General features: G+C 63.6%; 45 protein-coding genes (2 of these 45 only partly in view). 25 read left to right on the top strand and 20 right to left on the bottom strand.

All coding sequences use genetic code 11. The features are described 5' to 3' along the window. From MON38_RS10270 to rsfS, 6 genes are all read right to left on the bottom strand, one after another. On the bottom strand, window positions 1-366 hold the start of the coding sequence (locus MON38_RS10270; protein WP_241936080.1) for a zinc-dependent alcohol dehydrogenase. Its footprint begins 801 nt before the window's first position; the window shows 366 of its 1,167 coding nt (coding positions 1-366); it begins with the start codon at window positions 364-366; the stop codon falls past the left edge of the window. Between the two features lie 114 nt (window positions 367-480). After that, a complete protein-coding gene (locus tag MON38_RS10275) occupies window positions 481-1,332 on the bottom strand; it encodes a hypothetical protein (protein ID WP_241936081.1) in 852 nt (283 codons plus the stop codon). Between the two features lie 184 nt (window positions 1,333-1,516). Continuing rightward, a complete protein-coding gene (locus MON38_RS10280; RefSeq protein ID WP_241936082.1) occupies window positions 1,517-2,299 on the bottom strand; it encodes a UDP-2,3-diacylglucosamine diphosphatase in 783 nt (260 codons plus the stop codon). Between the two features lie 97 nt (window positions 2,300-2,396). Continuing rightward, a complete protein-coding gene (locus tag MON38_RS10285; RefSeq protein ID WP_241936083.1) occupies window positions 2,397-3,077 on the bottom strand; it encodes a LutC/YkgG family protein in 681 nt (226 codons plus the stop codon). Between the two features lie 76 nt (window positions 3,078-3,153). Next, the gene (gene ftsH, locus MON38_RS10290; RefSeq protein ID WP_241936084.1) at window positions 3,154-5,271 is read right to left on the bottom strand and encodes an ATP-dependent zinc metalloprotease FtsH; all 2,118 of its coding nucleotides are present in this window, start codon (window positions 5,269-5,271) and stop codon (window positions 3,154-3,156) included. Window positions 5,272-5,501: 230 nt separating this feature from the next. Further along, on the bottom strand, window positions 5,502-5,882 hold the full coding sequence (rsfS, locus tag MON38_RS10295) for a ribosome silencing factor (protein WP_241936085.1): 381 nt from the start codon (window positions 5,880-5,882) through the stop codon (window positions 5,502-5,504). A 67-nt stretch (window positions 5,883-5,949) separates the two neighbouring features. Between rsfS and MON38_RS10300 the strand changes: the two genes are divergently transcribed. The 3 genes from MON38_RS10300 to MON38_RS10310 all read left to right on the top strand — a co-directional run bounded on the left by MON38_RS10300 (window position 5,950) and on the right by MON38_RS10310 (window position 10,833). Further along, a complete protein-coding gene (locus MON38_RS10300; protein WP_338423764.1) occupies window positions 5,950-6,708 on the top strand; it encodes a biotin--[acetyl-CoA-carboxylase] ligase in 759 nt (252 codons plus the stop codon). A 274-nt stretch (window positions 6,709-6,982) separates the two neighbouring features. Continuing rightward, window positions 6,983-7,630, top strand: a complete 648-nt coding sequence (locus MON38_RS10305; RefSeq protein WP_241936087.1) for a T9SS type A sorting domain-containing protein — start codon at window positions 6,983-6,985, stop codon at window positions 7,628-7,630. Window positions 7,631-7,821: 191 nt separating this feature from the next. After that, window positions 7,822-10,833: a protein O-mannosyl-transferase family gene (locus tag MON38_RS10310; RefSeq protein ID WP_241936088.1), complete on the top strand. Its 3,012-nt coding sequence runs from the start codon at window positions 7,822-7,824 to the stop codon at window positions 10,831-10,833. Window positions 10,834-11,029: 196 nt separating this feature from the next. Here the strand turns inward: MON38_RS10310 and MON38_RS10315 are convergent, their stop codons facing one another. Then, complete coding sequence (locus tag MON38_RS10315) at window positions 11,030-11,629, bottom strand: Riean_0653 family protein (protein ID WP_241936089.1); 600 nt, start codon at window positions 11,627-11,629, stop codon at window positions 11,030-11,032. A 237-nt stretch (window positions 11,630-11,866) separates the two neighbouring features. Here MON38_RS10315 and MON38_RS10320 point away from each other — a divergent pair, with 237 nt between their 5' ends. Continuing rightward, entirely contained in the window at window positions 11,867-13,159 is a 1,293-nt protein-coding gene (locus tag MON38_RS10320; protein ID WP_241936090.1) for a GWxTD domain-containing protein, read from the top strand. Further along, a complete protein-coding gene (rlmB, locus tag MON38_RS10325) occupies window positions 13,096-14,184 on the top strand; it encodes a 23S rRNA (guanosine(2251)-2'-O)-methyltransferase RlmB (protein ID WP_241936091.1) in 1,089 nt (362 codons plus the stop codon). Before MON38_RS10320 ends, rlmB begins: the two co-directional genes overlap by 64 nt. A 209-nt stretch (window positions 14,185-14,393) precedes the next feature. On the opposite strand, the gene MON38_RS10330 is transcribed toward rlmB, so the two are convergent. Beyond that, window positions 14,394-15,476, bottom strand: a complete 1,083-nt coding sequence (locus tag MON38_RS10330) for a mannose-1-phosphate guanylyltransferase (protein ID WP_241936092.1) — start codon at window positions 15,474-15,476, stop codon at window positions 14,394-14,396. Between the two features lie 196 nt (window positions 15,477-15,672). Further along, window positions 15,673-16,689, bottom strand: a complete 1,017-nt coding sequence (locus tag MON38_RS10335; protein WP_241936093.1) for a KpsF/GutQ family sugar-phosphate isomerase — start codon at window positions 16,687-16,689, stop codon at window positions 15,673-15,675. 351 nt (window positions 16,690-17,040) lie between these two features. Between MON38_RS10335 and recQ the strand changes: the two genes are divergently transcribed. The 4 genes from recQ (at window position 17,041) to MON38_RS10355 (ending at window position 23,482) form a co-directional block, all read left to right on the top strand. Next, window positions 17,041-19,245, top strand: coding sequence for a DNA helicase RecQ (gene recQ, locus MON38_RS10340; protein WP_241936094.1), 2,205 nt, complete (start codon window positions 17,041-17,043; stop codon window positions 19,243-19,245). A 268-nt stretch (window positions 19,246-19,513) separates the two neighbouring features. After that, window positions 19,514-20,779: a tetratricopeptide repeat protein gene (locus MON38_RS10345; RefSeq protein ID WP_241936095.1), complete on the top strand. Its 1,266-nt coding sequence runs from the start codon at window positions 19,514-19,516 to the stop codon at window positions 20,777-20,779. 47 nt (window positions 20,780-20,826) lie between these two features. Beyond that, complete coding sequence (locus tag MON38_RS10350) at window positions 20,827-22,887, top strand: OmpA family protein (RefSeq protein WP_241936096.1); 2,061 nt, start codon at window positions 20,827-20,829, stop codon at window positions 22,885-22,887. A gap of 91 nt (window positions 22,888-22,978) precedes the next feature. Further along, the gene (locus tag MON38_RS10355; RefSeq protein WP_241936097.1) at window positions 22,979-23,482 is read left to right on the top strand and encodes an EamA family transporter; all 504 of its coding nucleotides are present in this window, start codon (window positions 22,979-22,981) and stop codon (window positions 23,480-23,482) included. 41 nt (window positions 23,483-23,523) lie between these two features. Here MON38_RS10355 and MON38_RS10360 read toward each other — a convergent pair whose 3' ends face one another. Continuing rightward, a complete protein-coding gene (locus MON38_RS10360) occupies window positions 23,524-23,847 on the bottom strand; it encodes a hypothetical protein (RefSeq protein WP_241936098.1) in 324 nt (107 codons plus the stop codon). Window positions 23,848-24,144: 297 nt separating this feature from the next. On the opposite strand from MON38_RS10360, the gene MON38_RS10365 reads away from it, so the two are divergent. Together MON38_RS10365 and MON38_RS10370 are read left to right on the top strand one after the other, a co-directional pair. Further along, window positions 24,145-26,544, top strand: coding sequence for a TonB-dependent receptor (locus MON38_RS10365; protein ID WP_241936099.1), 2,400 nt, complete (start codon window positions 24,145-24,147; stop codon window positions 26,542-26,544). A 157-nt stretch (window positions 26,545-26,701) separates the two neighbouring features. Beyond that, window positions 26,702-27,850, top strand: coding sequence for a PepSY-associated TM helix domain-containing protein (locus MON38_RS10370; RefSeq protein WP_241936100.1), 1,149 nt, complete (start codon window positions 26,702-26,704; stop codon window positions 27,848-27,850). Between the two features lie 71 nt (window positions 27,851-27,921). On the opposite strand, the gene MON38_RS10375 is transcribed toward MON38_RS10370, so the two are convergent. The 3 genes from MON38_RS10375 to MON38_RS10385 all read right to left on the bottom strand — a co-directional run bounded on the left by MON38_RS10375 (window position 27,922) and on the right by MON38_RS10385 (window position 31,474). After that, a complete protein-coding gene (locus tag MON38_RS10375; protein ID WP_046245532.1) occupies window positions 27,922-28,344 on the bottom strand; it encodes a BrxA/BrxB family bacilliredoxin in 423 nt (140 codons plus the stop codon). A 249-nt stretch (window positions 28,345-28,593) separates the two neighbouring features. Beyond that, entirely contained in the window at window positions 28,594-29,703 is a 1,110-nt protein-coding gene (locus tag MON38_RS10380; RefSeq protein ID WP_241936101.1) for a glycoside hydrolase family 43 protein, read from the bottom strand. 124 nt (window positions 29,704-29,827) lie between these two features. Further along, window positions 29,828-31,474, bottom strand: a complete 1,647-nt coding sequence (locus MON38_RS10385) for a M28 family peptidase (RefSeq protein ID WP_241936102.1) — start codon at window positions 31,472-31,474, stop codon at window positions 29,828-29,830. Window positions 31,475-31,749: 275 nt separating this feature from the next. On the opposite strand from MON38_RS10385, the gene MON38_RS10390 reads away from it, so the two are divergent. The 4 genes from MON38_RS10390 to MON38_RS10405 all read left to right on the top strand — a co-directional run bounded on the left by MON38_RS10390 (window position 31,750) and on the right by MON38_RS10405 (window position 35,401). Continuing rightward, window positions 31,750-32,106, top strand: a complete 357-nt coding sequence (locus MON38_RS10390; RefSeq protein ID WP_241936103.1) for an ASCH/PUA domain-containing protein — start codon at window positions 31,750-31,752, stop codon at window positions 32,104-32,106. A gap of 142 nt (window positions 32,107-32,248) precedes the next feature. Continuing rightward, window positions 32,249-33,193: an ABC transporter ATP-binding protein gene (locus MON38_RS10395; protein WP_338423765.1), complete on the top strand. Its 945-nt coding sequence runs from the start codon at window positions 32,249-32,251 to the stop codon at window positions 33,191-33,193. After that, complete coding sequence (locus MON38_RS10400; protein ID WP_241936104.1) at window positions 33,181-34,752, top strand: ABC transporter permease/substrate-binding protein; 1,572 nt, start codon at window positions 33,181-33,183, stop codon at window positions 34,750-34,752. The genes MON38_RS10395 and MON38_RS10400 overlap by 13 nt, the downstream gene beginning before the upstream one ends. Window positions 34,753-34,891: 139 nt before the next feature. Next, a complete protein-coding gene (locus tag MON38_RS10405) occupies window positions 34,892-35,401 on the top strand; it encodes a GNAT family N-acetyltransferase (RefSeq protein WP_241936105.1) in 510 nt (169 codons plus the stop codon). An 85-nt stretch (window positions 35,402-35,486) separates the two neighbouring features. On the opposite strand, the gene MON38_RS10410 is transcribed toward MON38_RS10405, so the two are convergent. Next, window positions 35,487-36,926, bottom strand: coding sequence for an amidohydrolase (locus MON38_RS10410; protein WP_241936106.1), 1,440 nt, complete (start codon window positions 36,924-36,926; stop codon window positions 35,487-35,489). A 161-nt stretch (window positions 36,927-37,087) separates the two neighbouring features. Here MON38_RS10410 and MON38_RS10415 point away from each other — a divergent pair, with 161 nt between their 5' ends. Next, window positions 37,088-38,311 (top strand): hypothetical protein, encoded by a 1,224-nt coding sequence (locus MON38_RS10415; RefSeq protein WP_241936107.1) that lies wholly within the window; start codon window positions 37,088-37,090, stop codon window positions 38,309-38,311. Window positions 38,312-38,537: 226 nt separating this feature from the next. Here MON38_RS10415 and MON38_RS10420 read toward each other — a convergent pair whose 3' ends face one another. The 3 genes from MON38_RS10420 to MON38_RS10430 are packed head-to-tail and all read right to left on the bottom strand — an operon-like array spanning window position 38,538 to window position 44,485. Further along, complete coding sequence (locus tag MON38_RS10420; protein ID WP_241936108.1) at window positions 38,538-40,598, bottom strand: T9SS type B sorting domain-containing protein; 2,061 nt, start codon at window positions 40,596-40,598, stop codon at window positions 38,538-38,540. A gap of 55 nt (window positions 40,599-40,653) precedes the next feature. Continuing rightward, a complete protein-coding gene (locus MON38_RS10425; protein WP_241936109.1) occupies window positions 40,654-41,811 on the bottom strand; it encodes a hypothetical protein in 1,158 nt (385 codons plus the stop codon). 34 nt (window positions 41,812-41,845) lie between these two features. Then, window positions 41,846-44,485, bottom strand: a complete 2,640-nt coding sequence (locus tag MON38_RS10430) for a M1 family aminopeptidase (protein ID WP_241936110.1) — start codon at window positions 44,483-44,485, stop codon at window positions 41,846-41,848. 44 nt (window positions 44,486-44,529) lie between these two features. Here MON38_RS10430 and pxpB point away from each other — a divergent pair, with 44 nt between their 5' ends. From pxpB to MON38_RS10465, 7 genes are all read left to right on the top strand, one after another. After that, the gene (gene pxpB / locus MON38_RS10435; RefSeq protein ID WP_241936111.1) at window positions 44,530-45,267 is read left to right on the top strand and encodes a 5-oxoprolinase subunit PxpB; all 738 of its coding nucleotides are present in this window, start codon (window positions 44,530-44,532) and stop codon (window positions 45,265-45,267) included. Continuing rightward, window positions 45,264-46,265: a 5-oxoprolinase subunit C family protein gene (locus tag MON38_RS10440; RefSeq protein ID WP_241936112.1), complete on the top strand. Its 1,002-nt coding sequence runs from the start codon at window positions 45,264-45,266 to the stop codon at window positions 46,263-46,265. The genes pxpB and MON38_RS10440 overlap by 4 nt, the downstream gene beginning before the upstream one ends. A gap of 129 nt (window positions 46,266-46,394) precedes the next feature. Then, a complete protein-coding gene (locus MON38_RS10445) occupies window positions 46,395-47,171 on the top strand; it encodes a LamB/YcsF family protein (protein WP_241936113.1) in 777 nt (258 codons plus the stop codon). Further along, a complete protein-coding gene (locus tag MON38_RS10450; RefSeq protein WP_241936114.1) occupies window positions 47,168-48,355 on the top strand; it encodes an NRAMP family divalent metal transporter in 1,188 nt (395 codons plus the stop codon). The genes MON38_RS10445 and MON38_RS10450 overlap by 4 nt, the downstream gene beginning before the upstream one ends. A 147-nt stretch (window positions 48,356-48,502) precedes the next feature. Then, complete coding sequence (locus MON38_RS10455) at window positions 48,503-49,063, top strand: hypothetical protein (RefSeq protein WP_241936115.1); 561 nt, start codon at window positions 48,503-48,505, stop codon at window positions 49,061-49,063. A 21-nt stretch (window positions 49,064-49,084) separates the two neighbouring features. Continuing rightward, window positions 49,085-50,599, top strand: a complete 1,515-nt coding sequence (locus tag MON38_RS10460; protein ID WP_241936116.1) for an NCS1 family nucleobase:cation symporter-1 — start codon at window positions 49,085-49,087, stop codon at window positions 50,597-50,599. Between the two features lie 71 nt (window positions 50,600-50,670). Next, on the top strand, window positions 50,671-51,030 hold the full coding sequence (locus MON38_RS10465) for a hypothetical protein (protein WP_241936117.1): 360 nt from the start codon (window positions 50,671-50,673) through the stop codon (window positions 51,028-51,030). A 42-nt stretch (window positions 51,031-51,072) separates the two neighbouring features. Here MON38_RS10465 and MON38_RS10470 read toward each other — a convergent pair whose 3' ends face one another. Together MON38_RS10470 and MON38_RS10475 are read right to left on the bottom strand one after the other, a co-directional pair. After that, window positions 51,073-52,530 carry a hypothetical protein gene (locus MON38_RS10470; RefSeq protein ID WP_241936118.1) on the bottom strand — a complete coding sequence of 486 codons (1,458 nt, stop codon included), beginning with the start codon at window positions 52,528-52,530 and terminating at the stop codon, window positions 51,073-51,075. 68 nt (window positions 52,531-52,598) lie between these two features. Continuing rightward, window positions 52,599-53,573 (bottom strand): hypothetical protein, encoded by a 975-nt coding sequence (locus MON38_RS10475; RefSeq protein WP_241936119.1) that lies wholly within the window; start codon window positions 53,571-53,573, stop codon window positions 52,599-52,601. 108 nt (window positions 53,574-53,681) lie between these two features. Between MON38_RS10475 and uvrA the strand changes: the two genes are divergently transcribed. Further along, on the top strand, window positions 53,682-56,207 hold the full coding sequence (gene uvrA, locus MON38_RS10480; RefSeq protein WP_241936120.1) for an excinuclease ABC subunit UvrA: 2,526 nt from the start codon (window positions 53,682-53,684) through the stop codon (window positions 56,205-56,207). Between the two features lie 107 nt (window positions 56,208-56,314). On the opposite strand, the gene MON38_RS10485 is transcribed toward uvrA, so the two are convergent. Further along, a complete protein-coding gene (locus tag MON38_RS10485; RefSeq protein WP_241936121.1) occupies window positions 56,315-57,184 on the bottom strand; it encodes an alpha/beta fold hydrolase in 870 nt (289 codons plus the stop codon). A gap of 309 nt (window positions 57,185-57,493) precedes the next feature. Here MON38_RS10485 and MON38_RS10490 point away from each other — a divergent pair, with 309 nt between their 5' ends. After that, window positions 57,494-57,671, top strand: partial view of a carboxypeptidase-like regulatory domain-containing protein gene (locus tag MON38_RS10490; protein ID WP_241936122.1) — the start only. It continues 5,885 nt past the right edge of the window; 178 of the gene's 6,063 nt are visible here — the first part of the coding sequence; its start codon is at window positions 57,494-57,496; its stop codon lies beyond the right edge, outside the window.

Consider the following 57,671-nt stretch of genomic DNA (forward strand, 5'->3'; position numbering starts at 1 on the left):
GCCCTTTTCGGTCATCAGGCCGCCCTCGGGGCCGTAGTGGTCGGGGTTGGAGTTTTCGCAGTGGCCCGGCAGGTCGTGGTTGCAAAACAGGCAGTGGCCGCAGGCCACCGGGAAGGGCACCACCACGCGGTCGCCGCGCTTGAGGTTCGTTACGCCCTTGCCCACTTCCTCCACAATGCCCATGAACTCGTGGCCGAGCGTTTGGGGTGTGGGCTGCGGAATGCTGCCGTTGTAGATGTGCAAATCGGACCCGCAAATGGCTGTGCTGGTGACGCGGATGATGGCATCGCGCGACTCGTGGATTTCGGGGTCGTCGACGGTATCGACCCGCACATCACGGGGGCCGTGAATTCGGAGAGCTTTCATAAGGGGAAGGTTAGAAGTGTAAGAGCGTAAGCTTCTCCCCTAACGGTCTCGTTTTCCGGCGGGTTGCTATTGTTCAGCCCCAATGTCCGATAGCCTCAACCGTAGTACATAGCCTTACATCTGATACACGGCTATTCCCGTCGTCGTGAAAATATAGGCGTACGTTTCGCCCACCAGCACTTGCCGTACCGCGCCGGGGTCGAGGCCGGCGGGTAGGGCCACGCGCCGCTCGGTCTGGTTGTAGAGATGAAAGAAGTGGATGGCTCCGGCTTCGAGAAAGTACAGCTCGTCGCCCCGGAAGCCCACCGTGCTCAGCCCCGGAAAGGGCAGCTTCTTCTTGTAGTTGCCGAGGTTGTCGAACACATACACGCCCGTGCTGCGGTCCACGAGGTAGATGTTGTTTTGATACTGCCGGATGAAGCGGAAATCGGGCCGCGAGCGGCCAATGAGCAAATCGAGCGGCGTGCTCTGCACCGGGCGTAGGGTGTTGGGGTCGTATTCGCGCAGCGTGAGCGTGCTCTCATCGAGCAGCCAAATGTTGTTATCGGGGGCCAGCGTGGCCACGCGCACGGTGCCATCGAGCACGTCGCCCAGCCGCACCTCGCTGATGAGGGCTAGGAACCTATCGAGCAACACGAGCTGCTGCCGGTCATCGTTGAAAATGAGCGTACTGGTCACGTTCCAGGCCTCCACCTGGGCTACGTGGCCGGGCTGGGTGGGTGCGTAGGTGTTCAGCGGCAGGCCTTCGGGGCCGTACTGGCGCAGGTTGTTGTCGGCATCGGCTACGTACAGCGCCCCGCGCCTATCCAGCGACGCGGCTCCCGGGTTCGGCAGCTTGATGAGCCGCAGCAGCTTCCAGGCGGCCACAGTAGGTGCGGCCGTGGCATCGAGCGGCGGCTGCGGGGCCGGCTGCACGGGGGCCACCGTTTGCTTAGCAGCGGGTGCGGCCGAGGCAGCGGAAGGCACGGTGGTTTGGGCGCGGGCGGCGGTGGCGAGGAGGAGAAGAATGGCGCAGGCGGCGCGCCTCACCCCCTGCCCCCCTCTCCGATGGAGAGGAGGCACCGGCAATGCGCCTAGCAAAATCGCTCTTACGAACCGGTGCCCCCTCTCCATCGGAGAGGGGGTCAGGGGGTGAGGCGCGCCGTTCGCGCTACCCCTCAAAATGCCGCAAGGCCAGCTCGTTGCCATCATACACGCCATAGCTGCAATAATTGACCCATTCGCCCAGGTTCACGTAGCGGCTGCCGGGGCGCACCTCCACATCGAGGGGCAGGTGGCGGTGGCCAAACACGTAGTAGTCGTGGTGCTGGTGGGCTTCCAGTTCGCGGCAGTATTGCAGCAGCCACTCTTCGTCGCCGAAATACACGGTGTCGTCCTTGCCGGCCTGCATGCGACTGCGGCGGCTCCATTTATTGGCCATGCCGATGCCAAAGTTGGGGTGCAGCCGCGCAAACAGCCACTGCGCCACGCCGGAGGTAAACACCTGTTTCAGGGCCTTGTAGCTATAGTCTTTCGGCCCCAGCCCGTCGCCGTGCCCAATGTGAAATAGCTTGTCGCCGATGCGCTGGCTCACTTCCTGCCGCAGCACCGGAATGCCCATTTCCTGTGTGAAGTAGCCAAACATCCACATGTCGTGGTTGCCGGTGAAGATGGTGATGGGCAGCCCGCCATCGGTCAGTTCGGCCAGCTTGCCCTGCAAGCGGCTGAACCCGCGCGGAATAGCGTGCTTGTACTCAAACCAGAAATCGAATAAGTCGCCCAGCAGGTAAATGGCTGCCGCGTCCTTGGCCGCCTCATCCAGCCAGCGCACAATGCGCTTCTCCCGGTCCAAAGAGGCCGCCGCGTTGGGCGCGCCGAGATGGAAATCGGAAGCGAAATATACCCGCTTGCCGGGCGGCAGAATAACATCAGAAAGTAAATGGGGCGACTTCATTCAGTTTAGTTAGAGAACGGTTGTCATCCTGAGCGCAGCGAAGGACCTTATCACGGCTGAACGATTTGCGCTGGCGTGATAAGGTCCTTCGCTGCGCTCAGGATGACAGGACCTTTTCGTTGTCAAGCGTAGCGTCGTCTTCTTCCAGCAAAAACAGCGCAATGCGGCGCGGGCCGTGCGCGCCCAGCACCAGCGTTTTCTCAATATCGGCCGTGCGGCTGGGGCCGCTGGTAAGCGATACCATCGAGGGCATGCTGGCAACGTAACGCTCCTGCATCACGCGCAGTGCATCGCCGATTTCGGCCACTACCTGGCTGGGGCGGGCCAACACGAGGTGCTGGTCGGGGTAAATGCTCAGCCGCCGGCCGCTACCCGTGGCGGCAGATACCAGCACGCTGCCCGTGCGCGCCACCAGCGCTTCGCAGGAGGTCAGGCTTAGGTCGGCGTTGGCGATGAAGTCGGTTTCGTCGGCCCGAAATTCCACGCCGGCTGCTTGCAATACAGCTTGCAGGTCGGGCTCCCACACGTAAGGTGCGCCCACTTGCTGCCGCTCGCGGAAAGCAGCCAACTGCGCGGCGAAGTCGGCCAGCGTTTCGCAGTAGTGAAACTCGCCGCCAATCTGCTGGAACCGCTCAGCGAAAGCCACTACTACATCGGCGCTGCTCAGGGGGGGGTGCACGGGGGCCGCAAAGTCGGGCCGGGGCGGCAGCGGCGTGGGGCCAGCCGCCAGCCCCTGGCGAATACGGGCCAAGACGGCATCGCGGGAAGATTCGGACATGGCGCAAAAGTAAGGACATAAAAAAAGCCAGCCCCACGCGAGGACTGGCTTCTCTATTTGGCAATCGGCTACCGAATTAGCCAGCCACCGCGCTGCCGCTCGAAGCCGGGGCTTCGTTGCTGCGGTTGTCGTCGAGGCCGGGCAGGTTCAGGTCGGGCAGGTCGCTGCCGAGCTTGCCGCCGGCGGCCTGTTCGCCTTTCACTTCCGAAGCGGTTTCGCTGCGGTCGGTGCCGGCCATGTGGGCCTGGTAGTTGGTCTGGGTTTCGAAGGGGCGCGGGCCCACGAGGCGGGTCAGGTCTTCCTGTTGCAGCACTTCTTTCTCCAGCAGCTCTTTGGCTACTACTTCCAGCTCGTGACGGCGCTCGGTGAGCAATTCCTTGGTGCGGGTGTAAGCGTTTTCGATGATGGTACGCACTTCCTCGTCAATCATCTGCGAAGTGGCTTCCGAGTACGGCTTCGAGAAACCGTATTCGTTCTGGCCTTTCGAGTCGTAGAATGACACGTTGCCGAGCTTGGCGTTCATGCCGTACATCGTCACGATGGAATAGGCCATCTTCGTGATGCGCTCCAGGTCGCTCAGCGCGCCGGTCGAAATCTTACCGAACACCAGCTCCTCAGCGGCGCGGCCACCCAGGGCCATGCACATCTCGTCGGTCAGTTGCTCGGTGTTGTAGAGGAACTGCTCCTTCGGCAGGTACTGCGCGTAGCCCAGCGCGGCCACGCCACGCGGCACAATGCTCACCTTCACCAAGGGGTCGACGTGCTCCAGGAACCAACCCGCGATGGCGTGGCCGGCTTCGTGGTAGGCCACAATGCGCTTCTCGCCGGGCGAAATGATTTTGTTTTTCTTCTCCAAACCACCAATCACGCGGTCGATGGCATCGGTGAAGTCCTGGTCGGTGATGAATTTCTTATCGCGGCGAGCAGCAATGAGGGCCGCCTCGTTGCAGACGTTGGCAATTTCGGCGCCGGCGAAGCCCGGGGTTTGGGCCGACAGGCGGCGGGCATCCACGTCGGGGCCCAGCGTCAGCGGTTTGAGGTGCACTTGGAAAATCTGGGTGCGGCCGTTGATGTCCGGCTTGTCGATGCTGATTTGGCGGTCGAAACGGCCAGGGCGCAGCAGGGCTGAGTCGAGGGTATCGGGCCGGTTGGTGGCGGCCAGAATGATGACGCCGGAATCGGTGCCAAAACCGTCCATCTCCACCAGCAGCGAGTTCAGGGTGTTCTCGCGCTCGTCGTTGCCGCCGGGCATCGAGCCCTTGCTGCGCGAGCGGCCCACGGCATCAATCTCATCGATGAAAATGATGCACGGCGCCTTGGCCTTGGCCTGCTTGAACAAGTCGCGCACCCGGGCCGCGCCCACGCCCACAAACATCTCCACGAAGTCGGAGCCCGAGAGCGAGAAGAACGGCACGTCGGCCTCGCCAGCCACGGCTTTGGCCAGCAGGGTTTTGCCGGTGCCGGGAGGGCCCACCAGCAGCGCGCCCTTCGGAATTTTACCGCCGAGGATGGTGAACTTGCTGGGGTTCTTGAGGAACTCCACAATCTCCTGCACTTCCTCCTTAGCTTCTTCGAGGCCGGCCACATCTTTAAAGGTGATTTTCACCTTGTCGCCGCCTTCAAACAGCGCAGCTTTGCTTTTGCCGATGCTGAAAATCTGGCCGCCGGGGCCGCCGGCGCTCCCCATGCGGCGCATCAGGAACCAGAAGCCAACAATCATCAACAGAAAGAAACCGTAGGTGCCAACGTAGTCGCTGGCGCTGCTGCGGTCCTCCACATCAACCGGCACACGCTGGGGCGATGGCAGCGCTTTTTGCAGGTTGTCGATGTTTTCCTGCGCCAGCTTGGCATCGACTACGGTGTAATAGAATTGTGAGCCAATGCCTTCGCCCCCAAACGGCGAGCGGCGCGTGAGCTCCTGCTTGTACTTGGCCCGGGCCGCGTCCTTGAGCGTGACCTCTACAATCTTCTGATTGCTAACAATGTTGACCTTGGCCACTTCGCCGGCCGCCAGCATGGCTTCAAACTTCTGCTGGTTGATTCTGGCGGGCGAGTTCAGGTTGTTCACCCACATCACCCCAAACAAAAACACCAGCAGGCCCGCCAACACCCATAGCTGCAGGCCCGGACGCGGGTTAGGCGCCGGGGTCAGGGGCTTCTTTTTTTTATTGGAATTCAGATTGTTATCCGACATGAAAATAGCTACTTAAAACCGAGGATAGGTAGGAGCAAAACACCGCGCCGAAAACAAATGTTCGGCAAAAAGGCAGACGCAGTGCGGGCAGTTTTATTTTACCTCTGGAAATAAAAAGGCGTCATGCAGAGCGCAGCGAAGCATCTTTACCGCAGCAGTAAATAAATTGCGTTGCGCGGTAAAGATGCTTCGCTGCGCTCTGCATGACGTTCTAGAGAATCAGGCGTCAACTACGCCGGCTCCGATTCGATGTAGCTGATGTCGGCATCGCCCCACAGTTCTTCGAGGGCGTAGAAACGGCGACGGTCGCGCAGGAAAACGTGCACGACCACGTCAACATAGTCGAGCAGCACCCACTCGCGGTTGGTGCGGCCTTCGGTTTGCCAGGGGCTTTCGCCGGTTACTTTTTCGATTTCTTCTTCCACCGAGCGGGCGATGGCTTCAAGCTGCGTGTCGGAGTTGGCCGAGCAGATGATGAAATAATCGGCAACGGCATTTTTTAATTCCTTCAGATTCAGGACCACGATGTCGGACGCCTTTTTGTCCTGCATGCCGCGAACGACCAAATCTGCCAATGTGTCTGAATCCTGACGGACCAACGTGCTTTTCATATTGTCTGGTTAGGTATGAGCTTTACAGCCGAAAGTCTACGAAGTTAACGATACGCGCAAGAAGACTGTGGTTGTCACCCCTCAAACCCTATTTACGGGCCAACAATTAGTCTGGCTCCCGTCCTGCGCCTCGACCAATTCGGAGGCTCAAACGTTGATTGTCCAAAACCGGGCCAGCGAAGGCTGCACCGTCATAACGGACTTTCAGACCGCCGGCCGGGGCCAGCGCGGCAACCAGTGGCAGGGCGCGCCGGCCGAAAACCTGATGCTGTCGGTGGTGTGGCAGCCCACGTTTCTGGCCGCTACCGAGCAGTTTCGCCTCAGCCAGGCCGTGGCGTTGGGCGTGCACGACTGGGCGGCCGCCCTGCTCGGCCCCGACCCGAAGCTGAAATTGAAATGGCCCAACGACCTCTACTACGGCAACCAAAAGCTGGGCGGCATCCTGATTGAGAACAGCCTGAGCGGCCCCAAAATCCAGCACAGCATCATCGGCATTGGCCTGAACATCAACCAGCAGGAGCTGGCACTGCCCACGGCCACCTCGTTTGCGCAGCTCACCGGGCGGGCCTACGACCGCGCCGCCCTGGCCGCCCGGCTGCTGGAGTGCCTGGAGCGGCGCTACCTGCAGCTGCGGGCCGGGCAGGTGGGAGAGCTGCGGCGCGACTACCTGCAGGCGCTGTACCGCTACCAGGAAACCCATCCCTTCGTTATCGACGGGCAAACGGTGAGCGGCCAGATTGTCGGGGTAGAGGAAGATGGGCGGCTGGCCGTGGCTATTGGCAACGAACTGCGGCGGTTCGGTTTGCAGGAAATTCGGCACGGGTAGCAACCAAAGCGGCTAAAGGCGCATCAAGGGAGCGGGCAGCAAAAAATATCGAGCATTTTGAATAAAAAATATTTTCCGAGGCAACCATTCTTTCTGGCGCGCCGAGTTGTCGGCAAGGCCGCCGGTTAACTTTTGCGCGTCGGGCCAGTCTATCAAACTCAAATTCAAGGTTTGGTGTTGGCTGACAGCCTGGCACGCGCAACCCGGCACGGTGCTTGTCAATCTTTAATCCTACTGCTCCCTCTCTTTTACCTTCACTTTTTCTGCTCTTGCGATGAAATTCTTTACTCGATTTGTGGTTGCTTCAGCTGCGTTGGTGCTTTCGGCGGCTTCGGTGTTTGCCGCCACCATCACGGTGCAGGTTGGCGACAACTTTTACACGGGCCCGGACGGCACCAACACCATTCGCATGACGCGGGCCGACGTGCTGGTTTTCCAATACGTTGGCGCGTCGAGCCACCCAACCATGTCGGATAGCGCGCCGGCCGCCTGGCCCATCTTTCAGATGAACGCCGCCAATACGTCCAAAACCTTCGCGGCGAATACCTTTACGGCGGGCACGTATCCGTTTCACTGCACCGCACACGGCGGGCCGGGCGTGGGCCAGTTTGGAACGCTCATTGTGTCGGGCACGGCTACCGCCACGCTCGATGCCAACCTCGCGGCCGCTGTCCTGAACGTGTACCCCAACCCCAGCCATGGCCAGGTGACGGTGCAACTCAACCAAAAGGCCGGAGCCGATTATAAGCTGCGCCTGAGCAACATCATCGGCCAGGAAATTCGCACGGTGGCCTTGCGGCCCGAGCTGACGGCCGCCGGCCTGCCGCTTGATTTGAGCGACTTGCACAACGGCGTGTATTTCTACAGCCTGCTTGTGGACGGCAAGGTGGCCAGCACCAAGCGCCTCGTGCTGCAAAACTGACCCCAACCGGACATAATGATTTGACAAAAAGCAGCCTCGGGCTGCTTTTTGTGTTTCTGGCCTGAATTGAAAGTTGGTGACGCGGTGCAACGGTGCATTGCCTACTTTTGCCCTTTCACCAACTTACCCGCTTCTTGTTCCGGCCGCGTTCTGTTCCCGCACGGCCGGGTGTTTGTGCCTCATCCGATTGTATGCGCTCCTTTAAAAGCCTGAATAACCTCGTTGGCTGGGTGGTTTTTGCCATTGCCGCCGCCACCTACCTGCTCACCCTGGAGCCCACCGCTTCGTTCTGGGACTGCGGCGAGTTCATCGCCTGCTCCTACAAGCTGCTGGTGCCGCACCCCCCGGGAGCGCCCACCTTCCTGCTGCTGGGCCGGCTGTTCTCGCTGTTTTCGTTTGGCGACGTGACGAAGGTGGCCGTGCTCATTAATGCGTTGTCCGGATTAAGCAGCGCCTTCACCGTGCTGTTTCTGTTCTGGATTATTACCCGCATGGCCCGCAAGCTGGTGCTGCGCGAGGCCGTGGCCAACAGCAACCTGGCCGCCGAGGCCATCGAACCCAACGGCTACCAGCGCCTGCTCATTCTGAGCGCGGGCGTGGTGGGCGCGCTGGCGTTTGCCTTCTCCGATTCGTTCTGGTTCAACGCCGTGGAGGGCGAGGTGTACGCCATGTCGGCCCTCTGCACCGCCGCCGTGGTCTGGATTATGCTGAAGTGGGAGGCCCACGCCAACGAGCCCGATTCCGACAAATGGCTGATTCTGATTGCCTACGTCATCGGCCTCAGCATTGGGGTGCACTTGCTGAATTTGCTGACGCTTCCGGCCCTGGGCTTTATTTACTACTACCGCCGCACCGCCAACCCGTCGCTGAAGGGCGGCATTATTGTGATGGTGGTGAGCATGGTGATTGTGGGTTCGATTCTGGTGGGCATCATCCCGGGCCTGCCCACGCTGGCCGGCAACTTCGAGGTGTTCTTCATCAACTCGGTGGGCCTGCCCTTCAACTCGGGCCTGTTCATCTTCCTTATCGTCTTCATCGGCCTGATTTGGTTTGGCTTCCGCCTCTCCTACCAGCGCCGCAGCCAGCTGCTGAACACGGCCATGCTCTGCTTCGTGTTCATTCTGATTGGCTATTCGAGCTACCTGATTGTACCCATCCGCAGCTCTTTTCAGCCCACCATCAACGAAAACGACCCCGAGGATGTGCTGAGCTTCGTGAGCTACCTCAAGCGCGAGCAGTACGGCTCGCGGCCCCTACTCTATGGCCCGCAGTTCAACGCCCAGCCGGTAGACTACGCCGAGGGTGCCCCCCGCTACGCCCGCGACCTGAAAACCGGTACCTACAAGGAGATTCTGCCGCGCCAGCAGGAGCCCGTGTACCGCGACGAGGACAAAATGCTGCTGCCCCGCATCTACAGCTACGAGCCCGACCAGATTGCCAACTACAAAAAGTGGGTGGATATTCAGGACGGCGTGAAGCCGACCATGGGCCAGAACCTGGGCTTCCTGTTCCGCTACCAGATGGGCCACATGTTCTGGCGCTACTTCATGTGGAATTTCGTGGGGCGCGAGTCCGACGTGCAGCAGGCGGGCGTGGTCACACCGTTCAGCCCGAGCAAAGCCTCGCTGCCGGCCCGCATCGGCGACAGCCCGGCGCATAATAATTTCCTAGCTCTGCCGCTCATCCTGGGCCTGATTGGCCTGTGGTTCCAGAGCCGGCGCGACAGCAAGGATGCCTGGGTAACGGGCCTCTTGTTCCTGATGACCGGCCTGGCCATCGTGCTCTACCTCAACCAGCCGCCGCGCGAACCGCGCGAGCGCGACTACACCTTCACCGGCGCCACGTTCGCCTTCGCCATCTGGATTGGCTTGGGCGTGCTGGGGCTGGCCGAATTGTTTGGCAAAGTGGTGAAGGCCGACGGCCTGCGCGCTGGCCTGGCCTTGGCGGCGGGCCTACTCATTCCCGGCATTATGGTGGCCCAGGGCTGGGACGACCACAACCGCTCCAACCGCTACAACTCGGTGGACTCGGCCAAGAACCTGCTGAATAGCTGCGCCAAGGATGCCATCCTGTTCACCAACGGCGACAACGACACCTTCCCGCTCTGGTACGCCCAAGAAGTGGAAGGCATACGGACCGACGTGCGCGTGGCCGTGCTTTCGTACCTCAACACCGACTGGTACATCGCCCAGATGAAGCGCCGCTCCTACCTCTCGGAGGGCTTCCCCATCTCGATGCCGGCGGCGGCTTACGCCCAGGGCACCAACGACATGCTGCCTTTCGCCGCCAACCCGGCTGTGCCCAGCGTGAACCTGAAGGAATTTATTGAGCTGGTGAAGGCCAACAACCCGCTGCTGCAGGTGCAGTACCAGGAAGGCGGCCCGATGATGATGAGCTTCCCCACCCCCAACTTCTTCCTGCCCATCGACACGGCGGCCGTGAAGCGGTTGGGCATCATCCCCAAGGACCGCGAAAAGCAGCTCGTATCCCAGATGGAGTGGAGCATGGGCAAGCGCGCCATCGAGAAGAAAAACCTGGTGATTCTGGACATGATTGCCACCAACAACTGGAAGCGGCCCATCTACTTCAGCAGCACCGTGAACCCCGGCGACTACATGAACCTGCAGCCCTACTTCCAGATGGAAGGCATGGCCTACCGCCTGCTGCCCCTGCGCGACCCCAACTACAACCCGCAGAGCGGCGATGACGGCTTCGTGGAGAAGGACCTGACCTACCAGCGCCTGATGAAGGACTTCAGCTACCGCGGCCTGCAGAACCCGCACATTTTCTACGACGAGAACAACCTGCGCTTCCCGGCCAACTACCGCGACAAGTTTGCCCGCCTGGCCAACGCCTACCTGGCCGAGGGCAACGTGGCCAAGGCCAAGGAAGTGGCCGACAAGGCCCTGGAGCTGATGCCCGACGCGGCCATCCCGTACGACTACTACTCGCCGCAGCTGGTGGCGGCCCTGGTGGCGGGCGGCGAAAAAGCCAAAGCCGACCAGATACTGGACACCATGACCCAGCGCTCGGAGCAGATGCTGGCCTACTACGCCACCAAACCCGACGGCAGCCTGTTTGAAGACGACCAGCGCGGCTACCTCGTGGGCCTGCAAAGCGTGTACATCGCCGCCGAGCGCGCCGGCGACAAGCCCCGCGCCGATAAGGCCCGCGGCCTGATGCAGCAGTACTACCCGCAGTAGTTTTTTGCTGTTGGCTTAACCTAAAACGGCCGGCTCGCAGTGCGCGAGCCGGCCGTTTTAGGTTGATAGCATGCGTTGCTCCGCGTTAGCGTCGCGAGCAAACGAAGAAAAAGCACCTGCCTAATACCGGGACACTGTTGCGAAAAAAAGCGGCGCAGCTAGTGCGGCACCCGAAGTTGGGTGCGGCTGAGGTGGGCTATTGCTGGCGGTCGAAGCGGCCCTTGGTGACGGTGATGGTTTTGCTCGGGTCGAACGTGCTGGCCGCCGTGAACTCGAATGTGCCGGCCGAGATGCCACTATTGGAATTTGCTGTTACTATTACTCGCCCCGTGTGGCGTGCATCAGTGATGTACAGTTCATTGCTGCCTGCGAAGCTGCATGCAGCGTAGTTGAGAGTATGGCTTAAGCCCCCCCTATCCAAACTTGGTGTACTTTGATTAAAAGCATATTTTCCCGATTTTTGAGAGCGAAAAAATAAGTAGACATGCGTGTTACCTCTACTTGTAGTACCAGAAAGTGTTAAATAATAGAGACTATCCTCGTAGAAGCCTCCGGACAGTGGAGGAGTAGGGTTAGAAAGGAGGTCCCCCCCCAACCAGTAGCGACAAACCGCTCGCCGTTGACCAGGCAGCCGCCCGTGTTTTTGCCTTCCTGCGTGGCCGGCGGCAGGCCCGCCTCGGGGTCTTTTGCAGCCAGCGGCCAGCAGCAGCACAGCAGCTAGACAGCGGAACGGGTAGGTTCTCATGGCAGCAAAGGCGGAAAAGGAGTGAACTAAATGCAGGGGTAATTTCTTCATTGCCAGCATGGCTTCCTCGGGCCTTGCAGCAACCGCCGCGCCCGAAAGCGGCCGCAGATTAGCCCTGCGCCTCGGCCGCCGCAACCCAACTTTTGCGCGTAGCAGACTTTTCAGCGGGGCCTTTCGGGGCGCCCCGGCCGGCACGGCCCCGCCGATACCAGCCGCCAGCCGCGTTTTTGGCGCGACCTTGCGTAAGAGAAAACCGACTTTACAACTTCCCGTTTCGTCGCCTCCGCCATGCCCTCCTCTTCCCGCTTCTGGTACCGCCTCGGTGAGTTGCTGCCGCTGCTGGCCGCCGCCCCGCTGGCCACGCCGCGCCCCGATTTCGCCGGCCTCTACCGCGACGCTCCGGCCCTGGCCCTCGACACCCGCCGCGAGGGTGACAGCCTGCGCCTGTACCTGCGCCTGCCCGCTCCCGCCCGCCTGGGGCCGGGCCACGCGCTGCGGGTGGCTCTGTGGCCCAGCTACGAAGCCAAAGCCCCGCTGTGGCAGGACAGCATTGCGCGCCGCGCCCAGCACCCGCGCCCCGCGCCCGACGGCCGCGGCGGCGTGCTGCTCAGCTTCTGCCTGCCCGCCGCGCAGCTGCCGGCCGGGGCTGCCCTGCAAGTAACCACCGCCCCGCCCGACACCAAAGACGACTACCAGGAGCCCAGCACCACCGCCTGGCTACGCCTGACGGATGCCATCATGGCCCGCCCCTTCGTGCTGACGGACTCGGCCGGGCAGCCGCTGGCCCGCCGCTACCTGCGGGCCGGCGAAACCTTCAGCGTTGAGGGCTACGGCCTCATGCAGCCGGTGCGTTGGAAACGCTACGCCGTGAACCCGCTGCCCGCCCTGCCGCCCATGACCAACGCGGCCGCCATGCCCGCCGGCCCGCGCATCCTCCCCGTGCTCGACTCGGCCGAAGCCCGCCCTGGCCAGCTGCTGCGCTTCCAGGAGCCCGGCCTGTACGCGCTGAAGGTGGGGGGCGTGGGCGGCACCGCGCCGCGCACGCTGGCCGTGCTGGTCGCGCCCAACGCCTACCCCGCCCTCAGCACCGCCGCCGAACTGATTGAGCCGCTGCGCTACCTCACCACCAGCCAGGAGCGCCAGAAGCTGACCGACGCGCCCGACCCCAAGCGGGCGGTGGATAAATTCTGGCTCGACATTGCCCAGGGTAACCAGCGGCTGGGCAAAGAATTAATCCGGAGCTACTACGGCCGCGTCACGGCGGCCAACCGCCTGTTTGCCGCCCACAAAGCCGGCTGGCTCACCGATAGGGGCCTGCTGTATGTGGTATTGGGGCCGCCGCCGGGCGTGCGCCGCTTCGCCAACGGCGAGGAACGGTGGTATTATCCCGACGGGGGATTGACCGGCGGCCCCATCACCTACACCTTCCGGCCTCGACCGAGTACCTTTGCCCCTGATTACTACGAATTGGTGCGCCGGCCCGAGTACGAACTGCTCTGGTATGCCGCCGTTGAAAAATGGAGAACCCCACCGACCGCCCTGACCGGCCCGAACGTCCCCAGCGCCCTGCCCGCCCGGTAGCCGGCCGCCGCTTCTACGACGGCGCCAACCGCCCCGTCACCCCCAAACAGTTCCGCCCCGACCGGGGTGGCAGCGAGTTCGACGAGCGCCCCGCCCGCCCCCGCGGCCGTGGCGGCTCCGACAACCGCGACGAAGCCGCCGGCGACCGCACCGGCCGCTCCGACCGCGGCGAAAGCCGTCCGCCTTACCGCGAGCGCGCCGAAGGCGGCGAGCGCGGCAGCAACTTCGGCGGCGAGCGCGGCGGCGACCGTCGCTACGAAAACCGCCCGGCCCAGCCGGCCAGCATCGACATGCTCTTCGGCCTGCGCCCCATTCAGGAAGCCCTGAACGCGGGCCGCACGCTGGAGAAGATATTCCTGCTGCGCGGCACCAAAAACAGTCTCGTGACGGACATTTCGGCCGCTGCCCGCGCGGCCGGCATCCAGGTGCAGCTCGTGCCCGTGGAGAAGCTCGACAACCTGACCCGCAAAAACCACCAGGGCGCGGTGGCCTTCGTGTCGCCCATCGACTACGCCCCGCTCGATAACATCGTGTCCGGGCTGTTTGAGGAAGGTAAAGTGCCCTTCCTGCTGCTGCTCGACCGCATTACCGATGTGCGCAACTTCGGCGCCATTGCCCGCACGGCCGAGTGTCTGGGCGTGCAGGCCATCGTAGTACCCAGCCGGGGCGCGGCCCAAATCAACGGCGACGCGCTGAAAACCAGCGCCGGCGCGCTGAATATCCTGCCCGTGTGCCGCGAAACCAACCTGCACGAAACCATACGCTTCCTCCAGCAGTCGGGCATCACGGTAGTGGCCTGTACCGAAAAAGCCGAAGAAGCTGTGGGCAGCGCCGAAGTTGACTTCAGCGGCCCCGTGGCCATCCTCATGGGCTCGGAAGAAGACGGCATCTCGCCCGACCTACTGAACCTGGCCGACGTGAAGCTGAAAGTGCCCATGAGCGGCCAGATTCAAAGCCTGAACGTGGGCGTGGCCGCCGGTATCATGATGTTTGAGGTGGCGCGCCAGCGGGTGAGCGCAGTGTAGTGCACCAGCATCAGTCATCCTGAGCGCAGCGAAGGACCTTATCACGCTCGGACAAATCCGGCTGACGTGATAAGGTCCTTCGCTGCGCTCAGGATGACAAACAAAACAAAAAGCCCCGACACTGCACAGTGCCGGGGCTTTTCACATCTCAAGGCTTTCTGCATCGGGAGGAAGGATTGCCGCGCTTCGCTCGCAATGACAGACGGGCGCTAATTATACCCGCCGCCCTTCTTGGCCTTCACATCGGCCACGAACTCCTTCACGCGCTGCTCCTCGCTGCGCTTGCAGATAAGCAGCACGTTGTCGTACTCGGCAATGATGTAATCTTCGAGGCCCTGCACCACCACGAGGCGCTCCGAGGGCGTTTTGATAACACAGCCGGTCGTGTCGTAGAGTAGCACGTCGCCGTTCACCATGTTGTTGTTCTCGTCGCGCTCGCCAATGCGGTGCAGCGAATCCCAGGTTCCTACGTCGCTCCAGCCGAAATCGGCGGGCAGCACGTACACGTTATCGGCCTTTTCCATCACGCCGTAGTCGATACTGATGTTGCGGCAGCGCGAGTACGCCTCGCCAATGAACTCCTCTTCCTGAGGCGTGCCTAGCTTGTCGGCACCTTCATCGAACACCTCGGCGATGTCGCTCAGATACTGATGGAAGGCGTGCAGAATCACGTCGGCGCGCCACACAAACAGACCCGAATTCCAAAGGAAGTCGCCGCTCTCCACGAACATCTTCGCCAGCTCCAGATTAGGCTTCTCGGTGAAGGTTTTCACCTTGTGCAGTTGGCCGCCGGGCAGGCTCTGGTCGTCCATGTATTGGATGTAGCCATAGCCGGTATCGGGGCGCGAGGGCTGAATGCCAAGCGTGATGAGCACGTCGTCGGCCCGGGCCGCGGCGATGGCAATGTTGATGAGACGGCGAAATTCGTCTTCGCGCAGCACGGCATGGTCGGCCGGCGTTACGATGATGGTGGCTTTGGGGTCGCGTTGCGCGATGCGGTAGCTGGCATAGGCAATGCACGGCGCCGTATTGCGGCCAATGGGCTCGCCCAGAATCTGGTCGGCGGGCAGGTCGGGCAGGTGCTCCTGCACCAGGGCCGTGTAGTCGCGGTTGGTCACCACAAACACGTTTTCGGGCGGGCACACGCCCGCAAAACGGTCAACAGTAAGCTGAAGCATGGACCGGCCCACGCCCAGCACGTCATGAAACTGCTTGGGGTGGTGCGTGCGGCTGAAAGGCCAGAACCGGCTGCCAATGCCGCCAGCCATTACAACGAGGTAAGTAGAATTCATTATTACAAAGGTAAGGCCGAAGCCGAACGTGCGACGGCCGCGTTAGCGGGACAGCCTAGGTTCATTCGAACGCCACGCCGAGTGCGGCCGAGGCATCTTGCGTGCAGCAGTAATTCAATTGTGAAAGCAACGTTTATCAGTGGTGGCACGCAAGATGCCTCGGCTGCGCTCGGCCTGGCGTGCTTTTACACTCATACTACACCAACCCCTCGCGCAGCAAATCGTGCAGATGGATGAAGCCGGCGAACGCGCCCTCCTCCGTCACCACCAGCTGCGTAATGTTTCGGCTTTGCATGCGGGCCAAGGCTTCAGCGGCGAAATCTTCCACGTCGATGGTGGCCGGGCGGGGCGTGAGAATGTCACGGGCGCGCAGGTTTTCCAGGTCCGAGAAGCTGCCCAGCATACGGCGCAGGTCGCCATCGGTGATGATGCCGGCGAGCTGGCCGGAGCTGTCGAGCACGGCGGTGGCCCCGAGGCGCTTGCCCGATATTTCGAGCAGTACGTCTTTCAGCACGGCGTCTTCCTGCACCTGAGGGCGCTGGTTCTGGCGGCTGAGGTCGCCTACTTTCAGGTAGAGGCGCTTGCCGAGGGTGCCGCCGGGGTGCAGCCGGGCAAAGTCGGCGGCGGTGAACTGGCGACTTTCGAGCAGGCACACGGCCAGAGCGTCGCCCAGGGCCAGGGCCGCCGTGGTGCTGGTGGTGGGCGCGAGGTTGTTGGGGCAGGCTTCCTTGCTCACCGGCGCGTGCAGAATGTAGGTGGCCTGCTGGGCCAGGTAAGAGTCGGCGTTGCTCACGAGCGCGGCCAGCGGCACGCCTTTGCGGCGCAGCAGCGGCACCAGCACTTTAATCTCGGGCGTGTCGCCGCTCTTGCTGATGGCAATAACGAAGTCGCCGGGCTGAATCATGCCCAGGTCGCCGTGGATGGCATCGGCCGCGTGCATAAACAGGGCCGGTGTACCGGTGCTGTTGAGCGTGGCCACGATTTTGCCCGCAATGTGCGCGCTTTTGCCAATGCCCGTGACCACCACCCGGCCCTTCAACTGCAAAATGGCTTGCACGCAGGCCACGAAGTCGGGCGTGGCGGCCAGGGCATCGGCCACGGCGCGTACAGCATCGGCTTCTTCGTGCAGCACCTGGCGGGCAATGGCGAGCACGTCGGCGGGCGCGGTGCCGGTAGCGGCAAAACCTTCGGAAGACTGGGCGGAAGCGGACATGAACGCGAGGTGAGGTTGATTTTGCAAAATTGGGGGATAGAATTTAAGCCCGCGCATCTGCGCTGCAACGGGGTGTCACTCACGCAGCCGCCGCTACCAACAGCAACGACAGCCAATTTGTGGCATAAAAGCCACATTCGGCCCGTCCGGTCCGCCGATTTTGCCTGGGTGAGCCAACGTTTGCCGAACGTCGGTGCAGATGCCGGCTGAGCTCGGGCAAGGATAGCAATATGACAAAATTGTTTTCCACAATTCACGAAAAACCTCATTTTTCATGCTCGAAATATGGGTTATTGCTTATCTTCGTTATGAACCGCGAGTCGGTAAGCTTTTCACCAGCGCCTTCATCTTATGTCTTCAGTTGCCCTTCAGGAAGCCCCGGCCCTTACCGCCGATTTGAAACATACACTCAAGGAAGTATTCGGCTACGGCCAGTTTCGGGGCACTCAAGAGGCTGTTATTCAAAACGTGCTGGCCGGGCACAACACCTTCGTGATTATGCCCACCGGCGCGGGCAAAAGCCTGTGCTACCAGCTGCCGGCCCTCGTGGTGCCGGGCACGGCCATCGTGATTTCGCCCCTCATCGCCCTGATGAAAAACCAGGTCGACCAGCTTGGGGCCTTCGGTGTGAATGCGCAGGTGTACAACTCGACCCTGACCAAAACCGAAATGAAGCGGGTGCAGAAAGACGTGATGAGTGGCGAAGTCCGCCTGCTCTACGTAGCCCCCGAAAGCCTGACCAAGGACGATACCATCGATTTCCTGCTGAAGTCGACCATCAGCTTCGTGGCCATCGACGAGGCCCACTGCATCTCGGAATGGGGCCACGATTTCCGGCCCGAGTACCGCAAGATTCGCGGCATCATCGACAACCTGGGCGGCAACGTGCCGATTATCGCCCTTACGGCCACGGCCACGCCCAAAGTGCAGCTGGACATCCAGAAAAACCTGCACATGGACGACGCCAGCGTCTTCAAAACCAGCTTCAACCGCACCAACCTCTACTACGAGGTGCGCGCCAAGCACAACACCAAAAAACAGCTGATTCAGTACGTGAAGCAGCACAAGGGCAAGGCCGGCATCATTTACTGCCTGAGCCGCAAAAAGGTGGAGGAAATTGCCGAGCTGCTGCGCGTGAACGACGTGCGCGCCCGCCCCTACCACGCCGGCCTCGACCAGCAAACCCGCATCGACAACCAGGACGCTTTCCTGAACGAGGAGTGCGACGTGATTGTGGCCACCATTGCTTTCGGCATGGGCATCGACAAGCCCGACGTACGCTTCGTGGTGCACTACGACGCGCCGAAATCCATCGAGGGCTACTATCAGGAAACCGGCCGCGGCGGCCGCGACGGCCTGGAGGGCAACTGCCTGATGTTCTACAGCTACGACGACATTCTGAAGCTGGAAAAGTTCAGCAAAGACAAGCCGGTGACGGAGCGTGACAACGCCCACCAGCTGCTGGCCGAAATGACGAACTACGCCGAAAGCGCCGTGTGCCGCCGCCGCCAGCTGCTGCACTACTTCGGCGAGCAGCTGGACACCGACTGCGGCTTCTGCGATAACTGCAAGCACCCCAAGGAGCGGTTTGAGGGCGAAGCGGCCGTGGGCTTGGCCCTGCGCGCCGTGGTGCAGACGGAAGCCCGCTTCAATCTGAACCACATCGGCCAGGTGCTGCTCGGGCTGAGCAACCCGCACATCGAGAGCTACGCCCACAATGCGCTGCCAATTTACGGGCAGGGCAAGGAGCTGGGCGACGCGCAGTTCTGGCATTCGGTGCTGCGCCAGTGCCTGCTGAACGGCTTTCTGGAGAAGGACATCGACAGCCTGGGCCTGGTGCGCATCACCGATAAGGGCATCGACTTCATCGAAAACCCGCGTTCCATCACCCTCACCAAGGACCACAACTTCGACGAGGAGCAGAAGGCCGACGAGGAAAAGGAGGAAGTACAGCACGCCGCCGGCCACGACGAAGCCCTGTTCACCCAGCTCAAGGAACTGCGCAAGCAGGTGGCCAAGCAGAAAAACCTGCCGCCCTACGTCCTCTTCCAAGACCCGAGCCTGAAGGAGATGGCCACCACCTACCCCACCTCGCTACACGACCTCACGCATGTGTCGGGCGTGGGCCAGGGCAAAGCCCAGAAGTTTGGCGCGCCGTTCGTGGCCGCCATCAAGAAGTACGTGGAAGACAACGACATCGAAACTGCCGAAGACGTGGTGGTGAAGTCGGCCGTGAACCGCTCGAAAATCAAAATCTACGTCATTCAGCAGATTGACAAGAAGATGATGCTCGAAGATATTGCTTCCTCGAAGGGCATCACGATGGCCGAGCTGATGGAGGAAATTGAGCACATCTGCTACTCCGGCACCCGCCTCAACATCGACTACTACCTGGAGGAAATGGTGGAAGAGGAAGTGCGCGACGAGATTTACGACTACTTCATGTCGGCCAGCACCGACAACATTGCCGTGGCCATGAAGGAACTCGGCGACGATTTCACCGAAGAAGAGTTGCGCCTGGTGCGCGTGAAATTCCTGAGCGAAGTCGCTAACTAAGCATCTATTCATTCCTGGAATTTTCCAGTTAGCGAGGCCCCGCAACTTTGTTGCGGGGCCTTTTTTGTGCGTTGCAATGCGCAGAGCCTATATAGTCATTTATAGCTCATTAAATCAGTGCAAAATCAGAATTCGCTACAGCGGTAAATGCCTGAATGGCAAAACTTGCCGCACACGAATGGTGGGCTTGAGAAGGTTGGTTTGGCACTGAAAATTTCGATATCTTCGCCAACCTATTCTCTATTTACCCACTTATTTTCTGTAAAACGTGCTACGCTGTTTCCTGATTTTCGCTACGCTGCTGGCGGGGCTGGCTGCGCGGCCAACTTGGGGCCAATCGGTGCCGGCCACGCCGGCCAAACCACCGCTGCCCACGCCGGCCCCCACCGCTCCGGCCAAGGTTGCGCCTGCGCCATCCGCTGCGCCCAAAGCCCCGGCCGCCGCAGCCATTACGGCCCCGGACACGGCCCGCACCACCGCCCGCACCGACACGGTGAATGTCCTGACACCCGCACAAATAGCCGAACAGGCTTACCAGAAAGGCCTGGCCAGCGTGCAGACCAAGGACTTCGCGGCGGCCCTGGCCAGCTTCAGCGAGGCCATTGCGGCCAAGCCCGACTACGCGCCGCCCTACGGCACCCGCGCCGCCACGCACTTCGAGCTGAAGGAATACGACCTGGCCCTGGCTGACTATGACCAGGCTCTGCAATTGGTGCCCGCCGACTACACCAGCTACCTCGGCCGCGCCCAGACGCACGAGGCCAAGGGCCAGCTGACCGAGGCTGAAAAGGACTATTCCGAAGCGCTGAAGGGTGGCAGCGGCTTCGGCCCGGCCTGGTACCGGCGGGGCCGGCTGCGCTTCGACCGGGGCGAGTACCAGGCCGCGCGCGATGACTTTGAAGGTGCCATCCGGGCCGACCGCAAGAGTGCCGCCGCCTACCACGAGCGCGCCAGCGCCCAGCAGCAGCTGGGCAATTTCAACGAGGCCATTTTGGACTACACCTCGGCGCTGGCCTTACAGCCCAGCCTGTTGTCGGCGCTGCTAAACCGGGCCGCCGCTGAGCGCCGCGCCGGCCAGCTGCCGCAGGCCCTAAAGGACTATGACGCCTACCTGAAAGCCAAGCCTACCGATGCACTGGCGTTTAATAATCGGGGCCGGGCGCGCTTTGAAGCGCAGGATTACGCCGGTGCGGCGGCCGATTTCACCCAGGCCCTGACGCTGGAAGCCAGCTACGCCCCGGCCTGGAACAACCGCGCTGCCGCCCACCTCAAGCTCGAAACCTACGAAAAGGCCGAGGCCGACGCCACCCAGGCAATTGCGCTCGATGCCAAGTACGCCGAAGCCTACCTGAACCGGGGCCAGGCCCGCGAGATGCTCCGCAAGCCCGACGAGGCCTGCCAGGACTGGCAGCAGGCGGCCCAGTTGGGCATTGCGGCCGGCACCAGCTACGCCACGCTGGCCGGCTGCGCGCCCGCTCCGCCCGCCGACCCCAGCCCGGCCACCAGCACCGCCCAGGCCACCGGCAAGCCCTGATGCGCCGACTGGTTCACTCCCGGTTTCACTCCCGCTATTTCGTCGTTATGACTCACCATTACCGCTATCTGCTGGGGGCGCTGCTGACGGTGGCGCTGGCCCCGGCGCACGCCCAGAGCGTACCTTTCACTTCCGCCCGCATTCCGAATAAGGAGTTGCTGAAAATTGCCACGCGCGCCATCAAGGCCGGCGAGGAAGACTACAAGGCCAGCCCACCGCGCTACGCGGCGGCGCTGCCGCACTTTCTGGAAGCCCAGAAAATCAACCCCAGCAACGGCGGGCTAAACCTGGAAATCGGCGACTGCTACCTGAACATGGGTGACAAAGCCGGGGCCCTGCCTTATCTGCAAAAGGCGGCCGAGCTCGAAACCGGCCCCGCCGCGCCCCGCGCCCACTACGTGCTGGGCCGCGCCTACCAGTTGAGTGCCCGCTGGGCCGAAGCCCTCAAGGAGTTTGAGCGCGCCCGTCCCGTGGCCAACACTGCTGTAAAAAAAGGCCAGCCGACCGCCGACGCCGTCACCACCGACGTGAACCGCCGCCTGGCCGAATGCAAAGCCGGCCAGCACCTTACGCAGCACCCGCTGCGTCTGTTCGTGGATAACCTGGGCCCCACGGTGAATTCGCCCGAAGACGAGCTGAACCCGCTCGTAACGGCCGACGAGTCGGGCCTGTTTCTGACTTCGCACCGCGCGGGGGCCCTGGGTGGAGCTAAGAATACCAACGGGCGCGGCCAGCTGCCTGACGTGTACCACACTACCCGCAGCGGCCAGGATTGGGGCCCTGCCCGCACCCTGAACGCCCCCGTAAATTCGGATAAGGCCGACGTGGCGGTAGCCGCTTCGGCCGACGGCCAGCGCTTGCTGCTGCACGCCGACGGCGACGATGGCGACCTGAGCGAAACGCACCTCACGGCCAGCGGCTGGAGCAAGCCGCACGCGCTGGGTTCGCACATCAACACCAAGTACCGCGAAACCTCAGCCACGTTCTCGCCCGATGGGCGCTACGTGTATTTTGTAAGCGACAAGCCCGAGGGCAGCCTGGGCGGGCGCGACATCTACCGGGCCGAAATCGACGGCAAAACCCCGCCCGTGAACCTGGGCTCGGCCATCAACACGCCGTATGATGAGGAGGGCGTATTCATGCAGCCCGATGGCAAGACTTTGCTTTTCTCGTCGCAGGGCCACGGCACGATGGGCGGCTTCGACGTGTTCAAATCGGTGTATGAAAACGGGAAGTGGAGCGAGCCTGAAAACCTGGGCTGGCCCCTGAATACGCCCAACGACGAGCTGTTTTTCACCACCACCGCCTCGGGGCGCTACGGCTACTTTGCCAGCGACCGGCCCGGCGGCACGGGCGGGCTCGATTTGTACCGCGTCACGTTTCTGGGGGCCGAAAAGCAGCCCTTGCTCGACCAGGACAACCGCCTGGTAAGCGACCAACCCCGTCTGACGCGCGAGTCGCGGCCGGCACTGGTGGTGCCGGTAGTCACGCCCACCGTTACGCTGCTCAAGGGCGTCGTCACCGACATCAGCAACCAGCAGCCGGTGGCGGCCCAACTCGACGTGATAAATAACGCCAGCGGCCAGACCATCGGCACGTTTCAGACCACGCCCAACGGGCGCTACCTGCTGCCGCTGCCTTCGGGCACCAACTACGCCGTGGTGGTGCACCACGACAATTTCCTAGCGTATTTCGACAACATGAACCTACCCTCGGACGCGGGCTATGCCGAAACCAAGCACGACGTGCGCCTGCAAAAGATGGAACCCGGCTCGAACGTGGTGCTGCAAAACGTGTTTTTCGTCCCCGGCCAGGACGTGCTGCGCCCCGAAAGCACCCCCGAGCTAAACCGCCTCTTGCAGCTGCTAAGCGACAACTCCCGCCTGAAAGTGCACCTGGCCGGCCACACCGACGAAGCCGGCAGCGACCACCAGAACCAAGACCTGAGCCAGCGCCGCGTGCAGGCCATCATGGCCTACCTCGTGGCCCACAAAATCAAAGCCGAGCGCCTGACTGCCACTGGCTACGGCGCTACCGTGCCCTACAACGACACCGAGGCCGGCCGCAAGCTCAGTTGCCGCACCGAATTCAAAGTAGTGTCGCGCTAGCCCGCCAGCTGCCAACCCTGACGGCCCGGGCGCGTACGCCGGAGCGTACCTGCTTATCCGCCGACGCCGGCGGGTGTTTTCCCGCTCGCTCATGTGGATAGTTTTTGCGTTACTGGCCGCTCTGGCTTCGGCCTCGGTGGTTACGCTGTCGAAAGCTGCCATCAAAGACGTGCCGCCCAGTTTGGTGTTTGCCATCGAGGCCGTGCTGATTCTGGCCGTGGCCTGGGGCACGGTACTGGTGCAGGACTTATTGCCCGAAATCGGCAAGATTGAGCGCAAAACCTGGCTGGTGCTGCTGGTAGCGGGCGTGCTCACGGCCGCCTCGTCGCTGCTGGTATTTCGGGCACTTTCGATTGGTGATGCTTCGCGGGTGTCGCCGCTCACTAATATTTCGCTGGTGTTTTCCGTCACGCTGGCGGCCATTTTCCTCAAGGAAAAACTGACCTGGCAGGTGCTGCTGGGCGCGGCGCTGATGGCCGCCGGCGCCATCCTCATTGCCACCACCAAACCCGCCGCTAAGAAGGAAGATGCCAGCAGCAAAACCGGTCGCCCCACGAGTGGCACTACCGTCTACGACTCAAAACCGGCGGCATAACGCGGCCTACTGGCGAATAGTAGCCGAAGCAGCTGGCGCGGCTAAGTTGCGGAGGCCGCCAGCAGCGCTTCGGCTTCCAGCAGCAGCGAGGCGCTCATCAGCAAATCGTACAGCAGAAACAGTTCTTCGAGGGTGAAAACGAATTTCTGGTAGGCCGCCGCGCCGGGCAGCACCAGGCAGCGGGCGTGCGGGTCGGGCTGGCTGTGGGCGTGCTGCTCGCACAGGCTGGCCACCACGGCGCGCCACTCCGCAAGCTCGGCGCGTTTCAGGCACAGGGCCACGTTGCCAAAATACACGTGCAGGCAGCAGCCCTCGGGGCAGCGCGAGATACAACCTAAGTCGTTGTGATGCAGGGAGCGGCACATAGCAGGAAAGCAGGTGAAACCAGACGGATAATCGCGGCGTGGCAGCGTTGTACTCAATAGCTGCGGCGGGCGGGCGGCATGGGCAGCGCCGGTGTGGGACGAGTATTGGAGTCATCACCACGGTCCCGCATAATTCCGGACAGCGGCAAAGGTATTGGCAGAATTTAAAGGCGCAATCTTATTTAGAATTATTCTAAATAATTTTTATAGAGGCTCCACTAGCCCCTACATTTGCCCTTAAATAGAATCTGTCTAAATAACCACCTGATGAACCGCTTTCTTTTTCAATATTTCATTTTGCTATTAACCTGCTGTGCAGCACCGGCCTGGGCCCAGCAAACGGGCAGCATTGCGGGCCGCGTGACGACGACCGATGGCGGCGCGGCCGAATCGGTGAGCGTGGGCGTGCAGGGGCAGCCGCTGGGCAGCATCACGGGCAGCGACGGACGCTACCGCATTGCGGCGGTGCCGGCGGGTACTTATACGGTGGTGGTTTCCTTCGTGGGGCTGAAACCGGCCGAGCAGCAGGTGACCGTGGTGGCCGGCCAGCGCGCCACGCTGGATTTCCGGCTGGCCGAAAGCACGGCCGAGCTACAGGAAGTGGTGGTGCAGGGCGCCCGCACCAATAAATTCAACCGCACTACCAGCGTGGATGTGGCGAAAATGCCGCTCAAAAACCTGGAGAACCCGCAGGTGTACGCCACCGTGGGCAAAGAGCTGCTGACTGAGCAACTGGTGTTTACCGTGGACGATGCGACGCGCAACGTGCCCGGCCTGCAAAAAATGTGGGAGGCCACCGGGCGCGGCGGCGATGGCGGCGCGTTCTACGCCAGTCGGGGTTTCATCCTGTCGAGCCAGCTGCGCAACGGGGTGGCCGGCAACGTCACCAGCGACATCGATGCCATTAATCTGGAGAAGCTGGAGGCCATCAAAGGGCCGTCGGGCACGCTGTTCGGTAGCTCGCTCACCTCGTACGGCGGCCTGCTGAACCGCGTGACCAAGAAGCCGCTCGACACGTTTGGCGGCGAGATTGGCGTGGCAGCGGGCAGCTACGGCTTCCACCGCGTGAGCGCCGACGTGAACCTGGTGGATGCCAACGCGCCCGCCGCCCAGCCCAAGGCCCTGGCCTTCCGCCTGAACACGGCTTACACCTACGAAGACAGCTTCCAGAACCTGGATTACACGGGCTTTGGCAAGAGCCTGGCGGTGGCCCCGAGCCTGCAATTCCGCCCCACCGACCGGCTGACGGTGAACGTGGACGCCGAGATTTACAAGGGCACCAACGTGGGCAAGCAGATTATCTTCTTCTACTACCCGTCGGCCGCGCTGGGCTTTGACCGTGCCGATAAAGCGCCGCTGAACTACCGGCAGTCGTACCAGGGCGCGGGCCTGACGCAGGACACGCGCAGCACCAACCTGTTTGGACAGGTGCAGTACCGGATTTCGCCGGCCTTCACTTCGACGACGTACCTGACCAGCAGCCACAGCTTCTCGAACGGTTTCGGGCCGTATTTCTACCTCAAACCCGGCCCCAGCGGCGCGGCTTCAGACACGCTGGTGCGCGCCGACCAATCGACGGGCAACAGCCGCCGCACCTTGTTCGAGGCACAGCAATTGTTTAACGGCGACTTCCGGCTGGGCAACCTGCGCAACCGCGTGGTGCTGGGCCTGGATTTCCTGCGCATCGATGCCGACGTAAATTTCCTCGGCGGGGGCTTCGACCAAATTCCGCTCAACGCTTCCAGCGCCGCCATTCGGGCCTTCAACGGTCCGAATGTGAGCGCGCTATATGCCAAGTCGCCCACGGGCAACTACATCGTCAATACCAAATCGAACACTTACAGCACCTTCGTTTCGGACGTGCTGAACCTGACCGAGCAGCTGAGCTTGCTGGCCGCCCTGCGCATCGACCACTTCGACAACAAGGGCGGGCTGTTTTATTCGCCGGTGAAACCGTACTCGCAAACGGCGTTTTCGCCCAAGTTTGGGGTGGTGTATCAGCCGGTGAAGGACCGGGTGGCCCTGTTTGCGAACTACCAGAATAGCTTCAACAACCTGGGCACGTTCATCACGCCAACGGGAGAAACGCCCATTGCCAAACCCGAGCACGCCAACCAGCTGGAAGGCGGCGTGAAGCTGGACGCGGCCGGTGGCCGCCTGAGCGCCACGGTGAGCTACTACGACATTCGGGTAGAAAACCGGCTGCGCAACGTGCCCACGCCCACGCAGCCTTCGGCCCAGGTGCAGGATGCCACCCAGCAAAGCCGGGGCGTGGAAGTGAGCGTGATTGCCAACCCGGTGCGCGGCTTGAACGTGGTAGGCGGCTTTTCTTACAACGATTCGAAGTACGAAAACACGGCCGAGAACGTGAACGGCCGCCGGCCCGAAACCGCCTCTTCGCCCATTGTGGCCAACGCCTGGCTGAGCTACCGCCAGCCCGAAGGCCCCCTCAAAGGCCTGGGTGCGGGCTTCGGCGGCAACTACGCCAGCAACAACCGCATTCAGAATACGAACACCAACGTCTTCACGCTGCCCAGCTACACCATCCTCAACGCCAGTATTTTCTACGACCAGCCCAAGTTTCGCCTCTCGGCCAAGGCTGATAACCTGACCGATAAGCAGTACTGGATTGGCTATACAACGATGAACGCGCAGAAGCTGCGCAGCATCGTGGGCAGCGTGGCGTATAAGTTTTAAGAATCGGTTTCTTCAACAGAACGTCATGCTACGCTGGTCGAAGCATCTCTACCACGAGGGTAATTAGTTGGTGAGTGCGCTCGATTTCGCTGCAACGAAGCGGCAGAGATGGGTCGACCAGCGCAGCATGACGTTCTGTTAACCTTCTAAGCTCTCTATGACCCTCAAACAAGCCGTTGGCAAACTACACCTCTGGCTGGGGCTGGCCTCCGGGCTGGTGGTATTTATTGTGAGCCTGACGGGCGCCATTTTCACGTTTCAGGATGAAATCCGGGACCTGACCGAACGCGGCCGTAAGGTGGAGCCGCAGGCCACGGCCCTGCTGTTGCCTTCGCGCCTGCAAGCTGCGGCGCTGGCCGGGCACCCCGGCGTGCAGGCATCCACGGTGTGGACGACGTATTTCGGCCCCGAGCGCGCCGCCACCGTGTTTTTTACCGACCCGGCCAGCCAGCCCATCATGGTGTCGCTGAACCCCTACACCGGCCAGATAGTGAACGAGCAGAACCTGCGCCGTCACTTCTTCAGCATCGTGCAGGAAATCCACATGACGCTGCTGCTGCCCGAAGCGGTGGCCAAATGGGTGGTGGGCGGCAGCGTCGTCATCTTTCTGCTGATGCTGGGCACGGGCCTGGTACTGTGGTGGCCCAAGCGCAAGCAGGAACGGAAGCAGCGCCTCACCATTAAGTGGGGTGCCCGCTGGCGCCGCCTCAACTATGATTTGCACAACGTGCTGGGCTTTTACGTGGCCGGCATTGCCGGCCTGCTGGCCCTCACCGGCTTGTTCATGATTTTCCCGCTGCTGCTCGACTCGGCCGTGCTGGTGGCCAACGACGGCCGCACCTATCCGCAGGAAAAAACGGTGGCCAAAGTGGACACGTTGCAAGCCGTGACGGCCGCCGCGCAGCCCCTGCCCGATATTATTTACCGCACGGTGCGCCGCCGCTCGCCGCAGGCCGAAATGGTGCTCATCGGACCAGTCGGCACCGGCAAAGCCCCGGCGTATTGCTGGGCCTACCAGCGGGCGCTGCACTATTATCGCCGCGACGAATACGCGTTTCATCCGGTGTCGGGGCAGCTGCTGCTGGCCCATTTCCACGCGGGCAAGAGCACCGGCGGCAAGCTCTCTGATATGAACTACGACCTGCACACGGGCCAGATTCTGGGCCTGGGCGGCAAAATTGTGGCCTTCCTGGCGAGCCTGCTGGCCGCCAGCCTGCCCGTTACGGGCACCCTGCTGTGGTGGGGCCGCCGCCACAAAAAGCCCAAGCCGAAGCCCCGAGTTGCAGCAACGGCGCTAAGCGCCTGAAGACACTTTCTGATATAACAAAAAAGGCCCGTCGTTGCACGACGGGCCTTTTTTGTTGGGCTAATGATGACTTAGCAATACTCTTCGAACGCGCCTTGCAGGTTGTTCACGATGCGCATGGCATCGGAGCCTTCGATGTGGTAGCGCTCAATCATGTGCACCAGTTCGCCGTCTTTGAACAGGGCGATGCAGGGCGACGAGGGCGGGTACGGGAGCAGGTGCTCACGCATTTTGGCTACCGCGTCGGTTTCCATGCCGGCGAAAACCGTTACCAGCTTGCCGGGCTTTTTGTCGGCGCTGGCGAGGGCCATTTTGAGGGCGGGGCGGGCCTTGGCGGCGGCGCAGCCGCACACCGAGTTCACGGCCACCAGCACGGTGCCTTCGTTCGAGGCGAGGGCGGAATCCACCTCCTCGGGGGTCATCAACTGCTCGAAACCTGCTTCGGTAAGGTCCTGGCGGATGGGCGCCACCATGTATTCGGGATAAACTGCCATAGTTGTCTGAGAATTAAAAAGCGGCGGGGCCGCGTACGGCTACAAAAGTACGAATGCTTAAAGCATTAGGGGCCGGGGAAAGTTTCGGGGTGGAATTTAGAAGTAAGGACGTCATGCAGAGCGCAGCGAAGCATCTTGCCCGCCACTACTAATCAATTTCGTTCTTACGATTGAATGAGTGACTGCTGGCAAGATGCTTCGCTGCGCTCTGCATGACGTTCTGGCTTTCCCCCGAACCCCTCAGAAATACTACGGCACAATCGTCTCGATGCTGCCATCGGCCCCACGCTTCAATTCCGTCACCTTGATGTTGCGCAACCAGGTTTTGCCCGAGAGCTGGGTGTCGTGGTAGAAGATGTACCATTTGCCCTTCACCTCCACGATGGAGTGGTGCGTGGTCCAGCCCTGCACGGGCTCCATAATCACGCCTTTGTAGGTGAAGGGGCCGGTGGGCTTGTCGCCCACAGCGTACACCAGCAAGTGCGTGTCGCCGGTCGAGTACGAGAAGTAGTATTTGCCCTGGTACTTGTGCAGCCAGCCGCCCTCGAAAAAGCGGCGCTTGGTGTCGCTGGCCAGCAGCGGCTTGCCGGCTTCATCCAGAATTTTCACTTCCTGCACCGGGCCGTCGAAATGCTTCATGTCGGCCGAGAGCTTGGCCACGCGGGCGTTGAGAGCGGGCACGGCGGTGCTGGGCTCTTTTTCGGCGGCGTTAGCGTCGTACTTGCCGGTTTGCCAGCGCTGGAGCTGCCCGCCCCACAGGCCGCCGAAGTACATGTAGGCATTGCCATCGGTGTCCTGGAACACGGCCGGGTCGATGCTGAAGCTGCCGGCAATGGGCGTGGCCTCGGCTTTGAACGGGCCGCTGGGCGAGGTGCTGGTGGCCACCCCGATGCGGAAAACGTCCTGCTTGTCCTTCACCGGGAAGTAGAGGTAGTAGGTGCCGTTTTTGAAAGCCGCATCCGGTGCCCAGAGCTGGCGGCCGGCCCAGGGAATGTCCTTCACCGCGAGGCCCACGCCATGGTCCGTCACGGGGCCGTTCACGCTGTCCATCGACAGGATGTGGTAGTCGTTCATGGCGAAATGGTCGCCCTTGTCATTCTCCGGAATCCCGGCTTCAATGTCGTGCGAGGGGTAGATGTAAATCTTGCCGGCGAAGACGTGTGCCGACGGGTCGGCCGTGTAAATGTCCTTCACCAGCGGCTGCGACAGCGGCTGTTTGGCCGCGGCCGAATCGGCGGCAGCGGGCTTGGTGGTGGCGGTGGTTTCGGTGGTGGAAGTGTTCGACTGGCAGGCGCCGAGCAGGGCCGTAGCGGCCGCGAGCAAAGGCGCGCAACGCCGGAAACTGAAGTGGGTGGGCATAAAAAAAGAGGAGTGATTTGGCGCAAATATAGACGCGCAAACCACTCCTCAAATCACTGATTTATAATCAATTTACCCACCCGACTACCACAACCGTTTGCGATAGCCAGGCCCGTAGTGCCACCTAGCGCTTGCCGTAGCGCTGGCCAAAAAAGTCGCCCCGGTTCCACTGCGGGCGGGCAACTTCCTGGGCCACCTGGTAGCCTACCAGGAAACACAGCTGCACGTACTTCTTGCCGGCTTCGAAGTCGAAGCGGCCGTTGATATCGTCCTGCGGCTTGTGGTAGGTCACGGCGCGCCACTTCTGCACCTCTTCGCTGAGGTTGTTTTTGCCGTCGGCGGTTTTGTTGCCGTATTTGAGGTGCAGGGCCGGAATGCCGGCCGTCACGAAGCTGTACTGGTCGCTGCGGATGAAGCGGTTCTGCTCGGGCTCGGGGTCGTTTTCGAGGGCAATGTTCAGGTAGGCACAAGCGCGCTGCACGGGTTTCAGCAGCGTGGAATGCGGCGCCCCGAGGGCAACCACGCTCAGCAGCGGCGCAATGAGGGTAGGCATGTCCATGTTGATATCGGCCACGATTTCAGACTTGGGCACCGTGGGGTAGGCCGCGAAGGCCGACGAACCCAGCAGGCCCAGCTCCTCGCCGGTCATGAAGGCAAAGAGCATGGTGCGCTTCGGCTTTTCCTTGAGTTGGGAGTAGATTTTGGCGATTTCAAGCACGCAGGCTACGCCCGAAGCATTGTCGTGCGCGCCGTTGTTGATGGAGTCGCCCTGCACCGGCGCGGTCACGCCCAGGTGGTCGAGGTGGGCCGAATGCACCACGTATTCGTTGCGCAGCTTGGCATCGGAGCCCACGAACATCCCTACCACGTTGTAGCTCTCAATGTCCTGGTACGTCGACTGCATGGTGGCCGTAATCGTGGTGCGCAGCCCCTTCGAGGCTGGCTTGCCGCTGCGGATGGAGGCAAAAACCCGCGCAGTATCGAGCTCCGCCGTTTGCAGGAAACGCTGGAGCGTGGCTGCGTTCACGGCCCCGTAGAGCTGCTGCTTGCTGCCCGGCGCGAAAGTGCGCGACACGGCAATTTTGCCATCGGCCCCGAGCACGCTGTAGGTGCCGTTTTTGAGGTCGGGCAACGCGCCGGCGTGGGCCGAGGCCACAATCAGCCCCACCGCGCCGTGGTTGATGGCCGCCTTCAGCAGCCCAGCCAAATCCTGGCTGGCCGAGGCCACGGTGGAGGCAAACGTGCGGGGCGCGCCGCGCACAATCATCACCACTTTGCCCTTCACGTCGAGGCCGGCGTAGTCGTCGTAGCCCAGCTCGGGCGCACTGATGCCGTAGCCGGCGAAGGCCAGCGGCGCATCGGTGACGCGGGTAGCGGCCAGTTCGGGGCTGGGATACAGCACGTAATCCTGGCCGGGCGTCAGCGCGAACGTGGTGCCCTGCCACTCGCGGGCCGCAAACGTGGCCCCGGGCTTGAGGAAGGCACGCCGCAGTCGCACTTTCTGGATGAAGGTGCCGCCCTCGCCGGCCGGCTGCACACCCAGGGTTTTCAGCTGCCCGGTCACGTAATCGACGGCCATCTGGTAGCCGGGGGTGCCGGCTTTGCGGCCCAGCAGGCGGTCGTCGGCCAGGTAGGCGATGTGGGCTTTGATGGCTTCGGGCTGCACTTGTTCGAGGGCCGCAACCACGGGTTTGGGCACCACGAGCGGGGCCTGCGCCTGGGCGGCGACGCTCAAAAACAGCGAAGAGAGGAGGGAAAGGGAGAATTTCATTAGCTAACAGGGGAAGAACCAGCTACAAAGAACGGCATGCCGCGCATTTGGCGAGCAGAAGCCGTGAAAATGGCGGCCGCCGTGGGTTTAGCGCAAACGTATTCGCAGGAACGATGCTGATTTTCTTACTGTTACTTCCGCTTGCCTTGCCTTATTAGTGCGTATCTTGAGTAAATAATTTTGTTATCACCGGGCGAGCCCTGCGCTACCAGCCGCCGCCTGAACCGGCCGTTCTGGTCCGGCCCCGGGCTCCTCCCCTTCCCCCAACTATCCCCATGACTACTTCCCTGACGCCAACTTCCGAAGCTTTCGCCCCCCAGTTTCACGCCTCCGACCCCACGCATCTGCATACCCACGAGCTGCCGCTGTGGCCCGACTGCTTCGCGGCGGTGCGGGCCGGCCACAAGCCGTTCGACGTGCGCCGTAACGACGAGGATTTCCAGGTGGGCGACGTGCTGCTGCTGCGCGAATTCAACCCTGATGCCGACAATTACACCGGCCGCACCATCACCCGCTGGGTAAGCTACGTGCTGCAAGGCGGCAACTTCGGCGTGGAAGCCGACTGGTGCGTGCTGGGTTTCAGCAGCCAGCCGCCCATTCCGGCGGGCATGACGGACATCCGGCTCTGGTAACAGAACGGAGCGTTTGGAGTTAAGCCGTTTGTCATCCTGAGCTTGCGAAGGACCTTATCATGTTCGAGTACCACCGTTCAGGCCTGATAAGGTCCTTCGCAAGCTCAGGATGACCAATATTTCCGGTCTAACTTCTCTCTTCATGCCCGTCACTATCCGCGCCACGCGGCTGCGCAAAAGCTTTGGCCCGCACGCCGTAGTGCAGGACGTGTCGTTTGACGTGCCCGCCGGCGAAACGCTGGTGCTGCTGGGCCCCAGCGGCTGCGGCAAAACCACGCTGCTGAAGCTGCTCAACCGCCTGATTGAGCCCGACGGCGGCACGGTCGAAATCAACGGGCGCGATGTGCGCGAGCAGCGGCCCGAAGTGCTGCGGCGCGGCATGGGCTACGTCATTCAGCAAGTGGGGCTGCTGCCGCACTACACCGTGGCCGAGAATATTGCCGTGGTGCCGCGCCTGCTGGGCCAGGCGCCGGCGGCCATTGCGGCGCGCACCGAGGCGCTGCTCACGCGGCTGCACCTGCCGCCTGCCCGCTACGCTGGGCAGCTGCCGGCGCAGCTCTCGGGTGGACAGCAGCAGCGCGTGGGCCTGGCCCGGGCCTTGGCTGCCGACCCGCCCATTATCCTACTCGATGAGCCGTTTGGGGCCCTCGACCCGATTACCCGGGCCAGCATCCGGCGTGAGTTTAGGGAGCTGGAAGAGTTGAAAACCAAAACCGTGGTGCTCGTAACGCACGACGTGACCGAGGCCTTCGAGCTGGCCGACCGCATTATGCTACTCGATGGCGGCCAGATTCAGCAGCTGGGCACGCCGCGCGAGCTGCTGTTTCGGCCCGCCAACGACTTTGTGCGCCGGTTCTTCGCGGCCGAGCGGCTGGCTTTGCAGTTGCGCACCCTCACGCTGGGCGACGTTTTTCAGGATACTACAACTGATGCTTCGGCAGTTTCTTTCGCCGCCAATGCCACCGTGCACGAGGCCTTGGAAACCTTAACTGCGGCCGAAGCTTCGGCCACGCCCTTCACCGTAGCCGAGTTGATGGCCGCTTTCGGGGAAGCCCTGCAACGAGAGGAGGCCGCATGGAAACGCTAACGGCGCTGTTCACTTTCTGGCGCGAGCAGGCGGGCAAGCTGGGCGAGCAAACCGTGCAGCACATTGGCCTCACGGCGGGTTCGCTGCTGCTGGGCGTGCTGCTGGGCGTGCCGCTGGGGTTGTTTCTGGCGCGGCGGCCGCGCTGGGCCCCGGCGGTGCTGGGCGTGGCCGGCGTGCTGCAAACCGTGCCGAGCATCGCCCTGCTGGGCTTCCTGATTCCGCTGCTGGGTATCGGGCCGAAGCCGGCCATTTTCGCGCTGTTTCTGTATTCGCTGCTGCCCATTATCCGCAACACGTTTGAGGGAATCCGGGGCGTGCCACCGGCCGTGGTGGAGGCCGCCCGCGGCCTGGGCCTGACCGACGGGCAGGTGCTGCGCCGGGTGCAGCTGCCGCTGGCGCTGCCGGTGCTCATGGCTGGCATCCGCACGGCTACGGTGATAAACGTGGGCGTGGCCACGCTGGCGGCCTACGTGGCGGCGGGCGGGCTGGGCGAGTTCATTTTCGGCGGCATCGCGCTCAACAACCCGGTGATGATACTGGCCGGGGCCCTGCCCGCCGCCGGCCTGGCGCTGGCCTTCGATGCCCTGCTGGGCGGCGTGCAAAAGCTGAGCACCCGGCGGCTGGGCCAAGCGGGTGCGGCGCTGCTGGTGGCACTGCCACTGCTGGGTGGGCTGTACCTTCTGCCGCGGGCGACGGGCAAGCTGCTGGCCGGCTTCAGCCCCGAGTTCGTGGGGCGGGCCGACGGGCTACCGGGCCTCACCAAAAGCTACGGCCTAACACACCTGCCGAGCGTGGTGCTGGCCCCAGCGCTGGTGTACGAGGCTGCCCGCCACGCCGACGTGGACGTGATTGATGGGTACAGCACCGACGGTCGCATCCGGGCCTACGGCCTGCGCGTGCTGCGCGACGACCGCCGGGTGTTTCCGCCCTACTTCGCCGTGCCGGTGGTACGCCCCGCCATACTCCGCGCGCACCCCGAGCTGGGGCCGGTGCTGGCGAAGCTCGATAACCAGATTGCCGACTCGGTAATGACCGATTTGAACTACCGGGCCGATTATTTACACCAAGACCCGAAGGTCATTGCCGAAGCGTTTCTGCGGCGGCGCGGGCTGTGGGCGGCCCCGCGCCCGGCCGTGGCCGGCGCGCCGGTGGTGAAGCTGGGCTCGAAGATTTTCGCCGAGCAATACATTCTGGCCGAGATGTACGCGGCCCTGATTCGGGGCAATACCGACCTGGCGGTGGAAACCAAAACCGGCCTGGGCGGCACCACCATCTGCTTCGAGGCACTACGCAGCGGGGCAATTGATATGTACCCGGAGTACACGGGCACGGGGCTGCTGGTGCTGCTGCAGCCGCGCCCGGCCGTGGTCGACTCGCTGGGCGGGCGGCCGGCGGCGGTGCTGGGCTACGTGCGGGCCGAGTTCCGGCGGCGCTTCGGGCTGGAGTGGCTGGCGCCTTTGGGTTTTAACAACACCTATGCGTTGCTAATGCGCGGGCAGCAGGCGCGGGCGCTGGGTATTCGGAGCGTATCGGATTTGGGCGGGTACCTACGGCAATAATTATTTTCGTTTGTCATCCTGAGCGCAGCGAAGGACCTTATCAACGCTGCGCAATTAGCAGTAAAGCCAAAAGCTGCGAGCGTGATACGGTCCTGCGCTGCGCTCAGGATGACAGAATTGGCTGCGCTACTTTCGCCCCATGATTCTTGCCACTGCCACGCCTGCTGATGCGGCCCGCCTCGCCCACCACGTAAACGCTGCCTACCGCGGCGAAACCGCCCGTCAGGGCTGGACCACCGAAGCCGACCTGCTCGACGGCCAGCGCATCGACGAAGCCGGCGTGGCCGAGATGCTGGCGCTGCCCGGCACAGCCATGCTGCTGGCCCAGAACGACGCCGGCGAACTGCTCGGCAGTTTCTACGCCCAGCTGAAAGGCGACGTAGTGTACCTCGGCATGCTGGCCGTGACGCCCAGCCAGCAAACCCAGGGTGTGGGCCGCTTCCTGCTCGAAGCCGCCGAAAACTACGGCCGCCGGCACGGCTGCACCCTCAGCCGGATGACGGTTATTTCCGTTCGCACCGAGCTGATTGCCTACTACGAGCGGCGCGGCTACCACCTCACCGGCGCCACCGAGCCTTTCCCGACCGACCCGCGCTTCGGCATTCCGAAGCAGCCGCTGGTGCTGTGGGTGCTGGAGAAGGCGCTGTAGGGGCGGGGCCTGCCCCCGCCCATCGCTCGCACCGTTGCAACGATTCCGTTCAACGACGGGCGGGGGCAGGCCCCGCCCCTACCGCCTAATCCCGGTAATTCAGCGCGGGCTTGCGGTTGCCGAGCAGCGGCTTGTAGATGTAGCTGCCCACCTGCTGCTTCAACTCGGCCTGAGATTTAGCGCGCAACTCGGCATCGCTGAACAAGTCGATGCCGGTAAGGGCCATGGTTTTGGCGGCGACCATGAGGCCCTTGCTGCCGATTTCCTGGCCGCTGCAGGCCACGGCCTGCCAGCTGTGGGCGGGCGTGCCGGGCACCCAGGTGGAGGCCATCAGGCCCACGGTGGGCACCACGTAGCTCACGTCGCCCACATCGGAGCTGCCGCCCAGGTCGCGCAGGATGTAGGGCGAAACTTCGGCGGCCTGGGCCACGGGCGGCGCAGGAGCGCCCAGCGAGGCCTGGATTTTCTGGCCGAAAGCCGCTTCCTCTGGTGTGTAACTCACGCCGCCCACCTGTTCGAGGTTGCGCTGCAGGGCGTGGGCCAGGGTTTCGTTCACGAGCAAGTCGTGGGTACCGCCGATGATTTCGTAGTCCATGGTGGTGCCGGTGCCCAGGGCCGCGCCCTCCGCGGCCTTCACCACGCGGGCGAACACGGCTTCAACCTCGGCGCGGTTGGGGTGGCGCACGTAGTAGTACACCTCAGCGAAGTCGGGCACCACGTTGGGGGCTTTGCCGCCGCCCGTGATGACGTAGTGAATGCGGGTTTCCTGGGGCACGTGCTCGCGCATCATGTTCACCATGTTGTCCATGGCTTCCACGCCGTCTAGGGCACTGCGGCCGCGCTCGGGCGCGCCGGCCGCGTGCGCGGCAATGCCGTAGAAACGGAATTTGGCCGAGGTGTTGGCGATGTACTTACCCACCATGGTGGCGTTCACGTTGGCCGGGTGCCAGTGCAGCACGGCATCCACGCCGTTGAACAGGCCGGCGCGCACCAGGTACACCTTGCCGCTGCCGCCCTCCTCGGCCGGGCAGCCATACACTTTGATGGTGCCGTGCAGCTTGCCTTCCCTCAGCAGCTTTTTCAGCTCGATGCCCGCGGCCACGCTGGCCGTGCCGAAGAGGTTGTGGCCGCAGCCGTGGCCGGCATCCTGGCCGGCAATGGGCGTTTTCTCGGCCACGGCCTGCTGGGCCAGGCCGGGCAGCGCATCGTACTCGGCCAAAATGCCAATAACCGGTTGCCCGCTGCCGTAGGTGGCCACGAAAGCCGTGGGAATGTCGGCCACGCCGGCCTGCACCGTGAAGCCGTTTTTGCGCAGCGTTTCCTGTAGCAGGGCCGAGCTTTTGGTTTCCTTGTAGCCTACTTCGGCGAAGCCCCAGATGCGCTGGGCCACCTGCCGGTATTCGGCATAATGCGCCTGCAAATCCTGCAGGGCTTCGGTTTTGAGAGTTTCGGGGGAAAGCGGAGCCGGGCGGAAGGCCAGCAGCAGGCCGGCGCTGAACAGGCCAAGGGCAACAGTTTTTTTCATCGGAAAGCCGGAAGGACAGGCCCAATCGCAGGGCTGGTGCTCCCGAAAGTACAGCCACGTTCGCAATTGCGGACGTGGCTGCCGCTGGCCACCGCTTCGCCAGGATTGCGGTAGCTGACTGGCCGTATCTTGGTACTCCTGAATTCCTCCTTTTTTCTACTATGAAAAAACATGTACTGCTTCCACTGCTTTTTTCCGGTTTCGGCGCAAATCACCCTGCGCAGGCACAGGGGGCACTGATAAACCTCATCGGGGCCGGCATCAACTTGGCAACCCTCCCCAAAAGGCCGGTGGCCGCAGCTGCAGCGGCGCCGGTTGCAACGGTGCAATCGGCAGCCCAGGTAGCCACCGATTTTCAGAAGCTCCAGCTCCAACGGACGGCGGCGGGGCAGCTGCCCCCGCACGGCGCCGAAGCCATTGCGGCCCTCGAAACCCAGCTGGAGCGCTGCCACGCGGCGCTGCTGGCCGACTCGACGAGCGTGGTCTGCCCGCCGGCCCAGCGCGTGGCCCTGCAGCAGGCGGCCGTGCAGCTGGCGCAAACCAACCCGACCTGGAACACATTGCCTTATCAGCGCGAAGCTTCTTTTTACCTCAACGAAGATGCCCGGCGGCAGCTGGTTAGCGCCGGGGTACGCGTCGCGCTGCCAGCATCGGCCAGTGCTAAAAAAACACCCGTTGCCCCGCCGCCCGCGCCGGTAGCGCCCGTGGCTACGGCCGCCGAGGTTGCCACCCGGTTTCGGGGATTGAAGCTGCAACGCACCGCTGCCGCACAACTCCCTGCGCGCGGAGCCGAACCAATCACGGCCCTCGAAACCGAACTGGAGCGCTGCCACCAAGCCTACCTGGCCGACTCGACCGGTGTTATCTGCCCGCCGGCGCAGCGCACGGCTCTGCAACAGGCGGCGGCCCGGCTGGCGCAAACCACCCCCGGCTGGAACGCATTGCCCTACCAGCGCGAAGCCGCATTTTACCTCGATGAGGACACGCGCCGCCACCTGGTGAGCACTGGCGCGCCGGTGGGCAAGCGGGTGCCACCGCCCGCGCCGGTGCGCCCGCCCGCGCCGGTGCCGCTGGCCACGCCCGCCTGGGTACCCGCCACGTTTCGGCAGCTGAAGCGGCAGCGCACGCCCGACGAGCAGCTGCCCAAGCGCGGTGCCGAGCAGGTTAAGGCGCTCGAAGCGGAACTGGAACGCTGCCATGCCGCGCTGGTGACCGATTCGACGGGCGTGGTTTGCCCCCCGGCCCAGCGCACGGCCCTGCAGCAGGCGGCCGTGCGGGTAGCGCAGGCCAACCCCAGCTGGAGCCTCGAGCCTTACCAGCGCGAAACCGCGTTCTACCTCGCTGAAGATATTCGCCGGCAGCAGGCTGCAAAGTCGGCAAAGTAAGCGGCCCGCTCACCCCGGTTTGCCCAAGGCTGCTTTCAAAGAAAGCCGATATCGTGTTCGCTATCGGAACCACTATGGCGGCTTCTTCACGCAAACGCGCTGTTTATTCGACGGTGAGGCGAGGCGAACGGTGGCCGCTGCGCCACAAGGGCCACCCCAGCGCACCGGCCCTGAACACAACGGGGACCGACGTACCTGGGCTACTACTCGCCGGGCGGGCGGTGGTTTAGCGCATTACTTCTACCCATCCGCGGTACGCGGTGCCGGTGCGGGGCTGCACCAAACGGTAGAAATAGAGGCCGGCGGCCGCATCCGCCCCCCACTCGGCGCGGTAGTCATCGGAACGAAATACCTCGCGGCCCCAGCGGTTGTACACGACCAGCGCCCAGGGCCCGGGCGGCAGGCCAGTGGGGGCAAAATGGTCGTTTTGCCGGTCGTGGTTGGGGGTAATTACGTTGGGAATGAGGGTGCAGGTGCGGTAGGCCACGCGCCGGCTGGCAGCCTGAGCCCCGCAAGCAGCGGTTACCAGCAGGGTGTAGGTGCCAGCCTCGCGCACCCGAAGCGTGGGGCCTGTCGAACCGTCCGACCACTGATAGGCCAAGCCCGGGCCGGCCGGGCCGCGCAGCAGCAGCTCGCTGCCGTCGCACAGGGTAGTGTCGGCCCCCAGCCGGAAAGCCGGTATGGCGGCCAGCGCCGCCACTACGTGCGAGGAGCTGGCCTGCTGCCCGCCGGCAAACGTGACCGTGACCGTGTAGGTGCCCGGCGGCGCCCCGCTAATGCTGGCCGTGGTGGCGCCCGTGTTCCACTGGTAGCTTATGGGCAGCGGCGCGGCCACGGCCGTAAGGGTGGCGCCCTGGCCGGCGCAGAGCCCGGTGGGCCCGTCGATGCGAACCGTGCCGGGCAGGCTGCCGGCTTCGGTACCCACCTTCACCACCCAGAAATCGCAGGCGCCCCGGTTGGGCTGGGTTTTGTCGGCATCGGCCGGCGAGTAGGAGTAGCCGCCCAGCAGGTAGCTGCCATCGGCGGTAGCCAACAGCAAGAGACAGGCATCGGTGGCCGAGCCCCCGTAGGTGCGGTCCCACTGCTTCTGGCCAGTGGCCGAGAGCCTCACCAGCCAGTAGTCGGCGCCGCCGCGGCTGGGTTCAGTTTTTTCGCCGTCGCTTCCCGAGTACGACACGCCGGCCACGGCGTAGCCACCATCGGGGGTTTGCTGCACGCTGTGGGCCTGGTCGGTGTTGGTGCCGCCCAGGGTGCGGTCCCATTGCCGCATGCCCTGGTCATCAATTTTCACCAGCCAAAAATCATGGGCACCGCTGCCCGGGTGGGCGGGCTCCGATTTCTCGCCCGACACCGGCGAGGTGGAGTAGCCCGCCAGCGCGTAGCCGCCGTCGGCGGTGGGGGCCAGGCTCGTCAGCACATCGGCCCCGGTGCCGCCGTAGGCGCGGTCCCATTGCAGGGCGCCGGCGGCGGTCAGCTTCACCGCCCAGAAATCGGTACTGCCCCGGCTGGCGGCGGTGCGGTCGGCGCCGGGCCCCGCGGCCGACCAGCCCCCCAGCAGGCAGCTACCGTCGGGGGCCACGGCCAGCTGGCGCAGCTCGTCGTTGGCCGGGCTGCCCAGGGTGCGGTCCCACTGCTTCTGGCCGGTGGCCGAGAGCTTCACCACCCAATAATCGAAGGTGGTGGCGGGGCCGCGGTTGGGTTCGGTTTTATCGCCGGAGACATCGGAATACGAACAGCCGCCCACCAGGCAGCCGCCGTCGGGCGTAGGCTGCACGGTGGTGGCCACGTCTTCGCGCGCGCCGCCCAGGGTGGCGTCCCACTGCCGGGTGCCGGTGGCATCGAGGCGCACCACCCAAAAGTCGCGGCCGCCCCGGGCCGGCTGGCTTTTCTGGCCCGACACGCCCGACGCCGACCAGCCGGCCAGCACGTAACCGCCGCCGGGCATCGCGCACATGCTCAGCAGCTCTTCTTCGTCGGTGCCGCCCAGGGTGCGGTCCCACTGCCGGGTGCCCTGGGCATCGAGCTTCACCACCCAGAAGTCGCTGCGGCCTTGCGGAGGCTGGGTTTTGTCGCCGGAAGCATCGGAGCTGCTGGAGCCGCCCAGCAGGTAGCCGCCATCGGGGGTAGCGCAGCCACCAAAGAGGTTATCGACCGAATTGCCGCCGAAGGCGCGGTCCCAGCGCTTTACGGGCACCTGGGCCGTCGCGGCCAGGCCGGCTAGCAGCAGCACAGCCAGCAACAGCCAGCGCCCGCCACCCGGCAGGCAGTAACGAGAGCGGCACCACATCGGCATCGGCAGGCTTGGGCAAGTAGAAAAGAGCTTCGAAGATACGCCGGCACCACTACCGACCAACCGCCGGGGCCAGGCGGCGCAGGGGGCTATCGGGCCGCAGGTAGGGCTGAATTTCGGCGAAAGAAAAGGCCGCCGCAAAGGCGTCGGTGTACATTTTGGAGACGAAGCTGTTCATGGCCTCGTACTGCACCGGGAAGGCCAGCCGCACCGAATCGTCGAGCAGGTAGCTGCCGTTGTAGGCCTCGAAAGTGGCGCGCGTGTACTGCTGCGCGCGCAGGCCGGCTACATCTTCCTCCATCAGAACGCCGCCGTCGCCGGTTTCCGCTTTGTTTTCATCGATGTAACGCCGGAGCTGTGCCTGCAGGCGGCGGTTGGCTTCGGCCACCAGCGCAGGCACTTGGCGCGGGTCAATCTCATTCTCAATGGCCAGGCCCTCGCCGGTGCGCAGGTCAAATACGCTGTGGCTCACGCCCGGGGTCACGCTGGCGCCCACCATTTCGCTGTGTAGCATGATGCTGAGCAGGCAGTTGTCGGCGTATTCGGCGGTCAGCATTTGGGTGCCGGGGTCGCCGCCGTCTTCGGCCACCAGCCGGCGCAACTGCACGCGCAGGAGCTGGGTAATGGCCGCGTCGGGCACGGTGATGGTGGGCTCGCCAGAGTCGGCGTTGGCAACGCGTACGCGGCAGCCGGCCACGGGCGGCGGGGTGTAGGCGCGCAGCGCCACGGCCAGCTGGCGCGGCCGGGCGGGCGGCAGCGTGCGCCAGGTGCCGGCCAGCGAACCATCGGGCGCGGGCACGAGCAGGAATTCGGCGGTGGGCCGGTCGGGGTGGGCCTTGCTGGCAAATTCGCGCAGCCGCAGCTGGCCGGTGGGCAGGCGCTGGCCCAGCAGCGCCAGGCCGGCCCCGTGAGTGCCGTAGTAATAGTCGCCATACACGGCGGTATCGACGGGCAGCAGGCACAGGTGCACGGCCAGCTTGTTGCCCAGTGTGCCGGCATAATAAGTCTGCAAACCGGCTTTTTCAGGCTTGGCGGCGGTAGCTGCCGGCGCGGCGGGTGCCGTTGCCGGCCCGGCCGCCGCGGGCGTTTTCTCCGGAGCCGAGGGGCTGGAGCAGGCGGCCAGCAGCGCCCAGCCGCTCAGGACGCTGAACCAGCTTAACTGATGAATACGATGCCGCGACTGACTGCCCGCTTGAAATCCTACGCTCATACTGTACTGAAATTGAGCCGCAAAATAGGCGGCTTTAACGCGCCAGCTTCTCGGCCCTGAATAAGTCGTCGGCGGCTTGCAGCAGCTTGGCGCGCAGCGGCGGGTTGTAGTCGGGGTGCGCGGCCAGAAAGGCCCGCACCGTGGCCGCGGCCGTGGGTGCCTGGTAGCTGCCCAGCGTGGCCTGCAGCCACGAATACGGGAAGAAAATGTCGCCAGTGAGCTGGATTTCCTGGAGCAAATCGAGGCTGGCCGGCAGGTATTTTTCCGACGTGGCCTGGCGCAGCGGGTGGTGCAGGTAGCCCAGCGCGGCCGTCACCCAGGCTTCTTTGGCACGTCCGGCTTTGGTGCGCAGGCTTTCGAAAAAGGCATCACGGGTGGCCACGTCGGGCGCCAGCGCGGGCATGAGGTATTGCAGGCGCTGGCGGCGGTCGTCGTTGGTGATGCGGGCCAGCTGGGCGGGCAAAATGGGCGCGGGGGCGGCGTAGTCGCGCACGGCCAGCGCCAGGGCTAGGGCGGTGTAGTCGTCCTCGGTCAGCTTCACGCCGACGGGGGCTTTTTGCGTTTGCCAGATGTTGTACAGGCGGGTTTGCGCCGCTGGTGTGAGGGCCACGGACTGATAGGTTTTGAACAGCTGCTTTTTGGCGTTGGGCGCGGCGGTTTTTTGCAGCGCGGCCCACAGGTCGGCTTCCAGCCCCGGCCCCACGGCCCGGCGCTGGGCCGGCGTGAGGAACTGCCAGAAAATGGCGCTGGCCTGGCCCGTGAGCAGCTTCAGGTTCAGCTCCTCGGTTTCGCGGGTGAGGGCCTGGCGGTAGGCATCGAGCAGCTCCCGCGGCTTGACGACCTCGCCGCGGAGCATGTTTTCGTAGAGGTTGACGTAGCTGGCGGCGCGGGCCACCGGGTTTTTCAGCTGCGTGATGGTGGCGGGCAAATCTGCCGCGGCCGGAAATACGCCGTAGCCCAGCCCCGTGGAATTGAATACGATGCGCTTGGGCAGAAACGGAATGCGGATGCCCTTCTCCCGGTCTTCCATCTTCACGCTCAACTGCTGCTGCTCGCCGCTGGCCGATTCAATCAGCACCTCGAATTCCTGGGGCCAGAGGCGGTCGGAGCCATCCTCGGCAGTTTGCGTCATATACAGGCCGTAGCGCTGGTCGTGGCCGCCGCTGATGCGGTAGGTGAAGACCGGGCGGCCGGGCTGGTTCACCCACACCTGGTTCCAGGCCTGCAGGTCAGTGGGCGTGCGGGCGTCGAGGATTTCGATGAGGTCGGGCCAGGTAGCGTTGCCGTGGGCGTATTTCCGGAGGTACTCGCGCAGGCCGTCGCGGAAGGCTTCGGGGCCCATCAGGCGCTCCAATTGGCGCATCATAATGGGCGCTTTGTGGTAGATGATGTTGCCGTAGAGCGAGCCCGCATCCTGTAGATTGGCCAGCGGCTGGCGGATGGGGTTGGCCCCGGCCGTGCGGTCAATGCCGTAGGCCGCGGGATAGTGGTCGACAACGAATTTGAGGTCGTAGTTCGAGTTTTTGACAGCCACCTGCGTCACCTTATCGGCCATGAAATTGGCGAACACCTCCTTCATCCACACGTCGTTGAACCAGCGCATCGTCACGAGGTCGCCGAACCACATGTGGGCCGTTTCGTGGGCCACCAGGCTACTGCGGGCCAGCACCTGGTCCTGGGTCGCGCCCTCATCCAGAAACAGGCTGCTAGCCTTGTAGTCGATGGCCCCAACGTGCTCCATGCCGCCGTACTGGAAATCGGGAATGGCCGTGAAATCAAACTTCTGAAACGGATAAGGCAGGCCAGTGTATTGCTCCATGAAGCTGAGCGCATCGGCGTGCAGCCGGAAGGTGGGCCCGAGGCTGCTTTGCAGCTTGGCAGGGTCGGTTTCGCGGTGCAGCAGCGTCATGGGTCGGCCGTTTTCGGTGCGGCTCACCCGTGAAAACTTGCCCGCCGCGAACGAAAACAGGTAGGTACTGATGCTGTCGGAAGTGGCGAAGTAGTAAGTCTTTATCCCGGGCAACAAACCGTCACGAACTTGGATAGCTGAATCGCGCACCGGCGCGTTGGCCACGGCCTGCCAAGCCTTTGGCAGGGTCAGTGTCAGCGTGAACGTGGCCTTCAAATCGGGCTGGTCGAATACGGGCAGCACGGTGCGGGCGCGGTCGGGCACGAGCAGCGTATAGAGGTAATCGGCGTTGCGGTTGAGCGACAGCTCGCCGGCCCGCAGGTCGATTTTCAGCACGTTGTGGCCCAGCAGCAGCGCGGCGGCGGGCAGCACGAGGTGCTCGTCGTGGTGGTCGATGGCCAGCGGCTGGCCGTTGAGCGTGAGGCGGTGCAGGTAGTCGGTGGGCGCTTTGAAGTCGAACTGCACCGGGTGGCGGTTGTCTTTCAGATTGAACGAAACCTGCTCGACGGCCTCGATTGGCTCGGTTTTCAGCGCCGGAATATTCAGGCTGAAGTTGTAGGCTACGCTGCTGATGTTAGCCCGCCGCGCCCGGGCCAGCACTTCGGATACGCCCGGCGTGATGGGCGGGTCGGGTTCGACGGCCGCGGCAGGGCGCAGGGAAGTCGTTACGGGCGTGTTGAAAAGCGGCGCGCGGTGGCAGGCCGCCGCCAGCAGCCCGAGCAGAACCGCGCCGGCCCTGCCATATTTACGAAAGCGAAAATTCATTGGAATGAGCCAGTGCTGAGCGCTTCAAAAGTAACCGCTGCCCCGTGAGTGTTGCCCCGCCCCTACCTGCGCTGCCGCCCGTACGGCTGTTTCCGCTGGGCGACGCGGCCGTGGTGCTGGAATTTGGCAGCGCCATCAGCCCGGCCACGCACGCGGCCATTGCGGCGTTCAGCGCCCGGCTGGCGGCGCGGCCGTTTGTGGGCCTGCGCGAGGCAGTGCCGGCCTTCACCACCCTCACCGTGTACTACGACCCGTGGCGAGCGAGCGAGCACGGCCGGCACCCGGAACCCTACGAGCGGGTAGCCACCCAGTTGCAGCTGCTGCTGGCCGAAACACCGGCAACAGCGGCAACGGCAGCAGCACAAGTCGTGGAAATCCCGGTTTGCTACGGCGGCGCGTTTGGGCCCGATTTGGCTTTTGTGGCGCAGCACAGCGGGCTGAGTCTAGAGGAAGTTATTGCCCTGCACACCGCCCCCGAATACCTCGTCCACATGATTGGCTTCGCGCCCGGTTTTCCTTACCTCGGCGGGCTCGATGCGCGGCTGGCCACGCCGCGCCGGCCGCAGCCGCGCCCGCTGGTGGCAGCCGGCGCGGTGGGCATTGCGGGGCCGCAAACGGGCATCTACTCGCTGCCCACGCCGGGCGGCTGGCAGCTGATTGGCCGCACGCCGCTCCGGCTTTTCAATCCGGAATGGGCTGCGCCCAGCCGGCTGCGGGCCGGGCAGCGGCTGCGGCTTGTGGCGATTTCGGAAGAGGAATTTGAACAGCAGCCACAGCCATGAGTCTGCGTATTCTTCGTCCCGGCCTGCTCACCACTGTGCAGGACCTCGGCCGCTTCGGCTACCAGCAGGACGGCATCATCGTGAGCGGCGCGATGGATGCGCAGGCCCTGCGCGTGGCCAACCTGCTGGTAGGCAACCCCGAAACTGCCGCCGGCCTCGAAATCACCCTGCTCGGCCCCCGCATCCGCTTCGAAGCCGACCACTTCATGGCCCTCACCGGCGCGCACCTCTCCCCCACCCTCAACGGCCAGCCGGTAGCCGACAACCGCGCCGTGTGGGTGGCGGCGGGCACCGAGCTGGCTTTCGGGCCGGCGGTGGCGGGGTGCCGGTCCTACCTGGCCGTGGCGGGCGGCGTGGCCGTGCCGCTGGTATTAGGCAGCCGCAGCACTTACCTGCGCGCCAGTTTCGGCGGGCACGAGGGCCGGGCGCTGCGGGCCGGCGACGTGCTGCCGGTGGGTAAACCGTCGACGATTGGCTCAGGGCTGATGCAATTGCTTGAGCAGCCTAAAGCAGCCTGGACAGCGGCCAGCTTCACCCCCGGCCCGGCGCTATGCCCGCGCCCACCGTACCGCCCTGTGCTGCGTGCCGTGCGCGGGCCGGAGTACGGGCAGTTTTCAGCCGAAAGCCAGCAGGCTTTCTGGCAGGAGCCGTTCACCATCACGCCCGCGGCCGACCGCATGGGCTACCGCCTAAGCGGCCCACCGCTGATGCGGCACGAAGAAGCCGAGCTGCTGTCGAGCGCCGTCACGTTTGGCACGGTGCAGGTGCCGGCCGGCGGGCAGCCCATCGTGCTGGGGGCCGACCACCAGACCACCGGCGGCTACCCGCGCCTGGCCCTGGTTATTTCCGTGGATTGGCCGGCGCTGGCGCAGGCCGCGCCGGGGCAGCAGCTACGGTTTCGGGAAGTGTCGGTGCGCGAGGCGCAGGCGCTGGTTGCGGCGCGGGAGCAAGCGGTGGCGGGGTTGCGACGGGGAATGGAAACGGTTTTCGGCAGGTAATACAGTACGGTCATGCTGAGCGCAGCCGAAGCATCTCTACCGCGCCAGCAAATAAGTTACTATTGCGGTAGAGATGCTTCGGCTGCGCTCAGCATGACCGTTTTTTCTTTTCTCCTCTTCTTCCTCCACATGCCTCAAACCGTCGACCTGAACTGCGACATGGGCGAAAGCTTCGGCGCCTGGACGCTCGGCAACGACGCCGCGCTCATGCCCTTCATTACCTCGGCCAACGTGGCCTGCGGCTTCCACGCCGGCGACCCGGCCGTGATGCGCGCCACCGTGCGCGCCGCCCTGGCGCACGGCGTGGCCATCGGCGCCCACCCGGGGCTGCCCGATTTGGCGGGCTTCGGCCGGCGCAACCTGGATATCTCGGCCGCAGAGGCTTTTGATATGACGGTGTACCAATTGGGAGCTTTGCAGGCCGTGGCAAAAGCCGAGGGTGGCCGCCTGCACCACCTCAAGCCCCACGGCGCACTCTACAACATGGCCGCTACCAACGCCGCATTGGCCCAAGCCATTGCCGAAGCCGTGTACAAGGTGCAGCCCGAACTGGTGCTCTACGGCCTGGCCGGCTCCGAGCTCACCCAGGCCGGCGAGAAAATTGGCCTGCGCACCGCCCACGAAGTGTTTGCCGACCGCACCTACCAGGCCAACGGCACCCTGACTCCGCGCCGCCAGCCCGATGCCCTCATCAGCAGCGCCGATGCCGCCATTGCGCAGGTGCTGCGCATGGTGCAGCACGGCACGGTGCGCAGCCAGCAAGGCTCGGACGTGGCCATTCGGGCCGATACCGTGTGCCTGCACGGCGACGGCGCGCACGCGCTGGAGTTTGCCCAGCGACTGAACCACGAGTTGCGCGCCGCTGGGGTGGAGTTGCAAGCGGGCCACCCAGTTCCCACAAAATGAAACCATTACCAAAAACCCGCTGGTGGGGCGGGGCCACGCTGGGCGCGGCGTTCCTGATGGCCAATTCGTCCATCGGCCCGGGCTTTCTCACGCAAACCACGGTGTTCACCCAGCAGCTGCTCACCAGCTTCGGGTTCGTCATTCTGGTGTCGGTAGTCCTCGATATCGGCGCGCAGCTCAACACCTGGCGCATCCTCACGGTGAGCGAGTTGCGGGCGCAGGATTTGGCCAATCGGCTGCTGCCGGGGCTGGGCTATTTCCTGGCCGGCATGGTCATTCTGGGCGGGTTTGCCTTCAACATCGGCAACATTGCCGGCTGCGGGCTGGGGCTGAATGTGCTCACCGGCCTCAGCTATGAAAAGGGCGCTATGCTGAGCTGCGGCGTGGCGCTGCTGCTGTTCTGGGTGCGCGAAGTTGGGAAGATGCTCGACGGCTTCACCAAGGTGCTCGGCACCGTTAAGATTCTGCTCACGCTGGGCATTGCCTACAGCGCACATCCGCCGCTGTTGCAGGCGCTGCACCACACATTGCTGCCGGTTAAAATCAGCGCCGCCGCCATCGTCACCATCGTGGGCGGCACTGTCGGCGGCTACATCACGTTTTCGGGCGCGCACCGGCTGCTCGATGCGGGCATTAAGGGCATAGAAAGCCAGGCCGAGGTGACGCGCAGCGCCGTGAGCGGCATTGTCATTTCCACGATTATGCGGTTTGCGCTGTTCCTGGCCATTGTGGGCGTGCTGAGCCAGGGCGCGGTTTTGCCGGCCGACAACCCGGCGGCGGGTGTGTTTCGGGTGGCAGCGGGCGAGTGGGGCTTCCGGGTGTTTGGGGTGATTTTGTGGAGCGCGGCCATCTCGTCGGTGGTGGGCGCGGCCTACACGTCGGTGTCGTTTTTCAAAACCTTCCACCCCGTTTTCGCGCGCTACGAGCGGGCCTGCATCTCCGTCTTCATCGTGCTGTCGACACTGGTTTTCGTGCTCATCGGCAAGCCCACGCAGCTGCTGGTGTTTGCCGGGGCCATTAACGGGCTGATTCTGCCCATCGCGCTGGGCATTGTGCTGGTGGCCGCCACCACGCCCCGCCTCATGCGCGGCTACCGCCACCCGCGCTGGATGCTCGCCGCCGGCTGGGTAGTAGTGGCTGTGATGGGCGCGCTGGCCGTGCCCGTGCTGGTAGACCTGCTGTAGCGTGGACGCTGCGAGTCGGCGCCGGAAGCGGGCGTACTTGTCTGCTCAGGCAACAACGCTTTCGGCGAGTGCAGCCAAGGCATTTCGCCGAACTCATGTATCTTGAGCCCGATTGCATAACCCTTTCATTTTACCCATCTTACCTGCATGAAACAAGTGCTGCTCTTGTTGCTGCTCGGCTCCGCTTCTACCGCCCAGGCTCAGCTCATCAATCTGATTTCGACCGGCGTGCGGGTGGGCACTTCGGCGGCGATGGCCAGCCGCTCGTCGGCCGGTGCCCGCAACTACGTGGAGACGGCCGACCCGCGCGCCAACACCACCGACGTGAACGTGACGCCCGCCACGTATCGGGGCCAGGCCTACCCGCTAAAGCGCACCGCGCCGGGCAAGCTAAAAACGCCCGGCGGCGAACAGATTGCCTTGCAGGAAGCCGAGCTGCAGAAGTGCCAGGAGGCCATGCTCGCCGATTCGAGCGCCGCCATTGGCACGCCCGACACCTGGGCCCGCCTCAGAACCTCGCAGGCCACCATCGCCCGCGAGCGCCCCACCTGGAACGTACAGCCCTACCGCGACGAAGCCGCTTTCTACGAGGCCGAAGCGGCGCGCCGCCAGCACCGCACGACGCCCACCGCGCCAGCTACGGCTCCTACCGCCGCGCCAGCGGTGCCAGCCGCTCTGCCAGCCATCCCGCCGGCCGCCGGCCATTGATTCCTTTTGAGTGAAAATGCCATGATTACCGCTACGCCCACTCCCCCCGCCGACCCCGGCCTCACCAGCCCCGACCTGGCGCCCGTGCCGCCGGCCGAGCGCACCTGGGGCACCGGCAACTACGCCGCGCTCTGGATTAGCATGAGCCTGTGCATCCCGACCTACATGCTGGCCAGCTCGCTCATCGAGGGCGGCATGAACTGGTGGCAGGCGCTGCTCACCATCTTCCTGGGCAACAGCATCGTGCTGGTGCCCATGCTGCTGAATGGCCGGGCCGGCGCGCAGTACGGCATCCCGTTCCCGGTGTTTGCGCGGGCCAGCTTTGGGGTGCGCGGAGCGCAGGTGCCGGCGCTGCTGCGGGCCATTATCGCCTGCGGCTGGTTTGGCATTCAAACCTGGATTGGCGGCTACGCCCTGTACCAGATGGCCGTGCTGTGGGTGCCGGGGCTGGCTACGCTGCCGGCCATTTTCCCGGCCAGCTGGGGGCTGGCCACGGGGCCGGCCATTCTGTTCGTGCTGTTTTGGGCCTTGAATATGTACGTGGTGCACAAGGGTGTCGACAGCATTCGGAAGCTGCTGGTATTCAAGGCGTTTTTCCTGCCGGTGGCGGCGCTGGCGCTGCTGTGGTGGGCCATTTCGGCCGGTAATGGGCTGGGGCCGATTCTGGCGCAGCCGAGCAAATTCACTTCCAGCGCACAGTTCTGGGCGTTTTTCTTTCCTTCGCTCACGGGCATGGTGGGCTTCTGGGCCACGCTTTCGCTCAATATCCCGGATTTCACGCGCTACGCCACCAGCCAGCGCGCCCAGCAAATGGGCCAGGCCATCGGGCTGCCTACTTCGATGACCATGTTCTCGTTTGTGGGCGTGGTCGTGACCTCGGCCACGCTCGTCATCTACGGCAAAACCATCTGGGACCCGGTGGTGCTGGCCGGGCGCTTCGACAGCAAGCTGCTGGTGAGCGCCGCCATGCTAGCCGTGGCCCTGAGCACGCTGGCCACCAACATCGCGGCCAACATTGTGAGCCCGGCCAACGACTTCGCCAACTTCTCGCCCGAGCGCATCAGCTTCAAAACCGGCGGCTATATCACCGGCGTTATCGGCCTGCTCATCTTCCCCTGGAAGCTGATTGCCGACCCCTCGGGCTACATTTTTACCTGGCTGGTGGGCTACTCGGGGCTGCTCGGGCCCATCGGCGGCATCATGATTGTGGATTACTACGTCATCCGCCAGCAGCGCCTCAGCCTGCCCGAGCTGTACCAGTACACCGGCCGCTACGCCTACCGCGGCGGCATCAACCACGCGGCCATGCTGGCGCTGGTGGTGGGCGTGCTGCCCAACGTGCCGGGCTTTTTCACGGCCATTGGGGTGCTGCCGAAAGACGCGGTGTGGCCGGCGCTGGTGGGCCTGTATAATTACGCGTGGTTTGTGGGTTTCGCCGTGTCGGGCCTGGTGTATTGGATGATGATGCGCGGGCAGGCAACCGAGCCGGTCGCAGCGGCATCTAGAGAGTCGGTGGCGGCTCCGGCGGCAGCCTAGCGCCTGTCATCCTGAATTTACCCAGGATGACCGACGGCTTTTTCTTTCCCCTTTCCCAACTTCCTTTCCTCATGGTTTCTGTCACGCAACAAGGCGACGATATTCTGTTCACGGTGCAGGGCCTGCACAAGGTCTGGGCCTTCAAAAGCTCGCTCACCATTCCGCGCGCCCACATTGCCGGCGCCCGCCAGGATGCCGCCGCCGCCCGCGACCTGAGCGGTATTCGGGCCCTGGGCACCGCCGTGCCGTGGGTGATTAAGGCCGGCACGTTTTACCTGAACAGCCAGACCGGCCTGAAACCCACATTTGTGGACGTGGTGCACCCCGAACAAACCGTTGTTATCGACCTGCACGACGAGGATTACCAGCAGCTCATCATCGAGGTAGAGGACCCGGCCGCCGTGCTGGCGCTGCTGGAGCAGCCGCAGTAACAATACTTCCGGCAGCACCGGGCGGCCACCAGTCCGGCGTTCTTACCGGGTTGCTTTTGCCAGCCGGTCCAGCTCGTCGAGGTCGGCCGCGCCTTGGGCGGTCGACACCCATTGCCAGGGCTGGCGGGAGTTGGCAGCGTCGAGCCTGAGGTAGTTGAGCTGGCCGGTATTTGGCACTACCAGCAGGCAGGGGCTGGCCGCTGGCAGGCCCGTGAGGCACATGCGCAGGGGCTTGCCGAAGCGCGTCCACGGTATTTCCAGGTACTTGCCGGGGCTCAGCACGCCGGCCTCGCGGCCCTCGGCTATCACCACCACGCCGCCTGCCCGGGCAGCGCCGGCCGGCTGGGCGGGCGGCATCTGGTACACGTACACATAGGCCGTATCGGGGCGCAGGGCGGTGTGCTGGCCGGGAAATGGCCCGATGGCTCCGGTGCGCAGGTCGAGGCCGTAGGCCATGGGCTCGGCGGTGTGGTCGGGCATGCCGCCGGACGTGGCCCCGGCAATGGCTCCGCCGACGAGCCCGCCCATGGCTCCGGCCCGCGCCTGGCGCTCCGACTGAATGGCCATGTACACCACATCCATCGGCGCTTCGCCCACGAAAGTGAACTGGCTGCCCTGGCGCATAAGCGGGTAAAACTGCTTTTCGTAGCGCACGAAGGCCTGTTGCCCATCCGAAAAGCCCCACAGGCCGTCGGGCACCACGCGGTGCAGCACGGCATTGGAAGCCAGCGGGCGCACCCGCGCCACTTGCCGCCACTGCATTTCCGCCAGCCGGCTCTGGTAGTGCCGCCGGATGGTATCAATTTCAATGGTGCTGGTGGTGTCGGGCTGGTTGGCCAGAAACTGGTCGAGGCGGAAGTAGAGGCCGCGGCGCGGGGCTTCGCGCAGAATGGCCGGCCCGCGCTTGCCGCCGGCCCCCAGGGGCGCGGGCCGGTCGGCGGGCAGCGCGGCCAGGGCGCGGGCGGGCTGGCGGGCAACCTCGGCCCAATTGGCCAGGCTTAGCTGGCGGAGGCAATCGCTGAGGAGTTGGGTAAGGTGGCCGGCGTGGCGGCCGGTGGTTTCGTGGCCGTAGGAACTGGCAAAGCTGCCCACGCTGCGCACGAAATGGTAGCCGGTGGGCAGGTGCTCGTACACGTCGGCGCTGAGGTCGGCGGTGGCCTGCTGCTTGTTGCCGCCCATGGTTTCGCCGATGTGCAGGCTGCGCACGCACAGCACAATGGTGTGGCTGCTGGCCGGCCGCATGGGCAGCGCCTGTTGCAGGAAGGTGGTCAGTTCGGTTTCCACTCCCTGCCGGAAGCCCACGGCCGCCGACTTGCCCCCCAGCCCCCGGTACACGATGCCGATGGGCGGCTGCCCGGCACGGCCATCCACCACCTTTTCCACGGCCCAGGTATTGTCGGGAATATCCAAGACCTGGAAGCTCAGGTCGAGGTAGTAGGTTTGGGCGCGGGCGGCCAGGCTGGCCCCGGCCAGCAGCAGCGCAAGTAGAACTGATTTCACGGAAAGGAAGGAAATTGCAGCCTCAAGAATAGGCAGGATTTCGCGGACTGGCAATGCGGTGGTAGCGGCTAGCGCTTCGCCGGGGCGGGCTTGACCTCCACGCTGATGGCGCTTTCGTAGAGCGGCCAGCAGTTTTCGGCGGGTGGGGTCCAGTAGCCTTCTGTAGTCACCATGTTTTTCCAGGTCCAAGTTTGGCACTGCTCGTAAGTGCAGGGTGCCTTCAGTACCATGCCTGTAGGCGAGTAGTTAGGTAATTCGTCAGGGCAGGGGTAAAATTTATCGCTACTGGTAACTTCTTCTAGGCTAAGGTAAAAACCGTTGGCAGGCACTGGAATTTCAAAGCTGCTGATATCGTAGGTAACCAGCCTAGGCGGACGTGTTGGATTACGAAAAAGGCACAGCATAACGTTTTCGGTCAGGATGTTTCCACGCGGCTCCTGGGTCACCGCATCAACCGCAAACACGCGTAGTCGAAACTGACTGCATATGCTTCCCATCCTGGCTTCGTCGAATGTAATGGTTCGCAAATAGCCCGCCGCCTGCTTGCCGGGATTTGCGATATAGAATGACTGGAATCCTTTGCTGGGCCAATTCCCGAACAAGCATTGCGAAGCATAAGGATTCACCCGGTTCGAATCAGCCAGCGGCCCACAAGCAGCCGGCGCAAAACGAAAGCTGTTCCGATGCAGCAGCAGCACTATTTCGGCCGATTTATCCGATTCAATAAGTACCTGCCCCTCGTAATAGGTTGTTTTCACAGCCGCATAAATGGCACCCCTGGGCCTCCAATTCAGCTGCGACACAAAATGCCCCAGACTATCAGTTAGGGCTTCACCACCGTAGTCGCATCCACTTTCACTGATGAGCCGCACCAGTACTGCTGCAATTGGCCGCCGGCTCACCGAATCGAAAATATGGCCAGAAAAGCGCAAGGCTTTGCTGGATTGCTGGTGTAGCGTTGCTGAGGCGCAGGCTGCCATACTCATAAAGCTTAGCACCACAACAACCAAAAAACGGGCAGACTTCATCAGGCGGAAATTCAAGGCGTTCCCAAAGTAAAGCCGCACACCACCAACACCCCACCCACTTTTTTTCGGATGCCGGGCCGCCGTGTGCGTATGCAGTTTCTGACCGTTCGCCTGCTTCCCGCTATGCCCAATAATTCCCCCACCGATTTCTCCGGTTTCGTGCGCGTGCGCGGGGCCCGCGAGCACAACCTCAAAAACGTCGACGTCGACATTCCGCGCGATGCGCTGGTGGTGTTCACCGGCGTGTCGGGCTCGGGCAAAAGCAGCCTGGCGTTCGGCACGCTCTACGCCGAAGCCCAGCGGCGCTACCTTGAGTCGGTGTCGCCGTATGCGCGGCGGCTGTTTCACCAGATGGCCGTGCCCGAGGTGACGGCAATTGAGGGCCTGCCGCCGGCCGTGGCCCTGCAGCAGCAGCGCGGCGCGCCGAGCACCCGCTCGTCGGTGGGCTCGGTCACGACGCTTTCCAACCTCGTGCGGATGCTGTACTCGCGGGCCGGCGACTACCCGTCCGGGCAGGGCATCATCTACGCCGAAGCCTTTTCGCCCAACACCGCCGAGGGCGCCTGCCCCACCTGCCACGGCCTGGGCCGCGTGTACGAGGTAACCGAAGCCAGCATGGTGCCCGACCCCACGCTCACCATCCGCGAGCGGGCCATTGCGGCCTGGCCCCAGGCCTGGGGCGGCCAGAACCAGCGCGACATCCTGGTGAGCATGGGCTTCGACGTGGACACGCCCTGGCAAGACTTGCCCCAGAAGGACCGCGACTGGATTTTGTTCACCGAGGAACAGCCCGTGCTGCCCGTGTACCCCGGCTACTCGCCCGAGCAGACGCAGCGCGCCATCAAGCGCCGCGAGCCGCCCAACTACATGGGCACCTTCACGGGTGTGAAAAAGTACGTGCTGCACACCTTCGCCACCACCCAAAGCGCGCTGATGAAGAAGCGCGTGGCCCAGTACATGCTGGGCTCCGACTGCCCCACCTGCCACGGCAAGCGCCTGCGGGTGGAGTCGCTATCGGTAAAGTTTGCCGGGCTCGATATTGCCGAAATGTCGCGCCTGCCACTGAAGCGGCTGGCGGCCCTGCTGGCCCCGTTTGCCGAGGGCAAAGCGGGGAAGCAGCAGCACGACAAGGAACACCCGGAGCAGGCCATCGTGGCCCGGCGCATTGCCGAAGATTTGGCCGCCCGCCTCACGGTGCTGCTCGATTTGGGGCTGGGCTATTTGTCGCTGGAGCGCGGCACTCCTACCCTCTCGCCCGGCGAGCTGCAGCGCCTACGGCTGGCCACTCAGCTCTATTCCAACCTCTTTGGCGTGGTGTACGTGCTCGATGAGCCCAGCGCCGGACTGCACCCGGCCGATACCGAAGCGCTGTTGAAGGCGTTGGCCGGCCTGAAAAGCGCAGGCAACTCGCTGTTCGTAGTGGAGCACGATTTGGACGTAATCCGCCAGGCCGACTGGCTGGTGGACGTGGGCCCGGCGGCCGGCGAGAAGGGCGGCGAAATCCTCTACAGCGGCCCGCCCGAAGGTCTGAAAGCTGTGGCCGCCTCACAGACGCGCCAGTTTCTGTTCGATACTTCTGCGCTGCCCGACGTGCCGCCCCGCACGCCCACCGGCTGGCTGAAGCTGGCCGGCGTGACGCGCAACAACCTTGAAAACCTGGCCGTGGACTTCCCGCTGGGCGTGTTCACCACGGTTACGGGCGTGTCGGGCTCGGGCAAATCTAGCCTCGTGAGCCAGGTGCTGGTGGAGCTGGTGGCCGAAAGCCTGGGCCAAACCATCGAAGCCGAAGAAGAGGAAACCGACCCGCTGGCCGCGCCCGCGCCAGCCACGCTGGGCGGCCAGATTACGGCCGGCCTGGACAAAATCAAGCGCCTGGTGCGCGTCGACCAGAAGCCCATTGGCCGCACGCCGCGCTCTAATATGGCCACCTACACCGGCCTGTTCGACCACGTGCGCAAGCTGTTCGCTGCCACGCCCGAGGCCCGCAAGCGCCGCTACGATGCCGGCCGCTTCTCTTTCAACGTGGCCAAGGGGCGCTGCGAAAACTGCTCGGGCGAAGGCTTCGTGATGGTGGAGCTGCTGTTTCTGCCCAGCGTGTACGCGCCCTGCCCGGTGTGCCACGGCGCGCGCTACAACGCCAAAACGCTCGAAGTGCAGTACCGCGGCCGCAACATCGCCGAAGTGCTGGGCCTGACCGTGGACGACGCCTGGGAGTTCTTCGCCGACGAGCCCGCCATCTTCCGCGCCCTCACGGTGCTGCGCGAAGTGGGCCTGGGCTACCTGCGCCTCGGCCAGCCCGCCACCGAACTTTCGGGCGGCGAGGCCCAGCGCATCAAGCTCGCCACCGAGCTGCAGCGCATCGGCCGCGGCAACACGCTCTACGTGCTCGACGAGCCCACCACCGGCCTCCATCCTTCCGACACCGAGAAGCTTATGCTCCAGCTCGAAGGCCTGGTGGAAGCCGGCAATACGGTCATCGTGGTGGAGCACGAGATGCGCGTGGTAGCCGGTTCCGATTGGGTAATTGACATCGGCCCCGGCGCGGGCGAGGACGGTGGGCGCGTAGTAGCCGCCGGCCCGCCGCGCGAGGTAGCCAAGGCGAAGGAAAGCCGCACTGCGCCGTATTTGCGGGCGTTTTTACAGCAATAGGCAGTTTATAGTCTCGCCGTTTAAGCAACAAAAAGAACGTCCTGCTGAACTGTTTCGACCAGCTCAGCAGGACGTTCTTTTTGTTTGGCTACTTCGGTCCGAAAACCTTAGCTGTCCTGCGTCTGGCCGCCGCGCAAGTCGGTGCCGGTTGCAAAATCAATCAGGTCGCGGTTGAACTTGTCTTTCTCGGTGATGAACAGGCCGTGCGGCGCGCCATCGTACACGATGTAGGTGGCGTGGGGCAGATGCTGACGCATGCGGTCGGCGCTGTTCTTGATGGGCACGGTTTTGTCGTCGGCCCCGTGAATGACCAGCGCGGGCACCCGAATGCTGGCCAGGTCCGGGCGGAAATCGGTTTCGGCGAAAGAGTGGCCGCAGGCTACCGTGGCCTGGTGCGAGCCGAGCGACGCCATGCCAAACGACCAGTCGAGCACGGCTTGGCTCACGGGCTTGCTCAGCGCACCTTCGCCGTAAAACTGTTTGCCGAAGGTTTGCAGGAAATCAAACCGGTCTTTGGCGATGTTCTCCTGAATATCGTCGAACGTCGACTTGTCCACGCCATCGGGATTGTCGTCGGTTTTCAGCAGGTAGGGCGTCACGGCCGATACGAATGCCACCCGGGCTATCCGGGCACCGCCGTGGCGGCTCATGTAGCGGGCCACTTCGCCGCCGCCCATCGAGAAGCCCACCAGCGTCACGTCCTGCAGGTTCAGCGTATCAAGCACGGCCTTCAGGTCGTCGGCCAGCGTGTCGTAATCGTAGCCCTCAAAGGGTTTGGAGGAATTGCCGAAGCCGCGGCGGGTGTAGGCCACCACGCGCAGGCCGTGCTTGGGCAGCTCACCTAGCTGGTAGGTCCAGGCCTCGTGGCTTTGGGGCCAGCCGTGAATGAGCACCACCACGGCACCCTTGCCCTGGTCGGTATAATGCAGCTTGATGTCCTCGCCATTGGCGTCCTGGCCGGCTTTGATATAACTCATAAAAAAGAGGGAAAAGGTGAAAGAATAAAGTACCCCAGCATAACGCAGGAGGCGAAAAGGCAGTTATTGTCGAGCTTAAAACTCAGCACACTAGCCGCTTTTTAAGCTCATCTCTAGGCAAGGCTAAGAGGCTTCTTGCCCACCGCCTGATGCTTTCCTGGCCATCTCTCATCAAGTAGCCGAAGCCATCTGCTTTTTTCGGGCCAGCCGCCGCTGCGCGCCAGTCCGGCGCGCGGGCCACTGGCCAGCAGGCTTGTGCATTTCGTTTAGCCCGGGCATCAGGAGGTAAAACCCTTCACAACCCGGCTCATGCGCTGCCTGCTATTCCTCGCGTTCCTTTGCTGCCTGCTTCTGCCCGCCCACGCCCAACGCCGCGTGGCCGAGGCCCGCCAGCAGAGCTACCTCACCAAAGTTTTCCGCCTGAGCGAAGCCCAGACCCGCCAGCTCTACGAGCACGGCCTTGGCGCGGCGCGGGCCGATTTCTTCG

The sequence above is a fragment of the Hymenobacter cyanobacteriorum genome (genome assembly GCF_022631375.1).
GTDB lineage: Bacteria > Bacteroidota > Bacteroidia > Cytophagales > Hymenobacteraceae > Hymenobacter > Hymenobacter cyanobacteriorum.

Coding starts and splice junctions, on each gene's coding strand:
- MON38_RS10400 (WP_241936104.1), top strand. CDS start 33,181: ATGGAAACGCTAACGGCGCTGTTCACTTTCTGGCGCGAGCAGGCGGGC.
- recQ (WP_241936094.1), top strand. CDS start 17,041: ATGTCTTCAGTTGCCCTTCAGGAAGCCCCGGCCCTTACCGCCGATTTG.
- MON38_RS10445 (WP_241936113.1), top strand. CDS start 46,395: ATGCCTCAAACCGTCGACCTGAACTGCGACATGGGCGAAAGCTTCGGC.
- uvrA (WP_241936120.1), top strand. CDS start 53,682: ATGCCCAATAATTCCCCCACCGATTTCTCCGGTTTCGTGCGCGTGCGC.
- MON38_RS10395 (WP_338423765.1), top strand. CDS start 32,249: ATGCCCGTCACTATCCGCGCCACGCGGCTGCGCAAAAGCTTTGGCCCG.
- MON38_RS10360 (WP_241936098.1), bottom strand. CDS start 23,847: ATGTGCCGCTCCCTGCATCACAACGACTTAGGTTGTATCTCGCGCTGC.
- MON38_RS10455 (WP_241936115.1), top strand. CDS start 48,503: ATGAAACAAGTGCTGCTCTTGTTGCTGCTCGGCTCCGCTTCTACCGCC.
- MON38_RS10420 (WP_241936108.1), bottom strand. CDS start 40,598: ATGTGGTGCCGCTCTCGTTACTGCCTGCCGGGTGGCGGGCGCTGGCTG.
- MON38_RS10415 (WP_241936107.1), top strand. CDS start 37,088: ATGAAAAAACATGTACTGCTTCCACTGCTTTTTTCCGGTTTCGGCGCA.
- MON38_RS10305 (WP_241936087.1), top strand. CDS start 6,983: ATGAAATTCTTTACTCGATTTGTGGTTGCTTCAGCTGCGTTGGTGCTT.
- MON38_RS10310 (WP_241936088.1), top strand. CDS start 7,822: ATGCGCTCCTTTAAAAGCCTGAATAACCTCGTTGGCTGGGTGGTTTTT.
- MON38_RS10485 (WP_241936121.1), bottom strand. CDS start 57,184: ATGAGTTATATCAAAGCCGGCCAGGACGCCAATGGCGAGGACATCAAG.
- MON38_RS10440 (WP_241936112.1), top strand. CDS start 45,264: ATGAGTCTGCGTATTCTTCGTCCCGGCCTGCTCACCACTGTGCAGGAC.
- MON38_RS10355 (WP_241936097.1), top strand. CDS start 22,979: ATGTGGATAGTTTTTGCGTTACTGGCCGCTCTGGCTTCGGCCTCGGTG.
- MON38_RS10280 (WP_241936082.1), bottom strand. CDS start 2,299: ATGAAGTCGCCCCATTTACTTTCTGATGTTATTCTGCCGCCCGGCAAG.
- MON38_RS10330 (WP_241936092.1), bottom strand. CDS start 15,476: ATGAATTCTACTTACCTCGTTGTAATGGCTGGCGGCATTGGCAGCCGG.
- MON38_RS10315 (WP_241936089.1), bottom strand. CDS start 11,629: ATGAAGAAATTACCCCTGCATTTAGTTCACTCCTTTTCCGCCTTTGCT.
- MON38_RS10375 (WP_046245532.1), bottom strand. CDS start 28,344: ATGGCAGTTTATCCCGAATACATGGTGGCGCCCATCCGCCAGGACCTT.
- MON38_RS10385 (WP_241936102.1), bottom strand. CDS start 31,474: ATGAAATTCTCCCTTTCCCTCCTCTCTTCGCTGTTTTTGAGCGTCGCC.
- rlmB (WP_241936091.1), top strand. CDS start 13,096: ATGGAGAACCCCACCGACCGCCCTGACCGGCCCGAACGTCCCCAGCGC.
- MON38_RS10285 (WP_241936083.1), bottom strand. CDS start 3,077: ATGTCCGAATCTTCCCGCGATGCCGTCTTGGCCCGTATTCGCCAGGGG.
- MON38_RS10460 (WP_241936116.1), top strand. CDS start 49,085: ATGATTACCGCTACGCCCACTCCCCCCGCCGACCCCGGCCTCACCAGC.
- MON38_RS10430 (WP_241936110.1), bottom strand. CDS start 44,485: ATGAATTTTCGCTTTCGTAAATATGGCAGGGCCGGCGCGGTTCTGCTC.
- MON38_RS10320 (WP_241936090.1), top strand. CDS start 11,867: ATGCCCTCCTCTTCCCGCTTCTGGTACCGCCTCGGTGAGTTGCTGCCG.
- MON38_RS10405 (WP_241936105.1), top strand. CDS start 34,892: ATGATTCTTGCCACTGCCACGCCTGCTGATGCGGCCCGCCTCGCCCAC.
- MON38_RS10390 (WP_241936103.1), top strand. CDS start 31,750: ATGACTACTTCCCTGACGCCAACTTCCGAAGCTTTCGCCCCCCAGTTT.
- MON38_RS10425 (WP_241936109.1), bottom strand. CDS start 41,811: ATGAGCGTAGGATTTCAAGCGGGCAGTCAGTCGCGGCATCGTATTCAT.
- ftsH (WP_241936084.1), bottom strand. CDS start 5,271: ATGTCGGATAACAATCTGAATTCCAATAAAAAAAAGAAGCCCCTGACC.
- MON38_RS10410 (WP_241936106.1), bottom strand. CDS start 36,926: ATGAAAAAAACTGTTGCCCTTGGCCTGTTCAGCGCCGGCCTGCTGCTG.
- MON38_RS10335 (WP_241936093.1), bottom strand. CDS start 16,689: ATGTCCGCTTCCGCCCAGTCTTCCGAAGGTTTTGCCGCTACCGGCACC.
- MON38_RS10370 (WP_241936100.1), top strand. CDS start 26,702: ATGACCCTCAAACAAGCCGTTGGCAAACTACACCTCTGGCTGGGGCTG.
- MON38_RS10380 (WP_241936101.1), bottom strand. CDS start 29,703: ATGCCCACCCACTTCAGTTTCCGGCGTTGCGCGCCTTTGCTCGCGGCC.
- rsfS (WP_241936085.1), bottom strand. CDS start 5,882: ATGAAAAGCACGTTGGTCCGTCAGGATTCAGACACATTGGCAGATTTG.
- MON38_RS10350 (WP_241936096.1), top strand. CDS start 20,827: ATGACTCACCATTACCGCTATCTGCTGGGGGCGCTGCTGACGGTGGCG.
- MON38_RS10450 (WP_241936114.1), top strand. CDS start 47,168: ATGAAACCATTACCAAAAACCCGCTGGTGGGGCGGGGCCACGCTGGGC.
- MON38_RS10465 (WP_241936117.1), top strand. CDS start 50,671: ATGGTTTCTGTCACGCAACAAGGCGACGATATTCTGTTCACGGTGCAG.